Genomic DNA, 43503 nt, shown 5'->3' on the forward strand with positions numbered 1-43503 from the left:
ATCGGCAAAACTCAAACCCGGAGTCTCGCTCACGCTGGATAAAAGTTGGGGGCAACGTCATGAGCCGCGAGCTTGATGCACGGTACAATGCCGAGACGGGTATCGTTTTCAGCACTCTCTATCCCGGCTGCGTGGCAGACACGCCCCCATAATGACGCAAAGAACATAACAATTGGGTGGGTCAAGTCTCGGTGACAATGCCGGTTCAATTCTCAGTGACAATCAACAGCACGGAAACAAACACCCAGGCGCCTTGGCGCTGCACAAAAGATTTATCCTGTACCCACATTTTATTCTTTTTTTACCCTTGGAGGGGAAGCGAAAGAATAAGCAGCCCATTATTTTTGCCGTCTCTTTCCAAAATTCAACACCCCAATGACGCACATGCGCACGGCATGACAGGTCCACTTCAGCAATGGCAGGAGGGGGGCGGCATCGCGCTTACTCATGAACCGCTTCAACGCCTACGGCAGCGTCTATATCGTCCGCTTGGGATGACGCGAGTGGGAAAGGGGAAGTCACACCTAACATGTGAGCTTTGCAACAACTCATACTGGGATGAACATCGTCATAGTCGTGCCGGATTGCGATGTCTGGATCTCCAGTCCGCCACCCATGCTATCGGCTAAACCAAAGACCATCGAGAGACCAAGTCCGGTTCCCTTACCTACACCCTTTGTCGTAAAAAAAGGGTCTATGACGAATTTAAGGACATCCTGTGGAATACCACTACCACTGTCGACCACTTTATAGGCAACGTAGCTTCCACTGTCCAGGGATCGACCGCCCGCAACATGCTTGGACATTTTTGTTTCGACGATGTGAACCGAAAGCGAAATGTTTCCGCCGGAAGGTGTTGCATCAACCGCATTGAGCACGAGGTTAAGGAGCGCTGTCTCGATCTGACTGGCATCCACATTGATCATGGGGGCCTCGGTAAGAGGGTGGATAGTGAAGCTGACCTTGGAAGGAATGAGATGATCCGTCAGAATTTTCAAACTATAAAGCGGCGCATTCGCGTTGATCATCGTAAATCTTAGAGGTGATTGACGCGCATACACTAAAATTTGTTTCACAACTTTGGCAGCGCGAAGGCTTGCTTCGTGCGCTGCCGCAACCGCCTGATCTTTTTCGTTATCATCCGCCAGAACTTCATAAAGCTCAAGGTTTCCGGAAATCGCGGTGATGATGTTGTTGAAGTCATGGGCAACACCACCTGCCAATTGCCCAATGGACGCAAGTTTTTGTGCCTGAAAGGCTTGATTGTCTGCGGCATTCTTTGCCATTATTCTTTTTCGCGCCCCCAACATTGACTGGGCCAGAACTCCCAAAAGCGCCAGCCAACTTGCAACGATACCGAACAATGCTAAGGGACTGGAAATTTGAGGCAACACCAATCCAAAAAATGCTAACATTCCAATAAATACAATGATTATATTCCCAAATATTAAAAATGAAGACGTGTCTGCCCTATGAACAAGTTGGACAAGCTGAGCTCCGATCAAACCGGCGCCCACAAGGAATAAATTTCTATCCAATTGACTGAATGTCCATGCCGGAAACCAAATGTAAGCAGTCGTATTCAACAGGACTAATAAATGTGTAACGCGGCATTGAATAACAGAAACTTGGGCGCTTAACTTCTTGGCATATACCCATATGGCGATATAAGATAAAACGTAGAGGATGCTCCAATAGGTAGACATCATAGAATTAGTATAAACCGATATAAGGATGCCTGCGAGAGGCACTCCAAAAACTCGAAGGGCCACATTCAGGAAATGATCATATTCTAGTGCCATAATACGGTCTACCTCGCCTCGGTAACCGTCTTTTGGGCCGGCGAACTGCCTGTACTTCGTTATGTGCATTGACCGACACTTTTTAGGGAGCTTTCGGCTCGGTAATGGAATTTCACTTCAAGTATACATGTTCTCCGAGAATCCCAAAGTGACCTGTAATTTTACGGAGGATCACCTGATCAAGCTCTGCTACCCGAGCGGCGTTTGAGATCAGGTAGAAGAGCTTTGACTCGCAGAATTCAATTCGGGCACACTACGCGACTCTCGGTCGTTCGCCCTGAATATGTCGCAAGTGTCTGAATTTATTTGGCGATCTTGGAAGAACTGTAGCAAGAAATTGCAGGGTTTCGCATACTGGGTCCTGAAACCTTGCAATTTCCGGAGCTGCGATGAAGAGCAGGATGATCTCCTGCGTCCTCGCCTGACCGACATGATCGATCTGCGCCATGAGTTGGCGATGCTGGAAAAGCTGATCGACTGGGAGTTCTTCGAGACGGAATGGGCTGGTTTCTTTCCCTACACAACAGGGCGTCCAGCGACATCGCCCCGCCTGGTCGCGGGGCTGCTGTATCTTCAGCACGCCTATCGCCTCTCCGACGAAGCTGTTGTCGCCCGCTGGGTCGAAAATCCCTACCACCAGCATTTCACCGGCGAGGTTTTCTTTCAGCACCGTCCGCCCATCGATCCTTCCTCGCTGACCCGCCGGCGCAAGCGGATCGGAGAGGAAGGGGCCGATTGGCTGCTCACCAAGACCATCGAGGCCGGGCGCACGTCCGGTGCCCTTGATGACCACAGCGCTCGGTAACCACGGCCAGCACGAGGACGTTGACGTCGGATTTGCCGATCTTCCAGTTAGAGCACTTTGCATTTGATTTGAATCGCAAGACGCTGCCTCTCCCTTCGGTCGAACGCGCCTTGCGATGTAACTGCGTCAGATACAATACAAAGCGCTGTAGTTCGGTCGAGACCGCGTTTGAAGGTGACCAGGTCAGGTGCAAACGTCTCGATTGCAAGAGCCGTTACAGGACCCACGCCCGGCTCTACGAGAAGGCACGGGTGAAACTGGTCGCGCTGGCGAAAGACCTCGGCCTCGACCTGCGCCAGACCTATGCGCGCAAGGCACCGCGGCTGGCGATGCAGATCGGCAGGTATGCGCACGCGCGCCAATACAAGCGGATGCGCAAGGCATTGAGAACGCTGCGCGGATATGAGGGCCGTGCCATGCGCGACATTCGTCAGCGGCTGGACGACATCCCAGCGGGTACAATGCGCGACAACGTGGCCGAGATGCTGGCGCGGGTTTCAAAGCTTCTGCACCAGGCCCCGAAGGGAAGGGGCAAGATCTACGCCCTGCATGAGCCTGACGTCGACTGAATCTCCAAAGGTAAGGCGCGGGTGCGCTACGAGTTCGGCTGCAAGGTCAGCCTCGCCACCACTATCGATGAAGGGCTCGTCGTTGGCATGCGCGCCATGCCAGGTAATCCGTACGACGGTCACACCCTGGCCGAGGCCCTGGAACAGGTCGAGACGCTCACGGACCGCCGCCCGGACCTCGCCGTCGTCGATCGTGGCTAGCGCGGACACGGCGTCGCAAAGACCCGAGTTCTGATATCCGGCATGCGCCGCGGGCTGACGGATGGGCTGAAAGCGTAGCTCCGACGGCGCAGCGCGATCGAGCCGGAAATTGGCCACATGAAGACCGATGGGCACCTCGCGCTCCGCCCGCTCAAAGGGACCAATGGTGATCAACGCCTTCACGAACCGATCAATAGCAGTGCAAATCGCCGCGTAGGCGTTGTTCAATGTCGACTAACTCGTCTTTACGTGCAAGAGCCACCGCTCACGCCCTCAGTGCAAAACGCGATCTCTTTGTGTGCGATAAGGCCTTTTTATCTGAGAACCTGGCTCGGATCAGCGCCCGATGGATCAAAGAGAGCAGCACCGACACGCCATATGTCTCTTGCAGCGCCCCAGCCAGCTCCGCTACGGTGTTGTCGGGCTTCGGCCTGACGATCTTTACCAGGAACGCACTGTGCGCTTTGAGCTTGCCCGAAGTCCCGGGCGCGCGGCCCTGGCACTTTGGCGTAACGACGCCCCTACAGCGAGACTCGGCCGCAAGCCTGACAGCCGTGCTGGCACTGACGCCGAACACCCGCGCCGCTGCGCGTCGCGACTGACCGGCGGCGAGGTAGCCCGAGATCCGCTCGTGAAGATCGATTGAGTACGATTTGCCCATCCAACACCTCCTGTTGGAAGTGAATCAGACAAATGATCAAATGGGAATCCCACGCGATTCAGATTAAAATCAAACCGCTTTAATCCATTTTTAATACAATTGCAGTTTTATGAAGACGTTCGTTCCTAAATTGCGTAAAGTATTCATATATACATGTACATTGGCGATCTGATTACCGTGCAGCGCCTCGTCGCCAGACGCAGCATTTCAGATAGCAAAATAGCGACCTGCGTTGCCCTACCCTGCAGGGTTCCCCGTGGCACCGCAGAAATGAGACCAAACCGACCCTACTCGGGGTGGCAATGCCTGTGCAGAGATGGGATGTGCAGTTTAACTTTGCGCTTCAATTCGCACAAAACTCTCCGGCTCCTCAGGCCAATGTGGCTCTTGCCCTCGCTATTAGGCTTGCTGCGGTTACGCCCCACAGCCTCTAGAACTCACCGCCCCGGCGTCGGCCAGATGCGGAAGACGTAAGAATGGAAACCTTGAGACATCTTAACGCCATGCGTTACATTGTGTGGGAAGACTGATGGCCTGGGGCTGGATTTTCATCGCCGCCGCCATCCTCTATGCCCTCCTGCTCGGCTGGCTTGTGTTGTAGTTGCTATGAAGGTGAAAGGGCCATTTATGACGTGATCGCCCCCCGACGGCATCAATTTGCCAAGGTGGGCCTGGAATGATCCACAAAGGATGACAGTCATGCCGGAGATTCTCACTGTGGGGCTCCCTCTGGTAAAGGATGTGTTTCAGGTTCATGGAGCTGACGGCGCAACTCGAGGGGTCTTGCGTATGAAACTGCGGCGAGGGCAGTTGCTTGAGTTAGTCGGCCAGTTACCATGAGATGTGACTTGTCTTATGCTGAATTCGGCTCGCGCGGCATGAAGGAGCCGTTGCCCGCCACACCATTTATGGCTGAATCGCAAGTGGCTGGGTCGTGATGGACCATTCGAGAGTTTGATCAGCCGCCGTGTTCCCCAAGGGCCTGAACAGTGAGCCATCCAAAAATCAAGGTCCTCATCCCGTCTAACTTTCTTGCGAAGGACCGCTCTGCCGGAGTCATCTGTACCGTGGGCTTGGAATCCTTCCTTCGCAAGGTCACGCCCGACCGTGATAATCTGCGACATGACAGCCCTCCGTTGTGGATCATCGCAGGCCAACCTTGACACATTTATGCCGTCAGGGGGCGGTCACATAATCAACGTCGTCTGCATCCTGTCTCCAGAAGGGAACTTTCGACTTACGAGGGTAAAGCATAAAGGCAACCGGCTTGGGGAAATGCTAATGAATGAGCTGATGCATGACATCGAGTGGCAACTTGATGATCACGCGCGCAGCTGCGCGTGGAGAATGCCCGGCAGAAATATACCCACATATTCGTTCGCGAAGATCCATTGAGAAAGGTCTGCCCATTCTTCACCTCCTGCCGGAAGTGAAGCAGATAACTTACCAAATGGGAATCCCAGACGATTCAGGTCAAAGGCAAAATTCTTCAACGATTTTTTGGACGACCCTCGCGGAGTGTCGTCCAATTCTGGACACGTCGAACTTCGGGACCTCAAGCCCCAGCCCCAGAAAGGCGGGCCGTTCGAATTGCACTGAGTAGGGGAGGCACAGTGCTCGCGCAATAGTCATGCCGCCGTCTCTGACGCACTGTGGGCTGTGTGTCACAGCATGAGTGGAGTCCCTCCAGAAGGAGGGTTGGTTCGTGAGGCAGGGCATGCTTTTTAGAGGACATAACTCCGACAGCTGGGCCATTTTGATCAACTGTCATTTAAGAGTGCAGCCACGTTCCGTGGACGTTGGGGCTTTTCAGTAAGTGGGTCTGGCAGTCACCGTTGCCCGCTTCTCTTTGCGCGGCCAATCGCTGAATGCCATCAGGTCAGCCGGATCGGCCGCTGTTCGGCGATTGCTTCCATTCCGAAATACGAGGTGACCGTCTCAAGCTCGATATCTTCGATCAGCCGTTTGTAGACATCGTCATAGCTGTTCATGTCCCTTGTCACGATCTTGAGCAGATAATCGTAGTCGCCGCCAATGCGGAAAAAATCGATCACTTCCGGGAGAGTCGAAACATGCTGGCGAAACTGCTTTAGCCAGCTAGCCGAGTGATGGCGCGTCTTGATCATCACAAAAACCACCAGCCCAAAGCCGAGTTGCTTGCGATCCAGAACCACGGTGCGGTTGCGCAGGATGCCCGCTGCTTCCAGTGCCTTCAGGCGCCGCCAGCAGGCATTCTGTGACAGGCCGACCCTGTCACTGAGGGCGCGCTGCGATTGCGCAGAGTCGCGCTGAAGCTCTTCTAGAATTCGTAAATCTATATGATCTAATTTTTCATTCATTTTGCGATCATATGATCGAATATTAATTCTATCAAGGCAAAATCAGGTGAACATTATCCAGTTTCACGTGTCAATCTTGCATCAATTGCCAAAAGTGACGGAGCTGGGATGTCCCCCCTCAACGAATTCAAGAAAACCCTTGCTGCGCCTGACCTTCTGGATCGTATCCGAAACGGTCTGATCGGCGATGATATGGAGATCGAAGGCCCATTCGGCGCCCAGACCCTCGTCTATGCCGATTACGTTGCCTCGGGGCGCGCCTTGGTGCAGGTCGAGGATTTCATCCGTCAAAAGGTGCTGCCTTTTTACGCCAACAGCCACACGCAGGCCTCCTTTTGTGGCGCCTATACAACGCGTCTGCGCGAGGCGGCACGGGCGGAGGTGGCGCGGATTACCGGTGCGGGGCAAGGAACCAGCGTGGTCTTTACCGGATCCGGATCGACCGCTGGAATCAACCGCATCGTCGGGTTGCTGGATATTGCCGCAATGGCTGCTCGGGGCGGGCGCGCTGTCGTGCTGGTCGGCCCCTATGAACATCACTCGAACCTTCTGCCGTGGCGGGAAAGCGGGGCGCGGGTCGTCGAGATCCCGGAAGCTGGGCAAGGCGGGCCCGATTTGGTCGCGTTGGAGGAGGCGCTGAGGGCGGCGCAAGGCGCAGATCTGATAGTTGGTTCGTTTTCGGCAGCTTCGAACGTGACGGGGATCACGACAGATGTGGATGCGGTGACGCGCCTGCTCAAGCAGAACGGCGCGCTGGCAATCTGGGATTATGGGTGCGGTGCGCCCTATATGACCATGAGAATGGGCGGAGGCACTGATGCGGCCAAAGATGCGATCGTGTTCTCACCACACAAGTTTCCCGGTGGGCCCGGTGCCTCTGGCGTTATGATCCTGCGGGACGCCATTGCCTGCCGCACGACACCGACTCTGCCCGGCGGGGGCACTGTCAGTTTCGTATCGCCTTGGGGGCATAGCTATTCGTCAAAGCTAAGTGATCGCGAAGAGGGCGGCACGCCGAATGTGGTTGGTGACATTCGCGTCGCACTTGCTCTGCTTGTGAAAGAGGCGCTGGGGCAGGACTTTCTGAGCCAGCGGCAGGCCATGCTGCGCGCCCGTGCGCTGGCGGTCTGGTCGCAGAACCCACGGATCGAACTGCTGGGCAACACCGACGCAGAGTCCCTGCCGATCTTTTCCTTCCGGGTGCGCGACGGTGCAGGTGGCCATGTCCACCATCAGTTCTTTACCCGTCTGCTCAGCGATGTGCATGGCGTGCAGGCGCGGGGCGGCTGTGCATGCGCCGGTTCTTATGCGCACAGATTGCTGGGGCTGGACGCGACGCGATCGGCGCAGATGCAAAATGCGATCGCCTGCGGCGAAGAGCTGGAAAAACCGGGTTGGGTCCGGCTCAATCTGTCGGCGCTTATGAGTGACGAGAAGGCAGATGTCGTCATTTGTGCTGTGGACAATCTCGCCCGCGCGGCTGAAAAGTATCAAAGCCACTATCGGGCCGATCCTGCGACCGCCCGGTTCATCCCTGAAAGCACCCCCGCAGAAAGTCTTGCCTCTTGAACAGTCCGCTGTCAGACCCCACCTTTCGCCGCTTGTTCGCGGCACAGATCTGTTCGCTGGTCGGGGTAGGATTGCTGACTGTCGCCCTGTCTTTGATGGCCTACCGAATTGGCGGTGCGGCTGCCGGCGGTCAGGTTCTGGGACTGTTGCTGGCGCTCAAGATGGTGGCATACGTGCTGCTAGCGCCACTGGCCGAGACGCTGCTGTCACGGGTTTCGCGCAAACGGGCCATGGTGGGGCTGGATTTCGGGCGCATGATGCTGCTTCTGCCCATGGGGCTTGTCACCTCAACCTGGCAGTTGGCGGTACTGGCCTTTGCCTTTTTTGTACTGGCCGCCGGGTTCACGCCGTTGTTCCAATCCGTGATTCCGGATGTGCTCCCAGAGGAAGAAAGCTATACCCGGGCGCTGGCCTGGTCTCGTATCGCTTATACGCTCGAATCCGTTCTGAGCCCGGTGATCGCGGCAACATTGCTGAACGTGGTGCCGGGTGAGACGCTGTTTTATGCATCGGCGTTGGCCTTTCTGGGGTCGGTCGTTGCGCTGCTTTCCACGCGGTTTCCGTCCCGTGGTGAGGCCGAAGGCAAAGGACCATTTCTGAAGCGCGCGTTGCGGGGGCTTTGGATCTATGGGCGCACGCCACGGCTGCGCGGTCTGTTTCTGCTGAATTTCTCTCTGTCGCTGGCCATGGCCTGGGTTCTGGTGAACTCGGTGGTCTATGCTGGTGCACGTCTGGGAGATGCCGAATATTTCTATCCGAGGTTGATGGTCTGCTATGGGCTGGGCGCGGCGCTGGGTGCGATCTGTGCGGCACGGTTTTTGCGCAAGGTGAACGAACGCAGTGTCATGCTTTTGGGCGCCTTTGGATTTGCGGCCATCGGTGTCGGCTTCTCGGTCCTGCCATCGCTGCCCTTTGCCGGGCTTGCGCCGGTGTGGGTTGCTTTCGGCGCTGCATCGTCGCTGGTGCTGACGCCGGGCGGTTTGATCATCACGCGCTCTGCGACACGGGGCAACCGTGCTGCGGTCTTTGCGGCCCAATTTTCGCTGAGCCATGCGGGTTGGCTGATTGCCTATCCGCTTGCGGGCTGGCTTGCGGCGCAGCTTTCTCTGGAGTGGGCGTTGCTCATTCTGTCACTCACATGTGCCGTTGTTGCTGCGGCTGCGATGGTCGTCTGGCCAGCGCATGACCCGCTGGAGCGCACGCACAGCCATCCCGAACTTGCCGAGGATCACCCGCATCTGAACGCCGTTCCGGCCCAAGGGTCGCTGCATTCGCATCTGCATGACTTCAGAATAGACGAGCTGCATCCAGTCTGGGCCAAAGGCTAGGACCGGTGCTGAACCAAATCTCCAATTTTCCGTAGGATGACCGTATGAAAACGATGGATCCCTCTCCCATAGACGGCCGAGGTCTGCCTGAGCTTGAGGCGCGCCTCAGGGAAGAGCTTGAGTTTCTGTGCTATCCCGGCAAGGGTTGGGTCCCCCAGCGCGAAGGTGTGAGTGACGTTGTCATCATCGGTGGCGGAATGTGCGGTATGGTCGCTTGGCTTGCCCTGAACACGGCGGGTATTCGCAATGTGCGCGTTCTGGACCGCTCTGCCGAAGGGCGTGAAGGGCCATGGCTGAACTATGCCCGGATGGAAACCCTGCGCTCGCCCAAGGTGTTGACGGGGCCGGCGCTCGGGCATGGGATGCTGACCTTTCAGGCCTGGTATCGCGCGCAGTTCGGAACAGAGGCCTGGGACGCGCTGGACAAGATCCCGCGCCCGATGTGGATGGAGTACCTGGCTTGGTACCGCAAATCGCTGGATGTCCCGGTCGAAAACGGCATCTCGGTCGATCATGTGGAGCCCGACGGCGATCTGCTGCGACTGACGGTGTCGGGGTCCGAAACGGGTACGATCCTGACCCGCAAGCTGGTCTTTGCCACCGGGCGAGACGGCACCGGGGGGCCGAACATTCCGGCCTTTATCAAGGATCTGCCCCGTCATCTGTGGGCGCATAGCGCTGATGACATCGATTTTGACAGCCTCAATGGCAAACGGGTGGCCGTCATCGGCGTCGGCGCGTCTGCTGTGGACAATGCCGCCGAAGCGCTGGAACATGGTGCCGCCGAAGTGCGCCATCTGATCCGGCGCAAGGACATGCCGCGGATCAACAAGATGATGGGCATCGGCAGCTTTGGCTTTACGGCCGGCTATGCCAGTTTGCCGGACGAATGGCGCTGGCGCTTCATGCGCTACAGCTTTGCGACCCAAACACCGCCCCCACATGGATCTACAAAGCGCGTCAGCCGTCATCCCAACGCCTATTTTCACTTTGGCAAGGCGACGACACGCATTGAACCGCAGGGGAAGGGTGCGGTTGTCCACTTTGCCGATGGCACCTCGTATGAGGCGGATTTCGTGATCCTTGGCACCGGGTTCGTCATTGATCCGATGGCGCGGGTCGAATTTGGTGAGACGGCGGGCGAGATCTTGTTGTGGCAGGATGTCTACGAGGCGCCCGAGGATGAAAAATCCGTCGATCTGGGGAAATTCCCCTATCTGAACCCTGACTTTACCTTTCGCGAGAAAGAGGCCGGCACGGCGCCGTGGCTGAACCGCGTCTATTGCTTCAACTACGGCGCGGCGGCGAGTCTGGGAAAGGTCAGCGGCGACATCCCCGGAATCAGCGAAGGCGCGGCATGGTTGTCACGTTCGCTTGCCGCGCAGCTTTTTGGCGAGGATGTGCAGGCGCATTGGCAGGCAATGCTCGATTATGACACACCAGAGCTGATCGGTGATGAATGGGAGCCCTCAGATCTTGAGGGCAGCGCGCAATCTGTGAAAGGTCGGGTCGCATGAATATTTTTGAAACCACAGCTGTGAAAATGTCCGGCGTGACACAAGACGGCGAAATCGGCAGCGCCGTTGCAACCCGGGCGAATATCATCGAGCTGACCCAAGCGGCAGAAGATGCGGTGCTGCGTCCGCGGGATTTCGGGGCGTTCGACCATGTCTTGCGCGCGGCGCTTGCGGCCCGCGTGGCACTGCTGGCCGGTGATGAGGCATTGGAAAGCTACTATCTGACGGGTGCCGGAGATCGTGCCGTTCTGGATCAGACCGGCGCGGATCAGTGGCTTGAGGTCATTCTTTCCTTTGTTGACAAGGTCGCCAACGAGACCCGCGATGTTGCCGCCGAGGATATCCTCGCGCTTCAAGGTGCCGGGATTTCGGATGCTGATATTGTCCGGCTGTGCGAACTGGTTGCCTTTCTGGCTTATCAGATCCGCGTGATTGCCGGGCTTCGCCTGATGAAAGGAGCAGCCGCATGAGCCGTATTGTCCACAAATTTACCCGTACCGTGCCGCACTGGCAGCCGCGTGTCACACCCGTCAAGCTGGACGAGGCAACACCTGAGCAGCTTGACGCTCTGAAGATCACGCCGTCGAACACCAAGGTTTCCGACTATGTGCTGACGCTGGCGCACGATGTCGAAAGTCTGACCGTTCGGTCACCACTGTTCAACGCGATCATGTATGATGCCGGTGGGATGTCCCGGTCGGAAAGAGAGCTGGGCGCACTGGGCGCGTCGATGGTCAATCGTTGCATTTATTGCGCTGCCGTCCACGCCGACCGGCATGCCAAGCTAGAAAAAGACACCGGAGTCACCGATGAACTTTTCGCCAAAGGTGAAAATGCCGATCTCTCGGTGCGAAATCGCGCAATCTTTGATTTTGCCCGCAAGGCTGCAGAAGCACCGCCTGCGGCGGGGCAGGCGGAGATGGACGCGCTGCGTGACGCTGGACTTTCCGATGAGGAAATTCTCGATCTGATCCTGTCCTCGGCGTTGTTCGGCTGGGCCAACCGGCTGATGCATGTGCTTGGCGATCCGGTGCGTCAGGAGGCAACGGCATGAGCGAAGCAATCCGTATCGGAATCGCAGGGGCCGGTGGCATCGCTTTTGGGTCTGCAGCACTGCTCCACCAGCACGGCCATGATCCGATGCTTTGGTCTCCCTCTGGGGCCGGGACAGAGGCGCTTAAAGCCGCGCCGCTCAAAGCTCAGGGTGTAATCGAGGCAGAGTTCAGCCCGCGCGTTGCGGCCAGTGCAAAGCAGCTGGTTGAGGAAAACGACGTACTGATGATCGCGCTGCCTGCCTATGGGCACAAGGCAGTTATGGATGCGCTTGCGCCCCATATCCGCGAGGGGCAGCAGGTCATCATTTCATCCCACGCCTCGCTTGGTGCAGTGTATCTGATGCAGGCGCTGGCGGCGCGGAATGTCCATGTGCCGATCACGGCCTGGGGCACCACGGTTGTGACCGGTCGGCGGCAGGACGGGCCCGTTGTGCAGGTCAACACAGTTCGCACGCTTGTGGACCTCTGTACCGTGCCTGAAACCCGTGCAGATTGCGCCATGGCCGTGTGTCAGCGGCTGTTCGGGGACCGGTTCCGGTCGCGTGACGGGCTGCTCGCCATATCCCTTTCGAACCTGAACCCGCAGAACCATCTGGGCATCGCCTTGTGCAATATCACCCGCATGGAACAGGGCGAGGTCTGGAGCCAAGGGCGCAACGTAACACCCAAGGTGGGCAGACTGCTTGAACAGCTCGACCTTGAACGGCTCGCCATCGCCGAAACGCTCGGGTTGAGTGTGAGGACCATCTTCGAGCATTTTCATCTGAGCTTTCACGTGCCTATCGCGTCGATCTCGGAGATGAACCAGCAGATGCATGCACAAGGCAATGGCGGCACAGGACCCGCAACTGCGGACAGCCGATATGTGACCGAGGACGTGCCCTATGGCTTGCAACTGACCGCTGTTCTGGGGCGATTGGCAGGCAAGCCTGCGACCCTGCACGAGGCCGGCATTGCCCTTTTTTCGGCAATGTATGGTGTTGATTTTGCTTCTGAAAATACCTTGCTGAATGCGCTGAAGCTGGATTGCTTCAGCCTTGATGATCTGCGGCAAGCCGCCCGTACCGGTATGCTGCAGACCACGCCCGATATGGTGTCGTGAACGATAAAAGATACGGAAAAAAACGAAGCCAACATGGAGAAGTCACCAATGACGAAACTCATCTTTAATCGCCGTCGTTTTCTGGGCACAGCCGCGATGACCGGTGCTGCCCTTGCCAGCCCCGCCTACCTGCGCCGCGCGAACGCCGCGGGTGGCGAGGTCAACATCTGGACCTACAACGACTTCGTTCCCGAAGCTTTCAAAGAGCAATTCGAGGCTGATACAGGCATCAAGGTCAACATTCGTCTTGTGGATGATCAGGGCAAGCAGTTTAACCTGCTGGCGGCAGAGGCCCCCAATCCGTCGGTCGATATCATGACCGTCGCCGGTCACCGGTTTTTGCAGTTCATCGAAAGCGACCTGCTTGCGCCGCTCGACACGGACCGTCTGAGCAACTGGGGCAAGATCAACCCGACCTTTTCGGAAAGCGACTGGTCAACCATTAATGACAATAAGTGGGGCATGCCGATCCTTTCGGGGATGGAGGTGCTGTCGTACAATACTGAATTGGTGAGCGCTGAAGAGGCCCAGAGCTGGGACACGCTTTTTTCCGAGCAATACAAGGGCCAGACCGCCTATGTGATTCAGGACATGATTTCGATCATCATGCTGAAGATGGGTTATGATGGCAACATGGTCGCCTATCTGGATGATCCCGAAAAAGCTGCAGCCATCGTCGAGGAGGCTAAGCAGTTCCTGATCGAGAAGAAGCCGCTCGTGCGAAAATACTACGACGGCGGCGCCGAGCTTCAGCAGATGTTCGTCAACCAAGACATTGCCATGGCTCAAAGCTGGAATGGTCCGGCGGCAGCGCTGATCACGGACGGCTTTCCATTGGCGATGACGATCCCCAAAGAAGGTTCTTATGGCTTTGTCTACACCTTCAACATCGCCAATAACGCGCCCAATGCAGACAACGCCTATACTTTCATGGATGCCATCCTTGCCTCGCCGGAAATCGGTGCTGCGATGACAAAGGCATCGGGCTTTATCTCGACCTACAAGGACGCGTCCAACTACCTGAACGATGTCGATAAGAAGGCGACTTCGTTCTCTGATGAAGAACTGGCCAACCTGCAGTTCTTCCGCGCTGAGGCGAACGAGATGAAATACGGTCTCGTCGATCCCGCCGTCGAAGCGATCAAGGCCGCCTGAGCGCTGCAATGAACCGGGCCTGTCCCGCCCTTTTCGGCGGGCGGGCTTCCCGATCTTCCTCGAGAGGACTCCCTACATGAGTAATGACGCAGCAGCACGCGCGCACAGCGGTGCCGTCGCGCCGGGCACCGGCGAGCGCACGTTCTGGGGTCGGCTGACAAGCTGGCCGCTTTATCAGATTCTGATGGCTTTCCTGACGGCTTCGCCACGGCGCCAGTTCTTGATCCTGGCGGCCTTCCCGTTGATCTGGGTGCTGACGCAGCATCTTGGCCCGATGCTGCAGATGTTGCGGGTCAGCCTGACCGATGCGTATCCAGTTGCACCCGGTGTCGAGCAGCATTTCACGCTCGACAACTATATGCGCTTCTTTGGTGATCCGATCTTTTGGCAACCGTTTTTCAGGACGCTGACCTTTGCCGGCGTGTTCACATTCTGCACGCTTATCCTGACCTATCCGGTGGCCTACTTTCTGGCCCGTCACGTCAGCCGCAAGAATCAGATGCTGTATCTGCTGCTGCTGCTCATCCCCTTCTGGGTTGGTGAAATCGTGCGCACCTATGCCATCATGATCCTGCTCGGCAATACCGGTGCGGTGAACATGATGCTGAAGTGGCTCGGCCTGATCGAAAAGCCCATTCCATTCATGTACACCAGCTTTTCAATGGGCGTCGGTATTGTCTATCTGACCGCGCTTTACATGCTGCTGCCTTTGTATTCCGCGCTGGAAAAGCTTTCCAAGAGCTTCAATGAAGCCGCAGCTGATCTTGGGGCAGGGGCCTGGACCCGGTTCCGGCGGGTGACGCTGCCGCTGACGATTGAGGGGATTTCCTCGGGTTGCACGCTGGTCTTTCTGATCTCGACGGGCTTCTATGCAACACCAGTTCTGCTGGGCGGGCCCTCTACAACGGTCTTTGCCGAAACCATTGCCGGGTTCTTTCACGTGGCCGGTGATCAATGGCCCACGGGCGCGGCGTTTGCGACGATCATGTTCCTGACGGCGTTGATCCTGACCAGCGTGTTCCAGAAACTGATGAATGCCCTGCGCAAGGGAGACAGCAAATGAACCGTCGCAACCGCATTGTGCTGTCCTGTGTCTACTGGGCCTTCGTCCTTTACGTCTTTGTCCCGCTGATCCTGATGATCCTCATGGGATTCAAGGATAGCAAATTCATCGGCTTTCCGATCCGGTCCTGGACGCTGGACTGGTATACCGGCGTCTTCGAGGATGCTGAGGTCCTTGCTACCCTAGGCTATTCCACTGCAATTGCGGTCCTTTCGACGATTGTCGCCGTGGCCGTCGGCACCTGGATCGCGGTGCTTCTGGAGGGACGCAAGTTCATTGGCCGGACGGCGATCTTTGGGCTGACCGTCCTTCCCGCACTGGTGCCGGGCATCATCTCGGCGATTGCCTTCCGCATCTATGCCCGCTGGCTGGGGATCGAACCGGGCATGGGGGCGATCATCTGGGCCCACGCGGTTCACAACGTCCCGTTCGTGGCCCTGGTAGTCATGGCACGGCTTTCAACCCTGCCGAAAAGTCAGATCGAGGCAGCCCGCGATCTGGGTGCGGATCCGATCGTCGCCTTTCTGCGGATCACTCTGCCGTATCTGATGCCTGCAATTCTCGGCTCCAGCATCTTCTGCCTTCTGCTCAGCTTTGACGATTTTGTCCGCTCCTTCTTTCTGGGCGGCTACGATCCGACCTTGCCGGTGCTGATCTTCGCCAAGCTGAAATCGGGCATGTCGCCCGAGATCAACGCAATTGCCACCATAGCGCTTGTTGTCACTGCCGCCATCGGCATCTGGGCCGAGCGTTTCACCCGCCGCTTGAACAAGGATACTCAGGCATGAATGACGATACCCCGCTTGTCCGTCTCAAAGGCGTTACCAAGAAATTCGGAGATATGACCGCGCTGGACAACCTTACGCTGGACATTGCGCGTGGCGAGTTTGTGACCTTCCTCGGCCCGTCGGGCTGCGGCAAATCCACCACGCTGCGCATTCTTGGCGGGTTTGAGCGCCCGACATCCGGCAGCGTGATCCTGAATGGCGAGGATGTCACGCTGCAGCCACCGGAAAAACGTCAGGTGAACATGGTGTTTCAGGATTACGCTCTGTTCCCACACATGACGGTGCGCCAGAATATCTCGTTCGGATTGGAGCTGAAGGGCATGGACAAAAAATCCATCCGCCAGCGTCAGGATGAGATCATGTCCTTCCTCGAACTCGACACTTACGGCGACCGCTATCCTGCCCAGTTGTCGGGCGGGCAACGCCAGCGGGTGGCGCTGGCGCGCGCGCTGGCGCCAGATCCCGCGCTGCTTTTGCTTGACGAGCCGTTGGGCGCACTGGATGCCAAGCTGCGCGGCCAAGTCCAGCAAGAGCTGAAGTCGATCCAGCGGCGCACCAACAAGACGTTCTTTTTCGTGACTCACGATCAGGAAGAGGCCCTGACCATGTCCGACCGCGTAGTCGTCATGAACAAGGGGCGGGTCGAGCAGGACGGCACCCCGGAAGAGCTGTACTTTCACCCCGCGAGCCGGTTTGTGGCCGAATTCATTGGCGAAACCAACCTTCTGTCCGGCAAGATGCGCGGCCTAGAGGGCGATGCCGTTGTCATGGATTGGTTCGGCCAGACCCTGCGTGGCCATGCACCGGGCGGTGCCCCGCGCACGGGTGACGACATCACCGCCTCGTTGCGGCTCGAAAAGCTCAGGTTTCACAAGGCGCGCCCCGATAGCTGTAATGCCGTCCAAGGGCGAGTCGTGGGCAAGACCTTCCTCGGAAGCCGCATGGCAGTAGATCTGATGATCGACGAAGCTGCAGGCGCGTCGCTGCGCGCCTTCGTTGATGCTGAAACCGGTCAGTCCTTTGGTGCTGATCCCGTCTGGGTCGGTTGGAGTAGTGATGCAATGGCTGTCTTGCGCGACTGAGCAGGTATGGGTGTTGCTTGCTGCTGTCAGTTTATTGATGTGAGTGATATGCATGCTTAAGGTCATCTGGGCTGTATTGTCATGTCAACTTGAGCCAACCAAAAAATGCCGACCAAAGTCTGCCTCAAGCTACTTTCGCCGCAGCTTGCTGCGGATCTAAGGCTTGTAGTCGATGTGAACGGGAGGTGAGGGCGGCGGGATGGAACAGGGAAGTGAATATGTGGTGTGGATTGCATTGACCTGACGTCTTGCAATCCATGCGACAAACGGATGCTTGCAGCACTCGTTCTCGTTTTATAAATGGCAAATGAGTGTTCTCGGCGTGGTTTTGAGCCCCAAGCAAGGCGAATGATTTAGGCGAGGTGTTCAGTCCCGGCATTTTGCGGATCGAATTCTGTCTGGATCAGGTGCCGCAACATCAGATCATCACCCTGCTGCGAGGTCTGGCGCAGGATGAAGGGTGCGGGCTTTTGCAGGTGTTCCATGACCGCGGCCTGATCCGCCACACCGCTGATGAAGTGCGGCACTTGGAGCCGAAACGTGCCTTCGCTGTGCGATTTCCATCTTCATCGAGTCGCGATCAAGGCAGTCCAAGCGCATGCGATGGTGCAAAATCTTTGACATTCGATGCCTGACTCTTACATCTCACTATCAGCTGGAGACATCGCCGCACTTGAATTTTATGTGTTCTCGCCCTCACGTTGCTGCTGCTTCATTACGCCGCAGCAATTACGGTCAGCGGAGCGGGGATGTAGTTGAGGATTGGCGCAAGCCAGCGTTCGGCTTCCTGCATGTCCATATGTTTGCGGGCGGCATAGTCCGCGACTTGGTCTCGCTCGACCTTTGACACGCCAAAATAATAGCTGTCGGGATGCGCGATATACATGCCGGAGACAGAAGACCCGGGCCACATCGCCATGCTTTCAGTCAGCTCTACACCGGTTGCGGCTTCGGCGTCGAGAAGGCTGAACAGGGTTAGTTTTTCGGTGTGATCGGGCTGTGCTGGATATCCCGGGGCAGGTCGAATACCACGGTAAGGTTCTCCGACCAGTTCCGAAGGCGCATAAGTTTCATCCGTGGCATAAGCCCAGAGTTCGCGTCTTACGCGCTGATGCAGCATCTCGGCCATTGCTTCGGCGTAACGGTCGGCCAGCGCCTTGACGAGGATCGAGGAATACGTGTCATTCGCTTGATCAAAGCGCTCTGCAATCGATGCTTCTTCTGGTCCCGCTGTCACGACAAAGCCTCCGACCCAGTCATCGGTGCCAAGTGGGGCCACAAAATCTGACATGGCAACGTTCGGTCGTCCCGGGCGCTTGGCATGTTGCTGGCGAAGGGTGTGCAGGGTCGCGAGACTTGCGCTGCGGCTGTTGTCCGTGAAAAGCCGAATATCGTCGCCCTCTGCATTCGCAGGCCAGAATCCAACCACCGCACGCGGACCAAACCATTTTTCCGCGATGATCTGTTTCAGCATGGCTTGAGCATCGGCAAACAGCGCGCGGGCTGCTTCACCTTGCTTTTCGTCCTCAAGGATCTTCGGATAGACGCCTTTCAGCTCCCAGGTTCTGAAAAACGGGGTCCAGTCGATATATTCGGCAATCTCCGCCAGATCCCAATCGTCGATGATGCGCGTCCCGGTGAAGGATGGCTTGGCGACGGTATAATCAGTCCAGTCGATCTTGGTCGCATTGGCGCGGGCTTCGGCAAGTGGGACCCGTTTTTTTGCCCGCTCGGCCCGTTCGTGGCGTTCGATCACCTCAAGGTATTCGGCTTTGATTCCTTGGACATATGCGGATTTTTTATCGGCGCTGAGGAGCTGACTAACAACACCCACGGCGCGGCTAGCGTCGAGCACATAGATCGCTTGCCCTTGACTGTAACATGGTGCGATCTTGACCGCAGTATGCACCTTTGACGTTGTCGCCCCGCCAATGAGCAGCGGAATGTTGAACCCCTCCCGCTCCATCTCGGCGGCCAAATGGGCCATCTCGTCAAGGCTTGGCGTGATGAGGCCTGACAGTCCGATGACATCCACGTTTTCTTCGCGTGCAACCTGCAGGATCTTCTGTGGCGGAACCATCACGCCAAGGTCGATGATCTCGTAATTGTTGCAAGCAAGCACAACGCCGACAATGTTCTTGCCGATGTCATGTACATCACCCTTCACCGTAGCCATCAGCACTTTGCCCGCCGTCTCGCGCCCTTTACCGCCCGAAAGCCGCTTTTCTTCTTCCATATAGGGCAGCAGGATCGCGACCGCCTGTTTCATAACGCGCGCTGATTTTACCACCTGCGGTAGGAACATCTTGCCCGCACCGAACAGGTCGCCGACCACGTTCATCCCCGCCATGAGGGGGCCCTCGATCACATGAAGCGGCCTGACGGCCACCAGCCGCGCCTCTTCGGTGTCGGCTTCGATGAATTCCGTTATGCCATTGACCAGAGCATGTTCCAGGCGTTTTTCCACACTCCAGTCGCGCCATGCCAGATCACGCACTCTTTCCTCACGCGCGCCGCCACGGAACCGCTCTGCAATTTCCAGCATCCGCTCGGTCGCGTCTGGACGGCGGTTGAGGACGACATCTTCTGAGCGTTCTCGAAGTTCGGAATCGATCTGGTCATACACTGCTAGCTGTCCGGCGTTGACGATCCCCATGTCCATACCTGCCTGAATGGCATGATACAGAAAGACGGCATGCATCGCTTCGCGCACTGTTTCATTCCCGCGGAATGAGAAGGACAGGTTCGACACCCCTCCGGAGACATGCGCATAGGGCAGGTTCTCCCGGATCCAGCGCGTGGCTTCGATGAAATCGACACCGTAATTGTTATGCTCTTCGATTCCGGTCGCGACGGCAAAAACGTTGGGATCAAAGATGATATCCTCGGGTGGAAATCCGACCTCATCCACCAGAATGCGATAGGCGCGGGCGCATATTTCGGTTTTGCGGGCGCATGTATCGGCCTGACCTGCCTCATCAAACGCCATGACGACCACCGCCGCCCCGTAGGCAAGACACAGACGGGCGTGATGCCGAAAGGCGTCCTCGCCCTCTTTCATGCTGATTGAATTGACGATGGATTTTCCCTGCACGCATTGCAGGCCCGCTTCGATCACTTCCCATTTGGAACTGTCGATCATCACGGGAACGCGTGCAATATCGGGCTCCGATGCGATAAGGTTCAAAAACTCGACCATCGCGGCCTTTGAATCGATCAAGCCCTCGTCCATGTTGATGTCGATGATTTGCGCGCCGTTTTCCACTTGATCGCGCGCCACATCCAGAGCGGCAGCATAATCGCGGTTGGTGATCAGCTTACGAAATTTGGCCGAGCCAGTCACGTTGGTGCGTTCACCCACATTCACGAACGGAATGTCGGGTGTCAGTACGAAGGGTTCCAGTCCCGAAAGACGCAGATAACGGTTCATGCTGCCACCTTGTCGCGGAACTGGCGCGGTGCATATGGTGCGACGGCAGCGGCAATTGCCGCAATATGGTCGGGTGTTGTCCCGCAGCAGCCGCCAACCACATTCACCAGACCTTCGGCGGCAAATTTGGCGATCTGCCCGGCAGTGTCGTCCGGCCCCTCATCATACTGCCCAAAGGCATTGGGCAGACCGGCATTCGGATAGGCGCAGATTAGGGTATCGGCCACGGTCGCAAGTTCAGCTATATGCGGGCGCATCGCGGCAGCCCCCAGTGCGCAGTTCAGCCCAACGGTGAAGGGGCGTGCATGGCTGACGGAATGCCAGAAGGCTGTCGGCGTCTGCCCAGAAAGCGTGCGTCCGGAGGCATCGGTGATGGTGCCAGAGATCATCAGCGGCAATTGTGCGCCCCGATCATGGAATGCTTCGAAGCACGCGAAAATCGCTGCCTTGGCGTTCAGAGTGTCGAAAATCGTCTCGATCAGGATCAGATCGGCCCCCCCCTCGATCAGCCCGCGCACCTGCTGACCATAAGCGATGCGCAGATCGTCGAAGGTGACAGCGCGATATCCCGGATCGTTTACATCCGGGCTCAGAGAGGCGGTGCGATTTGTGGGACCCACCGCACCGGCCACAAAGCGCCTTTTGCCGTCGATTGCAGTCGCCCGATCCATGGCACGCCGCGCGATCCGCGCACCCTCTGCGTTCAGATCGTGAACGGCATTTTCCATACCATAATCGGCCTGTGCAATTGTGGTTGCGGAAAATGTATTGGTCTCAACGATGTCTGCTCCCGCCACCGCGAAGTTGAAGTGGATTTCTTCAACTGCCTCGGGCTGTGTGAGGATCAGAAGGTCGTTATTGCCTTTCTGAGGATGATCCGAGTGGTGACGACATTTTTGAGTGGCCCCATGGCCTGAATAATCCTCTTCCGCCAGCCCAAGGGCTTGTATCTGTGTGCCCATTGCGCCGTCCATAATGAGAATGCGCTCTTTGGCCAAGGCTGCAAGATGCTTTGAATGATCAAGGTTGGTGTGCTGTGTCATGACATCCCCATAGCGCAGAGTCTGGCGATATGAAAATTCATAATACGCTCAATGATTATGAATCTCTCGCATGTTGCAGGACCAAACAGATCTTGACTTGCATCCCGCCCGACGCGTTTACCAAACACTCTCAGGAGCTGACGAAACGTGTCGTTCGGGATGACTTTGAGCGTTTTGAAACCGCTGGGAGAGGGCGGTTCGAGGTGTCTACGACTCAGAAATCCCAGTCTTCGTCTTCTGTCGCGATGGTCTTGCCAATGACATAAGAAGACCCTGATCCCGAAAAGAAATCGTGGTTTTCGCTGTCCGGCGACAGGGCCGCCAGGATAGCCGGGTTGACCTCGCAGGCGGCGGGGGGGAAAAGCGCCTCGTATCCTAGGTTCTGCAACGCCTTGTTTGCGTTGTAGTGAAGGAAGGCTTTAACGTCCTCGGTCATGCCAATGCCGTCATAGAGTTCGGCGGCATAAAGCGATTCTATCTCATAGAGTTCAAACATCAGCGAAAAGGCAAAGTCCTTGAGCGCTGCGCGCTCTGCTTCGGGCAGCTTTTCAGCCGCACGCTGGAATTTGTAGCCAATGTAATAGCCATGTACAGCCTCGTCGCGGATGATAAGGCGGATGAGGTCGGCGGTGTTGGTCAGCTTGGCGCGGCTTGACCAGTGCATCGGCAGATAGAAGCCGGAATAGAACAGGAAGCTTTCCAGAAACACGCTGGCGATCTTGCGTTTCAGCGGATCGGCACCGGCCGCGTATTCTTCAAGGATCAGCCGCGCCTTGGCCTGGAGATACTGATTTTCTTCGGACCAGCGGAACGCATCGTCCACCTCGCGTGTCGAACAAAGAGTCGAAAATATCGACGAATAGCTGCGCGCATGAACCGCCTCCATAAAGGCGATATTGGTCAGAACGGCCTCTTCGTGCGGGGTCTGGGCGTCAGGCATCAGCGCAGGCGCGCCAACAGTGTTCTGGATCGTGTCCAGCAGAGTGAGACCTGTGAAAACGCGGATCGTAAGCGTGCGTTCCTCGGGCGTCAGCGTGGCCCAGCTTTGGACATCGTTGGACAGCGGTACCTTTTCGGGCAACCAGAAGTTGACCGTCAGGCGGTTCCAGACCTCAAGATCCTTGTCGTCCTGCAGTCGGTTCCAGTTGATCGCGCGAGGGATGGCCTGTGCGGCAAAGTCTTTCATCGGGATACCTCAGAGTGTGCAGGATACGCAGCCTTGAACCTCGGTCCCCTCAAGGGCAGTCTGGCGCAGGCGGATGTAATAGATGGTCTTGATGCCCTTTTTCCAAGCGTAGATCTGGGCACGGTTGATGTCGCGCGTTGTGGCTTCGGCGGGAAAGAACAGCGTCAGGGACAGGCCCTGATCCACATGCTCGGTCGCTGCGGCATAGGTGTCGATAATCGCGTCCGGCCCGATTTCATAAGCATCACGGTAGAATTCGAGGTTGTCGTTCGACATGAACGGCGCCGGATAATAGACACGGCCGATCTTGCCCTCTTTGCGGATCTCAATCTTGGATACGATGGGGTGGATCGAGGAAGTCGCGTTGTTGATATAGCTGATTGACCCAGTTGGCGGCACCGCCTGAAGGTTGCGGTTGTAAAGCCCATGCTCCATCACAGCAGCCCTGAGCGCCGCCCAATCGTCGCGCGTGGGCAATGCCATGCCATTGAACAGCGTTTTGACCTGATCAAGCTCGGGAAGCCAGTCGCGCGTGGTGTAACGGTCGAAAAAGCTGCCATCTGCGTAGGTCGAGGTCTCAAAGCCCACAAAGCTCTTGCCATGTTCCCGCGCCAGAAGGTTGGACGCGCGGATCGCGTGATAGGCGATAGCAGCGAAATAAATACTGGTGAATTCGATGCCTTCGGCGCTACCGTAGTGGATGCGTTCGCGCGCCAGATACCCGTGCAGGTTCATCTGGCCAAGGCCGATAGCATGACTTTCGTCATTGCCGCGCCGCACGGACGGTACCGAGTCGATAGCAGACATTTCGGAAACGGCGGTCAGCACGCGGATTGCGGTTTCGACAGTCGCGCCGAAATCCGGCCCGTCCATGGTTTTGGCGATGTTCAGCGATCCGAGGTTGCACGAAATATCCGTGCCAAGGTGGTCGTAACCGAGGTGGTCATGAAAGGTCGACGCCTCGTTCACCTGCAGGATTTCTGAACAGAGGTTCGACATCGAAATTCGCCCCGCCACAGGGTTGGCGCGGTTCACCGTATCCTCGAACATGATGTAGGGATAACCGGATTCGAATTGGATTTCCGCAATGGTCTGAAAGAATGTACGTGCGTTGATCTTTTTCTTCCGGATGCGCTTGTCGTCCACCATCTCGGCGTATTTCTCGGTGATCGAGATTTCCGAGAACGGAACGCCATAAACTTTGGCCACATCATGCGGCGAGAACAGGTACATGTCCTCGTCCTTTTTGGCGAGCTCGAAGGTGATGTCGGGAATCACCACACCCAGGCTCAGCGTCTTGATGCGGATCTTTTCATCCGCATTTTCGCGCTTGGTATCCAAGAAACGTAGAATGTCGGGATGGTGCGCGTTCAGATAAACGGCCCCGGCTCCCTGACGCGCACCAAGCTGATTGGCATAGGAAAAGGAATCTTCAAGCAATTTCATCACCGGAATGACACCAGAGGACTGATTTTCGATTCCCTTGATGGGCGCGCCGGATTCACGGATGTTTGTCAGCATCAGGGCAACACCACCACCGCGCTTGGACAACTGCAGCGACGAATTGATGGCGCGACCGATGGACTCCATATTGTCCTCGATCCGCAGCAGGAAGCACGAAATCAACTCGCCACGGCTCTGCTTGCCCGCGTTGAGGAACGTCGGTGTTGCAGGCTGGAAGCGGCCCGACAGCATTTCCTCCATAAAGCGCATCGCAAGGGTCTGATCACCTCGTGCGAGGGTCAGCGCGACCATGACGACGCGGTCTTCGTAACGTTCGAGGTAGCGCTGCCCGTCGCGTGTTTTCAGCGTATAGGAGGTGTAGTATTTGAACGCGCCCAGAAAGGTCGGGAAACGGAACTTGCGCGCAAAGGCGTCGGCCCAGATCGCGTGCAAAAACTCACGTGGGTAGGCATCGAGAACAGCCGCCTCGTAATAGCCTTCATCGACAAGGTAACCGAGCTTTTCATCCAGAGAGTGGAAGAACACAGTGTTCTGGTTCACATGTTGCAGGAAATATTGACGCGCGGCCATCCGGTCGGCGTCAAACCGGATACGTCCTTCATTGTCGTAAAGGTTCAGCATCGCATTCAGAGCGTGGTAATCCAGCCCAGCATTCACACCATTGTCGAGCATTCGGCCCCCCAGAATTGTTCCAGCCCGGCACGAATGCGGGCAATATCGGTTTGTGTTCCGGCCAGCTCGAAACGCGTGAGCACCGGAACCTTGCATTTTTTGGCGATTAAATCGCCCGACAGCGCGAAAGTCGCGCCGAAATTACGATTGCCCGCGCCGATCACACCCCGAAGCAGGGCGCGTCGAGACGGATCATTCAGAAAACGTATGACTTGCTTTGGCACGGCTCCGCGCCCCTCACCGTCGGCATAGGTCGGACAGATCAGCACATAAGGCACATTGATGGGCGGCAAAGGATCGGCTGGGCGGATCGGGATACGGCTCGCCCCTAGCCCAAGCGCCGCCACAAAACGTGCGGTATTACCTGAGCCCGAGGAATAGTAGACTAGCCCGTTTGTCATACGTCAGACCAGTTGACCGATCATGTCTGGCCGGAAGCCCGCCCAATGCGAATCGCCGGCAACCACGACCGGCGCTTGACGATAGCCCAGATCGGCGACGGTTTGCATGGCCCCCGCGTCCTGAGTCAGATCGACAAGCTCATAGGCGATCCCGCGCATGTCTAGCGCACGAGTGGTGGCGGTGCATTGTACGCAAGCCGGTTTCGAATAGACAGTGATGGTCATGCCCTTGTCCCTTTTGTATTGCAGCGCAGGTAGCAGGGGCGTGAAGGTCCTGACCCGGATCGGGCCATGCCGGACAACACGTTCCCCGGACCCTCCGCCCGTGTTCGTCATATCAGCCTTGGCAGGTCTCCTGACTTGCGACTCTAACGTTTTGACCTTCCTTCCCGACGCGCGCGTCAGTGGTTCATCGGCCAGAACTCGCCACTTACAGTTGCGGGGGCAGCGCCGGATTTTCACCGGCTTCCCTCTTAGCCTGCGACTCTCGCCACAGGAACCAAAGAAACCACATATTGCGTCACTCAAGCACATAATGTCAACATAGAGTTATGAGATTCTATCGCCGACACTTGATTCGTCTCATTCCAATCATGACGGGCAACAAGTAAAAACCAGAACGCAAGCGCCGCCAACAGCTGAGGTGACTGCCGCGCAGAGACGCTTTCACGAATTAAAAGTGTTTTCAGAACTGCTTCAAGCTCGCTCCGAGCGGAAGCTGACTTTGGTTGCGGAAACGAATGCGGCTGATCGCCCCATTCGATCCTTGCCACCCTTGGAATGCTGGCGTGACACAAGGCCAAGCCAAGCCGCGAAATCCCGACCACAGCAGAAGTGCGCCATCTTCGGTGCAAAAGCCTCATCGGCCAGTTCTTTCAGCGAACCGACACCTAGCATGCTTTGCAGGCGTCTCGACGTTTCTGACTCTTTTGCGACGTCCTTCAGGGTCTTAATCCAAGCGTCGATCCACTTCACTTTGACAATCCTCAGTGGAAATACGTGGCCGTATTCGTATAGAATTGCCCGCAGCGCATTCACCAACGCGGTGCGCTGGTGGACCACGCGTTCACGGCTGCGCAACAGCACTGCCCGCGCCTGCAGATCTCCGCTCTTAGGGGAGACGAACCGCATCTCGGGGCGCTGCACCGCAAAGACAACTGCCTCAGCATAAGCAGCATCGTTTTTCTGCCTTTTAACAAACGGTTTGCCATACTGTACCGCGATCAGTCTGGCCTTATGGCCAAGCTTCTCAATCTCCCGCGCGCAGTAGCTTGCGCTGCCGCAGGCTTCGAACACTACGACGCAGGCCGACTGGTCCGCCATGAAACGACGGAACTGCTCTCGCGTCAGTTTTTTGCGGAATTTGACATGTCCCGCCATAGACGCCCCGTGAGCTGGAAAAAGCGCTTTGCCAAGTGCACTCCAATCATTGTATCCTTCGTCTCGCCGTCCTTTCCGTTTCTGTCGCGCTAAACACCACGACCTTGGCACGTTGCGATGCCGTCTGCGGAGGGGGAAAACCATCCCATCTTGTAGCTCATCAACGGTAGGGGCATCGCTGCCAACGATAGCCAGCCCCAGTCAAAATCAACCCAAACCAGACACACTTAATGTCACACCACCGCCAGCGACGTCTTCACGTTCAACATATATTCGATTGTGCGTCTTTTGCGCAGCCCTAACTCCGTATGGGCCATCTTTGTGTCCCGGTGCCCTCCGACAAGGTAGGGGATTTGCCGCAACCCAATTTTGAAAGAGCGCATGTGCATCAAGATATGGTATAATAAAGATTATGTTTAAAATGGGTCTCTGAGAGCATTTGAGAGCATTGTTGTGCAAAAGTCCAAGGAGAAGCTATCTGGTGAGTCCAGTGTGGTAGCTGGGCAGATTTCATTGCTGCTTCCGCAAATCGCGCAACCAGATAGTTCATGCCGTGTCTAGCCGAAGACACGGCAAGCGAGTGTAATCTTCGTCACTGATTACATGCAATAAGCATGCGCACCAGCTACGCCCGAGCCGGGGCGATAATTCCAAAATCAGTCTGATGACCTCAAATGCCATTTATCAATTGCGCCGGCTAACTGTCTTGTCACATGGAGTGTGTCTGGTTTGGTTGATTTTGACTGGAGCTGGCCATAGTTTTCACACACCCTCTCCGCCAAGCATCAATGTCCGGCCTCTGCCGGACCCTTCCCGGCGGGGCGCATTAGAAGGGCGCCTAGGGCGAGGCTTGCGAAGATCACCGTGATGATCATGAATACGTCTATAAAGGACATCACTGTCGCCTGCCCATGCACGCGCGCCGCCATCTGCGCCAGTGCACCTTTTTCGCCGTCAAGCCCGCGCGCGCTTAGGTTGCTGGCCATCAGGTCAAGCTGGCGCACGGCCTCCGGGTTGGTCCAGGATATAGACTCGGACAAGCGCTCGTAATGCAGCGCGCCACGGTCGGTCAGCAGCGTGTTGATCACGGCAAGCCCCATGGCCCCGCCAAGGTTGCGCGTCAGGTTATAAAGCCCCGAGGCGCCCTTCATCTTGTCCTTCGGCAGTGTGCCAAGGGCGAGGTTGTTGATCGGCACCATACACAGCATCAGCGACAGACCGCGCAGGATCTGCGGCACCAGCAGTTCCTGAAAATCCCAATCGGCGGTCAGGCCGGTCAGCATCCAAGTGGACGTCGCAAAGCCCATGAACCCGATCAGCAGCATCAACCGCAGGTCGATCTTTGACGACAGTATCCCGGCAATCGGCGCGCTTGCGAACATGGCAAGGCCCGAGACGAACACTGTCTCGCCGATCATCAGGCTGTCATAGCCGCGAACGGAGCCGAGGTAGAGTGGGTAAAGATAGGTCAGCCCGTAAAGCCCCACGCCCATCACAAACGAAAAAAGCGATCCGACGGCAAAGTTGACATCCGCAAAGGCCGACATGTCTACAATCGGTTCCTCCCGGGTGAAGGCACGCCAGAATGTGACGATACCGCCCACCACCATGATCACCGCCATGATGGCCACCGCGTGATCGGCCATCCAGTCGTTTGACGGCCCTTCCTCAAGCACAAACTCCATCCCGCCAAGGAATGCCGCCATGGCCAGCAGGCCCCACCAGTCGAACCGGTCGAACAGCTTCCAGTTGGGGCGGTCGAAATCAATCAGGCTCCAGGCGCCCAGGGCCACACAAATGCCGGGAATCACGTTGACCAGAAACAGCCAGTGCCAGGACATCGCATGGCTGAGGTAGCCACCGACGGTCGGCCCGACAGTGGGGGCGAGCGTCGCGATCAGCCCGATGATGGGCGAGACGATGTTGCGTTTCGACGGTGGAAAAATGGTGAAGGCCGCCGCAAAGACCGAGGGGATCATGCCGCCGCCCAGAAACCCTTGCAGCGCGCGCCAGAGGATCATCTCGCTTATCGAGCCCGAAGTGGCGCACATGAAGGAGGCCGCCGTGAAGCCAGCCGCCGACATGGTGAACAAAAGCCGCGTCGACATCATCCGCGCGAGGAACCCGGACAGCGGGATCATGATGACCTCAGCGATCAGGTATGAAGTCTGAACCCAGCTGATTTCATCCGGTGATGCCCCAAGACCGGCCTGAATGTCAGGCAGGGAGGCCGAGACGATCTGGATGTCGAGGATCGCCATGAACATGCCCACGACCATCACCATAAATGCGGCGATGCGGCGCGGCGTCAGCTCTGTGTCATCCGTTTGCGACGATGCGGGGGATGGGACGGAGCGGTTGGTTGCGGCTGCAATGGCCACCGGCCCTACTCCGACGCGGTCGCAGCCGTCGCGGTGCCGGGGATCGGCGTCGTGCGGGTGTCGATGGAGATCTCTGTGGACAGCCCGGCGCGCAGCTGGCCGGTGACCAAGGCGGCCTCTGGCAGAGAGATGCGGACGGGAACGCGCTGAATGATCTTGGTGAAATTGCCGGTGGCGTTGTCGGCGGGCAGGAGCGAAAACACCGCGCCAGTTGCGGGCGCGATCGAAGCGACATGCCCCTCGAAGGTCTGGTCGGGAATCGCATCAAAGGTCATCTCGACCGAGGCGCCGGGACCGACGCCCGCCATCTGCGTTTCCTTCAGGTTGGCCTCGACATAAAGGCTGCCATCGGGGATCAGCGCGGCCAAACGGGCGCCCGGCGCCACCATATCCCCGACCTGAAGCGTCATGTTCGCAACGATACCATCCGCCGGTGCCCGCAGCACGGTCAGATCCAGATCGCGGCGGGCCTGATCGACAGCGATTTCCAGTTCGCGGCGCTGGCCTTCGGATTCGGCGCGCTGTGCCTGCAGCACGGCGACCTGCGCCTCTGCGCTGGAAATTGCGGCTTCGGCGCTGGCAACACCGGCGCGTGCCACGTCAAGATCTTCGGTTGCGGTGTCGAGCGCGGCCTGACTTGTCACTTTTTGCGACGCTAGGCGCTGCGTGCGTTCGGCATTTGTTTCTGCGTTGCGCAGCTGCGCCTGTGACATATCCCGCGCAGCTTCGGACTGGGTCACGCCGGCACGCGCGGCAGCGATCTGCGCGTCGATCCGTGACAATGTTTCCCCCGCCGTTTCGAACCGGCTTTGCGCTATCGCCAGAGCATTGAGATAGTCGCCGTTGTCCAGCCTTACCAGAACATCCCCCCCATGGACGTGGCCGTTCGATTCCACATTTACCGCGGCGACATATCCCTGCACCCGGCTGCTGACCAGCGTCACGTCAGAGCTCACGTAGGCGTCATCCGTGGTTTCCATGAAGCGCCCAGTCGCCCAATAGTGTTGACCCTGCCATCCCGCAACACACAGAACGACAATCGCGATCAGACCGAGGATGAGTTTCTTGCGCCTGCCCTTGCGGGGTGCTTCGACTGCCTGAGCGGTCACGTCAGTGGCAGGAGCGGAACTTTCCGCAGGCCCGCCCTTGGCGGTCGGCTCGGGTGTCATCCGTTCGTATCTGGACATGTTATCCGGTCTCCTGCGACTGATCGAACCGCTCGGTTCGATGGCGACATAATGCCATCACAGGCAAGGTTCAAGACTTTATCGAACCGGTCGGTTCGATTACATGACTGAAGTGAGAGGAGTCACCATGATGATCAAAGATGGCCTTAAAGCCGCCGAGGCAAGATGCACCGCCCGACACGCTGCCGGTTCCGATCCGGCAAAGCGCGGCCAGATCCTTGCCGGGGCAAAACGCATCTTCATGGAGCGTGGCTTTGACGCAGCATCGGTCAACGACATCTGCCGGGCGGCGGGTGTGTCCAAAAGCACTCTTTATATATACTTCGACGGCAAGGAGGATCTTTTTGAGACGATGATCGAGGAAGAGCGTGATCGGCGTTTCGAGACGGTCACCGGGATTCTCACAACTGACGCGCCGCCGGCAGAGGTGCTGCTGCGCTATGGCTGTGCGGTCGCCTCTATTGTCTGTTCGGACGATGTCGTGCGCGCGCAGCGCATAATCATCGGAATATCTGAACGCATGCCAGAGCTTGGCGCGCGCTTCTTCGAGGGGGGCTCGCAGCGGGCAAAAACCGATCTGACCGTCTTTCTTCAGCGCCAGGTTTGCGAGGGACGACTTGAAGTTTCGGATATTCCCCTCGCCGCCGCCCAGTTCCTCGAACTGTCAATGACTTCTCTTTGGAGGCCGCGGCTCTTTGGTCAACGGCGCGTCGCGCCCAGCCCCAAGGAGATAGAAACCGTAGTCACCAGCGCTGTCACGATGTTCATGGCCGCCTATAAGATTGCAACAAAGCCAGGGGCAAGCCAGGCAGCATAACAGTTGTAAGCTGGTGGCACAAAATACTTCATACCCCGGTCCGCCCCATTATGCTTTGGAGAACAGCACCTACTTGAAACCCCCTCCACGGGGAGACGACAGGGGCACAGCCCCGTTTCCAGAAAATATTGCCTCCTGCGGCATCCGCTCTCTTCCCCTTTCTGAATGGATAAGGCAGTCAGCAACCATGGTCCATGGTTTTCGCCGGATGATGTTTGCGTTCTGCACCGCGCTTATGCTCTCGGTGCTCAGCGTCGTGTCCGCCCATCATATGGCGCCGGACCGCGACGATGCGGCCCGTGTCGAGGCGTTCCATGCCATGGGAATGCTCGCGGAATATCTCTGCGGTCTGGGCGAATCCGCACACGATCATCGCTGTCCCTTCTGCCACAAGCTGCCAGTAGCCCCGCGGATCACGGCCCCCGACCAGCCGCAGCGGATCGTGCAGGTCGTGGTTCAAAATTCCAGCCATGATCTTGTTCTAGGACCGCAGCTCCTCTCGGCCCACGTCTCTGTGCGCGCGCCACCGCGCGCCGTCTGATCCCGACATTGTCTAGCGCGCCGTTTCATCGGCGCACTTCCGTCTTGCGGCGCACAGAACAGGTGCGTCCGGATCTCTCTGGAGACAAAATGAAATATCTGAACACAACGATGATAGCCCTTTTTGAGCTTGGAATCCTCGTCAGTACGGCCCAGGCCCAGCCAACCATTGAACAGGCAAAGGCGGCCGTCGGTGCCACAACCAAGATCACCCTGCGCGACCCGCATCGCTGTGAGGGTGAGGCGAGAAATGACGTCAGGATCGATATTCCCGAGGGATTTTATGCGCACAAACCGATGCCAAAGCCGGGATGATGCGCAGAAGGTGCCGCTGAAGGACAGCGGCTATGCAATCAACCACTCGGCCAATGTGCTGCTTTTCGACAGGCGCGGGCGCTTTGATCCGCAGATCAGCTATAGGGAAGATTTTGACCGCGCGATGGGCAAGATCCGCCAGCTGTTCGCGGGTAGCAGTCAGCTACAACGCATTTTGGTGTGTAAACGCAGCCTTGGTCAGCGTGCTGAACCCAGTGCGCGGATCAATCGCAGCGCGCCCTGAGGCCTGTTCAGACCATTCTGCCGTTCCGGAGTGTCCCGGAGCGGCCAATCAAATTCCTCAAAGGAACATAGGGACATGACCCCCACATCCAAACGCACTTCGGGTGATTGCGCGCTCTATCGCGCCGTCTGGCGCTGGCACTTCATCGCAGGGCTGATTATCCTGCCCTTCCTTCTGACCCTCGCCGTGACCGGTGCTATCTATCTGTTCAAGGACGAATTCAACACCGTCGCCTATGCCAATCTGCGCATGGTCGAACCCACGGGGGACACGACACTTGCCCCTTCACAGATCACGGCGGCCGCGCTGGACAGCCACCCCGGCACACTGAAGGCCTATACGCCAGCGGCGGCACCGGACCGGGCGGCCGAGGTCAAGATCCTCGGAGAGGAAGGGCTGAAGGATACGGTTTTTGTGAACCCCTACTCTGGCGCCGTTCTGGGCAGTCAGTGGGATGTCGGCGTATCCGGCAGCCCGGCGATGTATGTTGTGCGCAAGCTGCATTCGCTGGAATATGTCGGCTGGCTGGGCAACCGGCTGATCGAGGCTTCGGCGGGCTGGATGGTGCTGCTGGTCGGCACCGGCGTCTACCTCTGGTGGCCGCGCGGCAAAAAAGTTGGGCTCACCTCGATCAAGGCAACACGCGGTCGGCCCTGGTGGCGCGATCTACATGCGGTAACGGGGATCTATACTGGTGTTTTCATCGTGTTCCTCGCCATGACAGGCCTGCCGTGGTCCTCGGTCTGGGGGGGCAAGTTCTACGATCTGTCCTACGCTGCCGGACTGGGCATGCCCGATGGCTATTGGTCAAAGACGCCGACATCAGCCGTGCCTGTGGGCGATGTGCTCGACCGCACCCCCTGGATCATGGAAAAGCAGCCGATGCCAGTGTCTGGCGCATCCGGCGGTGTTCCCGCCAGTCTCGACCAGGTGGTGGCAACAGTAGAACAGCGCGGCATTGCGCAAGGTTATGCGCTGAACATGCCGGGCGGCCCAGAGGGTGTCTTTACCGCATCGGTCTACCCCGATGATATCACGCAAGAGCGGGTCATTCACCTGGACCAGTATACCGGCGAGGTGCTTTATGATGCGGATCTTTCAGATCTCGGCGCGCTTGGCTGGGCGGCGGAATGGGGGATCAGCATCCATATGGGGCAGGCTTGGGGGCTGGCGAACCAGATCGTGCTGCTGCTGGCCTGCGCAGCGATGGTGATGCTTGCCGTCTCAGCCGCGGTCATGTGGTGGAAACGCCGCCCGGTCGGCGGGATCGGTGTTCCGAAGATGCCAACTGACTGGCGTATTCCACGCACCGTTTTGGGCATTGCCGTGGCCGCTGGGGTCGTCTTCCCACTGGTAGGCCTGTCGATGCTGGTCATCATTGTGGTTGAGGTGCTGCTGCATCTCATAGCAGGGCGCCGCGCACCGATCGCCTGACAAGGCAAGGGGCGTCCGACGCGGATCGGGCGCCCTAGAACCTGCCCGTTGACGGTCAGACGGGCCATTTTTTCACTCACGATCAAGTACGACAATTGGGCGCGGACCGTCGCCCTGACCTCGGGCAAGTATGACCGGCAATACATCAGAATAGTTGGGGTCATCATCCCAGAGCGGCCCGCGCCATGGCGGCAGCATAGGCCAATTGTACCGCCAGATTGCAGGGCGTCCCGAATGAACGGTTCGACACTGGTCCATCTTGCGTCGAATGCAGCGTCGCGAACAGCATGATCCTTGATCTGCAGATGCACCAAGGCTGCCTCGGTCGGATCAAAAGCTAGGCCGGGCAAACGATCGTGACCCTCGGAGCACTGGTTGGAGCCGCTATCCGCGTCAGAACACTCGTTTCGAGTTTCAAGAGGCGTCTTTGCGGATCATGGCTTCCCGCCTTTGACCTCAAACACACTCATCGCTTTTAGCGTTGGTGCAAAAGCCTACAGGCGGCGACCAAGCCGTCAGCTCAAGGCGGGGCACATTACAGCGTTTCGGGTTAAACTTGGATCGGATATGCGCTGTCTCTCTCTTTGGTCGAACGCGCAATCTGATGCCCGTTGTCTTAGGTTAAACCCTGAACGCTTTATGTGGATTCCCTTCACGCCGCGGCTTTGATCCGATCGCTTTACAAAACGCAGGTAGGCAGCATGGCTTCGGCCTCGATCTCAACCCGGTAAGGGCCGATCAAACGGGCGACCTGCAGCAGTGTATTCGCGGGGCAGACGTCTGAAAAGAACCGGCCATGGGCGATGGACACGGCTTCGACGTCGTCTGCATCCGTCAGATAGACTCGGGTGCGCACGACATGTTCCGGCCCCGCCCCATGGGCGCGAAGCGCCGCCACGATCTTGTCGAGGATGAAGGTGGTTTGTGCTCCTGCGTTTCCTGGCGCGACGGCGTGATCCTGCATATGGGTCGCGGTTGTGCCCGATACGAGGATGCGGCCCCCGACCTTCAGCGCGCGGCAGTAGCCTGCAATCGGTTCCCAGCGCGAGCCGCTAAAAACACGCGCGCGGTCCGGCAGCGTGGCGTCGGGCACCGCAGGATGCATTGGCGCAATTGCGTTGAGGTGATGGGACAAATCCCCCGAAGCGGTCAGAAACGGCGGCTTGCGATATTCATCGCCGCAATCGCCCGGCACGGGCATCATCAGCGCAAACGCAGCTTCCAATTCTGCATGGTCTGCGGCATCGAGCGTAAAGCTGAAGACATTCAGATTGTCGGCCCGATGTTCTGCCTCAGTTATGCGCGCGCCGATGATCGTCGCGGCAACCGAGGGCGTGTCCAATACCCAGCGGCTGGCGACGTTCGACAGCGACACGCCGTGTTTTGCCGCAATCTGGTGGGCGGCGCTTAACAGATCCTGAAAGACGGCCCAGCCACCGGCCGCATCGATAAAGCGCTTGTATTTCATCCGGCTCCAGTCCGCGATCTCGACCGGTTCGGGTTTGCCAAGCCAGCGTTCCGAGATGAAGCCACCGCAAAGTGTGCCGTAGGCCAGCAGTCGGACGCCAGAGCGTTTGCAGAGGGATGTCAGTGCCCCTGCGGCGCGGCGGTCGACAATGGAAAAACTGACCTGGTTAGAGACGATTTCGATCCCCTCTGCCAGCGCCAGTTCCAAATGCGCCGCGTCAAAGTTGGTAACGCCAATGGCGCCGATCAGCCCCTCGGCCCTCAGCTTTTCGAGCTCCTGCAGCGCATCGAGCCAGCGCGGATCTTCGAAGCTCCACCAATGGAACTGCAGAAGATCCACCCTTTCGGTGCGCAGCCGGGCCAACCGGTCCTGAACGCCAGCCCGCACGACCGCTGCCGTCATCGGGCCAGGTTCGGGGCACCACTTGGTAAAGGCGCGCACGGCCTCGTATCCGGCGCGCGACGTCAGCTCACCAGTGATCACTTCGGCAGAACCGTAATGGTCGGCCATATCGAACGTATCAAAACCCGCATCTGCATAGGCCGCCAGCCGGTCAGCCGCTGCAACCGGGTCCAGCGTCGTGCCGTCCTTTTCAAGGTCGGCCACCTGCCAGAGTCCGCAGACAAGACGCGAGATCGACAGCCCGGGGGCGAGGTCGGTACGGGTGGGAATGTCAGTCATGGGTGTTTTGTCCTTCGGAAGGTGTGGAGGTGGCTTTGGGCTGGCGGCGCAGGGTGCCTGCCTCGCCCAGAATGCCGCGCGGGCGCAGCAGCAGAACCGCGCAAAGTGATACGCCGATCAGCACGATTTGCAGCGATGCGGCCCGCGCCTGCTGATCCGCCGGGAAAACCGACGATACCACGCTGCCAGACAGCGCCCAGATCGCCCAGACCAGCACCGCACCCAGCACCGCACCGCGCATATTGCCGGATCCGCCGATGATCAACATGGCCCACACCTGAAAGGTCAGCGTGGGCAGATAATTTTCAGGTGCGATAAAGCCGATGAAATGTCCTTGCGCAGCACCGCCCAGCCCCATGACGCACCCGCCGATGGCAAAGGCTTGCAGGCGATAGCTCACCGGGTTTTTCCCCAGAGCGCGAGCCGCTGTTTCATCCTCGCGCAGCGCGCGCAACACACGCCCCCAAGGCGAGCGGACAAGATGCTGAAGGGCGGCGTAGCAGGCCAGCACAAGCACAACCATCACCGCAAGATTGGCAAAGGCAAACAGGTTGGCGCGGTCGGACAGGTCGGCAAAGGGCCGGGGAATAAAGCTTATGCCGAAGGGACCGCCTGTCAGAGCTTCGAGATTCAGCAGCGCCAGTTGAATCACAACGGCAGCGCCAAAGGTCGCGATGGCAAGATAATCCGACCGCAGACGCAGGGTCAGCGCGCCCAGCAAGAGGCACAGGAACCCGGCGCCAAGGCCACCTCCGATCCAGCCTACCACGATTGGCAGGTCGAACCCGCCAAGACGTCCGTCGCTAAAAGGAGTGGTCAGAATGGCCGAGACATAGGCCCCCACGGCCACAAAGCCCGCAATACCGACGTTGAACAACCCCGTTTGCCCCCATTGCAGGTTCAGCCCCAGTGCGATGACCGCATAGGTCAGCGCCATGGTCAGAAAGAAGGCTCCATAGGACAGAATTTCGATCATGCCATGGCCTTTCCAAAGATACCCTGGGGACGCAGCAACAGTACGGCTACGAGGATGACAAATGATACTGCAGCGCGCCATTCCGCGCCGATAAACTGCACTGTGAATGCCTCTGCGAGTCCAACGAAAAGACCCGCGAGCATGGCGCCCGGCACCGATCCGATTCCGCCGAGGATTGCCGCTGCAAACAGCGGCAACAGAAGATCCAGACCCATGGTCGGGCGGATCTGCACGATTACGCCGGACATGATCCCGCCGACCGCCGCCAGCGCCGCACCGAGGATCCAGACCATCCGGATCACGGCGCGGGTGTCGATGCCGACCAGCGCAGCAAGCTGCGGATCTTCGGACACCGCGCGCATGGATCGGCCCGACGCACTGCGCGTCAGCAACAGATGAACAAGAACCACAAGCACGGCGCCCAGACCCAGCACCAGCAACTGGTCGGGCGTGGCGCGCAGGCCGGGCAGGATCTGTTTGGAAATCTGCAGGGCGTTGGTAAAATAGGCCGGGCTGGAGGTATAGATGAACTCCAGCAGGTTGCGCAGCGCCAGCGCTGCCCCAAAGGACGCCATGACAAGGATAATCGTCACCGCTCCTGACGCGCGCAAACGCCCGAACAGCAGCCAGTCCACGGCAAGCGCCAGTACAGAGGTCAGCACTACCGATCCAACAAGGGCGATGGGGACTGACCAGCCAAAGGAAAACGGTCCGATGGGGGTGGCAAGCGCGGGCAGCAGCGCACCCAGCAGGCCGCTGAGTGTGAGAGCTATATAGGCGCCCCAGCTCAGCATCTCGCCGTGGGCGAAATTGGCGAAGCGCAGAATTGCATAGGTCAGAGTCACGCCGATGGCACCAAGGCCGATGATCGCGCCGTTGACCAGTCCGTCCATGATCGGTTGCAACATCATTGCGCGCCCTCCTGCGCCCTGCCACCAAGATAAAGCTGCGCAACCACAGGGTCATCGGCAAGATCCGCCGAGGGCGCGTCATGCGCCACGCGCCCTTCCACCAGAATGACACCGCGGCTCGCGATGCTCAGACCGGCGCGCACGTTCTGTTCTACCAAGAGGACCGTGATGCCGCTTGCGTTGATGGCCTTGAGCCGTGCAAAGACGTCGGCGACCATAAGCGGCGACAACCCGGCTGACGGCTCGTCCAGGATCAGCACTTCGGGTTCGACGATCAGCGCCCGGGCGACAGCCAGCATCTGGCGCTGGCCACCGGACAAAGCGCCCGCGCGGGTGCCGGGGCGGCTGGCAAGGTCGGGAAAAGTGTCCATCATCGCGGCGATGCGTCCGGCCCGAGTAGCCTTGGGCAGGATCTGGGCGGCCAGTTGCAGGTTCTCACGGATGGTCATCTGGGCAAAGATGTTTTCGGTCTGCGGCACAAAGGCCAGACCGTGTCGCAGGCGCAAATGCGCAGGCAGGTCGGAAATCTCTTCACCGCGCAGCTTCACACTGCCGCCGTGGATCGGGACCAGACCGGCGATCGTCTTGACCAATGTCGATTTTCCCGCGCCGTTCGGCCCCAGCAGAACCACGAATTCGCCTGCGTCAACTTTCAGATCCACGCCTTTTAGGATAGACATGTCCGGCTGATAGCCCGCCGACAGGGCGCGCACGCGCAGGATATCGCTCATGCAGCATCCCCCAGATAGGCCCGCACCACGGCGGGGTCCCGGATCACATCGGCAGGGGCGCCCTGCGCCAGTTCTCGGCCAAGGGCCATGACCACGACGCGCGAACAGAGCCGCGTAATCATCTCCATATTGTGCTCGATCAGCAGGATGGACACGCCGCGCGCGTTCAGCTCCACAACCCGTTCCATGATCTGCTCCAGAAGTGTCGGGTTCACGCCGGCGGCAGGTTCGTCCAACAGGACCACCTTCGGGTCAGCCATCAGGATGCGGGCAAGTTCGAGCAGTTTGCGTTGTCCGCCCGACAGCACGCTGGCGGGCTGCTCGATCAGGTGGGACAAAAGCAGAAAATCGATCAGGTGGCGCGCTTTTTCCGTGGCCCTCGCCTCGTCCTTACGGGACTGGGCGGGTCGAAAGAACGCGCTCATGACCTTTTCGCCCGATTGGTCCTGCGCACCGCACAGAACATTTTCCAGCACCGTCATTTGCGGAAACGGGCGCGGGATCTGAAAGGTGCGGCCTAGACCGCGCGACAGCCGCCGTTCCGCGCCCTCGCCGGTCACATCCTGCCCCATCACCTCAATCCGCCCGGAATCGGGTGCAAGGGAGCCTGCAAGCATGTTGAACATCGTTGTCTTGCCTGCACCGTTAGGCCCGATCAAACCTAAAAGCTCTCCGCGACCCAGCGACAAAGACATGTCGCCGACCGCCTGAATGCCCTGAAAACTTCGGCTCAATCCCCGGGCGGCAAGCACGGGGCCTTCCCTGTGTGCAGTCATCGCGATGTCCCTGTGCACGGTCGGATCGTAGTTCGTCCGACTCTTTGTATCTTTGATCAAAGATATTGACATCGCAATACGATGCAAGCACAAAAGCTAAGAGATCACGTGGTTGCCGAAAGCGAGGGCTAGATGAACGATCTGAAGTCAGACGCGCTGAGCGTACCCGGCCTGGGCCGCGTTGGGCGTTCGTCACTTCAGCAAAGAGTATATGAGGCGTTAACCAATTCGCTGATCCACGGAGCCTTTTCGGCGGGACAGGTGCTGCGGATGCAATCGCTTGCCGATACGCTGGATGTGTCGATCATGCCGGTAAGAGAGGCCCTTGCACGTCTGGTCTCGGAACAAGCGCTGGAAGTTATGGGAAACCGTTCTACCCGTGTGCCTCTTCTGAGCGAGGCGCGGCTTCATGACCTTGCAAAGGTGCGCTGTTTGATTGAGGGCGAGCTGGTGCGTCAGGCCGTACCGAACCTGACAGACAAGACACTTGCGCTTCTGCGCCAACAAACCGAAGCATGCGAAGCTGCTTTTGCCCGCTTGGACGAGGAGCATGCGAGCGAAACCTCGGTACTGAACCACGAATTCCACTTTACCATCTACCGCTCTGCAAGTTCAGCGGTGCTCTTACCCATCGTACGCAGCCTGTGGATGCAGTCCGGCCCCTGTGTGCGTGCATCTGCGATCATTTATGGCCGAAATCCTTCGCTAACAGCCGTTCACCACCACTGGGCCCTGATCGAGGCGCTGGAAGCGCGTGACACTGATGCTGCGGTCGCGGCCCTGCGATCCGACATCACCCAGTCCTTTGATCTGATCCGCGCGCAAATGAACGAGGATGCCAATGGCTGAAGAGAGTTTCGAATTGTGGGATCTGCGGGTCGAGGTGACGGCCCCCGAAGGCGGCGCGATCTATTGCAACGCTACACCCGGCGACTGGTTCGAGCTGCGTGGCGAAATGCTGTATCTGCCCCCGGATCAGGGATTTTCGATCTATTCGCTGGCTTCCGTCCTGCCCTTGCTGGCAGCCAAGCAGCGCGACACACATCCCAACGACTGGATGAGCACCGATGCCGAGGTCGCCTGCCCGGACCCCAATTGCACGACCCGCTTGCGGATCACGCGCACGCAGAAGCGGCGGTTCAACCATTCCGAAACAACCGCCGTTGCGCTGCCGAAAGAGGACTGACATGACATATCCGCCCCGCTTTACCCTAGCCCCCGGCTATGACATTTCGCGCGTCGTGCGAGGGGGCTGGCAACTGGCCGGCGGGCATGGTGCTATTGATCAGAGCGCCGCAATCGAGGATCTGATCGCCTCGGCAGAGTCTGGCATCACCACCTTCGACTGCGCCGACATCTATACCGGCGTGGAAGAGATCATGGGCGCCTTTCGGGCGGAATACGGCAGGCGTCATGGTGCGCAGGCGCTGTCCCGGATCCGCGTCCACACCAAATGCGTGCCCGACCTTGAAAAGCTGCCGGTTCTGACACGGCCCATGCTGCAAGAAACAATCGACAGATCCTGCAAAAGGCTGGGGCTCGAGCAGCTGGACCTCGTGCAGTTTCACTGGTGGGATTACACTCAGGGCGATTGGCTGCAAGCGGCGCAATGGCTGAAGGAGTTTCGCACCGAGGGCCGGATCGGCCTGCTGAGCGGGACAAATTTCGACACTGACCATGTCGAGACGATATTCGACGCCGGGATCGCGCTGACCAGCCTGCAGGTGCAATATTCCCTTCTGGACAGCCGCCCGGAAAAGCGGATGGCCGCTGCTGCCACACGCAACGACATGTATTTCCTGTGCTACGGCACAGTTGCCGGCGGCTTCCTGTCCGATCTCTGGCTCGGCCAGCCCGACCCAATGGGCGAAATGGAAAACCGCTCGCTGACCAAATACCGCCTGATCATCGAGGATTTCGGCGGCTGGGATCTGTTCCAGACCTTGCTGTCGACCCTGCGCGACATCGCTGATGCCCACGGCTGTGATGTGGCGACAGTCGCCTCTGCGGCCATCCTGACCCGGCCGCGTGTGGCGGGCGTGATCGTGGGCGCTCGCAACCGCGCCCATCTGGACGCCAATCTGAAGGTGGGCGCACTTGCGCTTGGCACGGATGACATGGCCCGCATCGACGCCGTGCTCGCACGTGCGGCCCCGCTTGAGGGTGACGTCTATAGCCTTGAACGTGACCGCCATGGTCGCCACGGGGCCATCATGAAATACAATCTCAACACAGAAGAGGCCTAAGCCTCCGCCCCCATCTGCCCTCATGCCCGAACAAAACAGGGCAATCCCCAACAGGAGTACCGGAATGAAAAAAGCACTATACCTCTCGGCGGCCTGCGTCGCCTTTGCCACGCCCACATTCGCCTGCGAGGTCGAGGTGGGTATGGTCATGGAACTGACCGGCCCTGCGGGCGTCTACGGCCAGGCCGGCGCCAAGGCCGTAGATATGGCCTTTCGCGACATGAACACGGCAGGCGGCGTGCTGGGATGCGACATCGTATCGGATGTACGCGACAGCCAAAGCCAGGGCAACGTGGCCGTCGATCAGGCCACGCAGCTTGTGAACATCGGCAAGGTGCCGGTTTTGATCGGCGGCATCATCTCATCAGTCACGATCCCGATCCTGACTTCGGTCACTGGCCCCGCCAAGGTAGTGCAGGTCTCGCCTGCCTCCTCCTCCCCCACCCTCACCCAGCTGGGTGAAGAGGGCAAAACCGGCGGCTACTTCTTTCGCACCATCACGTCGGATGCGCTGCAAGGCACCGCATCGGCTCAGTATGCGATGGATCAGGGTCTGAAGAAGCTGGCGATCATTCACGTCAACAACGACTTTGGCGTGAACATGATGCGCGAGTTTTCCAAGACCTACGAAGCGCTGGGGGGCGAGATCACGTCGGTCACTGCCTATAACGAAAAGCAATCCAGCTATTCATCAGAGGCCACCGCCGCGCTCAGCGGAGAGCCAGAGGCGCTCTATCTGATTTCCTATCCCGTGGATGGGGCGACGATTGCGCGCGCCTGGATTTCCAGCGGCGGGCCGCAGAGTTTTCTGCTGAATGACGGCATGAACTCGGAGGATTTCATCACCGCCGTCGGCGCGCAATACCTCAACGGCGCTTACGGGACCTCTTCGGGCACGTCTGAAACCGCCTCAACAACCTACTTTTATGACACGTTCGAAGAGTTCTCGGGTGGGATCGCCCCAGATGCGCCCGCCGCCGACCGGTCTTATGATGCTGGGGCCATTGTCGCGCTCGCGATTGCGCAGGCAGGCGAGGCCACTTCTGATAAGATCCGTGATGCCATTCCGGCCGTCACCGGAACCGAAGGCGAGCCGATCTACGCCGGTCCCGAAGAGTTCAAGAAAGCGCTCGACCTGATCTCAAAAGGTGAAAAAATCCGCTACGAAGGCGTGATTGGCCCCGTGGCATTTGACGCGAACGGCGACATTACCGGTCCGTTCCGTCTGTGGAAAATCACCGATGGCACGGTCGAGACTGTCAGCACGATGAGCGCAGAAGAGGTCGCGACCATCAAAGCGGCAGCTGGCGCGCCGAACTGACGCAACACGCGACAGTTAAATGAACTCAATGACTTCAGCGCTCAGGAGCTTATCTTGAGCGCTGAATAAATGAGAACCCCCTGCCCCGGCGTAAGATTTTGATCCCGGAATTGGCAGGTATTTTCCAAAGGTCCATTGTCACACCGATGAAGCGCGGAGAATTATTTCCGTTACCCGGGAGGTGACAATTCGGGGCGAGGGTCTTCCTTCGCTCTGATCAAGCAGGCAAGTCGACGCCGCAGTGGAAACGGCTTCGAGATGCAGATTGATCGCCGTGAGCGGCGGCGTTTCCGAAGGGGTATGCAGACCATCATAGCGGGTGACCACGCCGACGACGCCTGCCACGCAGCGCGACGGGTTTTGCAGCGCCGCCATCGCACCAGTCGTCAAATCATCTGGCGGAACCCAAAGCCCGTCGATCTCAGAAACAGCTGCAAGATGCACGTTGGGGACAGATCACCGCGACGCCCACACCCTGGGTTTCATGCACCCGCAACGCGACAGGTTCCATCCCGGGCCGGGCTGTGCAAGCACGGTAGCGCTCTTCAAAAACCTCGGAATACCGGCGCGCACTTGCACCAATCAGCAACAAAATTTGATGCGATCCTGCATTCACCAGATCCTCGATTAACAAATCCGCCGTGGCACCTTATTGCAGATCGACACGGCCTGAAATCTGAACATGGGCCTCGCCGATTGCCACGCCGGGGATCAAACGTGCCGCAAGCAGGGACAGAAACGGATCGTTTCAGGCTGGTTTGACCAGCAAAGCACCGCTGTTTGTCAACGTAGTTGTCCGCCGATTTCATGCGGCGTCTCTGATTTCAGGGGCGCTGGTTTCGGTTTCTGGGTTAAGCCAGACG

At 58.2% G+C, this 43503-nt stretch carries 37 protein-coding genes, 5 pseudogenes and 1 riboswitch; of the genes and pseudogenes, 22 read left to right on the forward strand and 20 right to left on the reverse strand.

Going from position 1 to position 43503, the window contains the following annotated elements:
* Positions 1-548: 548 nt before the first annotated feature.
* Positions 549-1802, reverse strand: coding sequence for a sensor histidine kinase (locus P775_RS24870; RefSeq protein WP_180287575.1), 1254 nt, complete (start codon positions 1800-1802; stop codon positions 549-551).
* 430 nt (positions 1803-2232) lie between these two features.
* Here P775_RS24870 and P775_RS24875 point away from each other — a divergent pair.
* Both P775_RS24875 and P775_RS24880 read left to right on the forward strand, forming a co-directional pair.
* Positions 2233-2593 (forward strand): annotated as a pseudogene (locus P775_RS24875) (transposase); the annotation flags it as partial.
* A 235-nt stretch (positions 2594-2828) separates the two neighbouring features.
* Positions 2829-3548, forward strand: a pseudogene (locus P775_RS24880) (transposase family protein); the annotation flags it as partial.
* 94 nt (positions 3549-3642) lie between these two features.
* Here P775_RS24880 and P775_RS28285 read toward each other — a convergent pair.
* Positions 3643-4038 carry a hypothetical protein gene (locus P775_RS28285; RefSeq protein WP_099913510.1) on the reverse strand — a complete coding sequence of 132 codons (396 nt, stop codon included), beginning with the start codon at positions 4036-4038 and terminating at the stop codon, positions 3643-3645.
* A gap of 699 nt (positions 4039-4737) precedes the next feature.
* On the opposite strand from P775_RS28285, the pseudogene P775_RS29270 reads away from it, so the two are divergent.
* Positions 4738-4875 (forward strand): annotated as a pseudogene (locus tag P775_RS29270) (IS110 family transposase); the annotation flags it as partial.
* A 161-nt stretch (positions 4876-5036) separates the two neighbouring features.
* Here P775_RS29270 and P775_RS29275 read toward each other — a convergent pair.
* Both P775_RS29275 and P775_RS24890 read right to left on the reverse strand, forming a co-directional pair.
* Positions 5037-5162, reverse strand: a pseudogene (locus tag P775_RS29275) (IS110 family transposase); the annotation flags it as partial.
* Positions 5163-5912: 750 nt separating this feature from the next.
* Positions 5913-6377, reverse strand: a complete 465-nt coding sequence (locus P775_RS24890) for an Lrp/AsnC family transcriptional regulator (protein ID WP_099913511.1) — start codon at positions 6375-6377, stop codon at positions 5913-5915.
* Positions 6378-6485: 108 nt separating this feature from the next.
* On the opposite strand from P775_RS24890, the gene P775_RS24895 reads away from it, so the two are divergent.
* The 10 genes from P775_RS24895 (at position 6486) to P775_RS24940 (ending at position 17036) form a co-directional block, all read left to right on the forward strand.
* Positions 6486-7946 carry an aminotransferase class V-fold PLP-dependent enzyme gene (locus P775_RS24895; RefSeq protein ID WP_099913512.1) on the forward strand — a complete coding sequence of 487 codons (1461 nt, stop codon included), beginning with the start codon at positions 6486-6488 and terminating at the stop codon, positions 7944-7946.
* Positions 7943-9274, forward strand: a complete 1332-nt coding sequence (locus tag P775_RS24900; protein WP_099913513.1) for an MFS transporter — start codon at positions 7943-7945, stop codon at positions 9272-9274. Before P775_RS24895 ends, P775_RS24900 begins: the two co-directional genes overlap by 4 nt.
* Before the next feature lie 44 nt (positions 9275-9318).
* Positions 9319-10791, forward strand: a complete 1473-nt coding sequence (locus P775_RS24905) for an NAD(P)-binding domain-containing protein (protein WP_099913514.1) — start codon at positions 9319-9321, stop codon at positions 10789-10791.
* The gene (locus P775_RS24910; RefSeq protein ID WP_099913515.1) at positions 10788-11261 is read left to right on the forward strand and encodes a hypothetical protein; all 474 of its coding nucleotides are present in this window, start codon (positions 10788-10790) and stop codon (positions 11259-11261) included. The genes P775_RS24905 and P775_RS24910 overlap by 4 nt, the downstream gene beginning before the upstream one ends.
* Entirely contained in the window at positions 11258-11845 is a 588-nt protein-coding gene (locus tag P775_RS24915) for a peroxidase-related enzyme (protein WP_099913516.1), read from the forward strand. The genes P775_RS24910 and P775_RS24915 overlap by 4 nt, the downstream gene beginning before the upstream one ends.
* Positions 11842-12948: an NAD/NADP octopine/nopaline dehydrogenase family protein gene (locus P775_RS24920; protein ID WP_099913517.1), complete on the forward strand. Its 1107-nt coding sequence runs from the start codon at positions 11842-11844 to the stop codon at positions 12946-12948. Before P775_RS24915 ends, P775_RS24920 begins: the two co-directional genes overlap by 4 nt.
* Before the next feature lie 48 nt (positions 12949-12996).
* Positions 12997-14103 (forward strand): ABC transporter substrate-binding protein, encoded by a 1107-nt coding sequence (locus tag P775_RS24925; protein ID WP_099913518.1) that lies wholly within the window; start codon positions 12997-12999, stop codon positions 14101-14103.
* Positions 14104-14179: 76 nt separating this feature from the next.
* Entirely contained in the window at positions 14180-15166 is a 987-nt protein-coding gene (locus P775_RS24930; RefSeq protein WP_099913519.1) for an ABC transporter permease, read from the forward strand.
* A complete protein-coding gene (locus P775_RS24935) occupies positions 15163-15954 on the forward strand; it encodes an ABC transporter permease (RefSeq protein ID WP_099913520.1) in 792 nt (263 codons plus the stop codon). The genes P775_RS24930 and P775_RS24935 overlap by 4 nt, the downstream gene beginning before the upstream one ends.
* Positions 15951-17036, forward strand: a complete 1086-nt coding sequence (locus tag P775_RS24940; RefSeq protein WP_099913521.1) for an ABC transporter ATP-binding protein — start codon at positions 15951-15953, stop codon at positions 17034-17036. Before P775_RS24935 ends, P775_RS24940 begins: the two co-directional genes overlap by 4 nt.
* A 353-nt stretch (positions 17037-17389) precedes the next feature.
* Here P775_RS24940 and P775_RS29520 read toward each other — a convergent pair whose 3' ends face one another.
* The 10 genes and pseudogenes from P775_RS29520 to P775_RS24985 all read right to left on the reverse strand — a co-directional run bounded on the left by P775_RS29520 (position 17390) and on the right by P775_RS24985 (position 30180).
* Entirely contained in the window at positions 17390-17521 is a 132-nt protein-coding gene (locus P775_RS29520) for a hypothetical protein (RefSeq protein WP_281256125.1), read from the reverse strand.
* A 230-nt stretch (positions 17522-17751) separates the two neighbouring features.
* Positions 17752-20466: a methionine synthase gene (metH, locus tag P775_RS24945; RefSeq protein ID WP_099913522.1), complete on the reverse strand. Its 2715-nt coding sequence runs from the start codon at positions 20464-20466 to the stop codon at positions 17752-17754.
* Positions 20463-21509: a homocysteine S-methyltransferase family protein gene (locus P775_RS24950; RefSeq protein ID WP_099913523.1), complete on the reverse strand. Its 1047-nt coding sequence runs from the start codon at positions 21507-21509 to the stop codon at positions 20463-20465. The genes metH and P775_RS24950 overlap by 4 nt, the downstream gene beginning before the upstream one ends.
* Before the next feature lie 214 nt (positions 21510-21723).
* Positions 21724-22695 carry a class 1b ribonucleoside-diphosphate reductase subunit beta gene (nrdF, locus tag P775_RS24955; RefSeq protein WP_099913524.1) on the reverse strand — a complete coding sequence of 324 codons (972 nt, stop codon included), beginning with the start codon at positions 22693-22695 and terminating at the stop codon, positions 21724-21726.
* A 9-nt stretch (positions 22696-22704) separates the two neighbouring features.
* Positions 22705-24831: a class 1b ribonucleoside-diphosphate reductase subunit alpha gene (gene nrdE, locus P775_RS24960; RefSeq protein WP_099913525.1), complete on the reverse strand. Its 2127-nt coding sequence runs from the start codon at positions 24829-24831 to the stop codon at positions 22705-22707.
* The gene (gene nrdI, locus P775_RS24965) at positions 24813-25232 is read right to left on the reverse strand and encodes a class Ib ribonucleoside-diphosphate reductase assembly flavoprotein NrdI (protein ID WP_099913526.1); all 420 of its coding nucleotides are present in this window, start codon (positions 25230-25232) and stop codon (positions 24813-24815) included. The genes nrdE and nrdI overlap by 19 nt, the downstream gene beginning before the upstream one ends.
* Before the next feature lie 3 nt (positions 25233-25235).
* Positions 25236-25457, reverse strand: coding sequence for a glutaredoxin-like protein NrdH (gene nrdH / locus P775_RS24970; RefSeq protein ID WP_099913527.1), 222 nt, complete (start codon positions 25455-25457; stop codon positions 25236-25238).
* Between the two features lie 103 nt (positions 25458-25560).
* Positions 25561-25751: riboswitch (cobalamin riboswitch) on the reverse strand.
* Positions 25752-25982: 231 nt separating this feature from the next.
* Positions 25983-26662, reverse strand: a pseudogene (locus tag P775_RS24975) (transposase); the annotation flags it as partial.
* A 735-nt stretch (positions 26663-27397) separates the two neighbouring features.
* Positions 27398-28993, reverse strand: coding sequence for a DHA2 family efflux MFS transporter permease subunit (locus tag P775_RS24980; RefSeq protein ID WP_245875857.1), 1596 nt, complete (start codon positions 28991-28993; stop codon positions 27398-27400).
* A gap of 5 nt (positions 28994-28998) precedes the next feature.
* Positions 28999-30180: an HlyD family secretion protein gene (locus P775_RS24985; protein WP_099913529.1), complete on the reverse strand. Its 1182-nt coding sequence runs from the start codon at positions 30178-30180 to the stop codon at positions 28999-29001.
* A gap of 127 nt (positions 30181-30307) precedes the next feature.
* Between P775_RS24985 and P775_RS24990 the strand changes: the two genes are divergently transcribed.
* The 5 genes from P775_RS24990 (at position 30308) to P775_RS25010 (ending at position 33530) form a co-directional block, all read left to right on the forward strand.
* Entirely contained in the window at positions 30308-30997 is a 690-nt protein-coding gene (locus P775_RS24990; RefSeq protein ID WP_099913530.1) for a TetR/AcrR family transcriptional regulator, read from the forward strand.
* A gap of 187 nt (positions 30998-31184) precedes the next feature.
* On the forward strand, positions 31185-31538 hold the full coding sequence (locus tag P775_RS27780; protein ID WP_143520999.1) for a hypothetical protein: 354 nt from the start codon (positions 31185-31187) through the stop codon (positions 31536-31538).
* An 89-nt stretch (positions 31539-31627) separates the two neighbouring features.
* Complete coding sequence (locus P775_RS25000; protein ID WP_143521000.1) at positions 31628-31852, forward strand: DUF1775 domain-containing protein; 225 nt, start codon at positions 31628-31630, stop codon at positions 31850-31852.
* Entirely contained in the window at positions 31821-32096 is a 276-nt protein-coding gene (locus tag P775_RS25005) for a thioredoxin domain-containing protein (protein ID WP_099913532.1), read from the forward strand. Before P775_RS25000 ends, P775_RS25005 begins: the two co-directional genes overlap by 32 nt.
* A 75-nt stretch (positions 32097-32171) precedes the next feature.
* Entirely contained in the window at positions 32172-33530 is a 1359-nt protein-coding gene (locus P775_RS25010) for a PepSY-associated TM helix domain-containing protein (RefSeq protein ID WP_099913533.1), read from the forward strand.
* A gap of 679 nt (positions 33531-34209) precedes the next feature.
* On the opposite strand, the gene P775_RS25015 is transcribed toward P775_RS25010, so the two are convergent.
* The 5 genes from P775_RS25015 to P775_RS25035 are packed head-to-tail and all read right to left on the reverse strand — an operon-like array spanning position 34210 to position 39073.
* Positions 34210-35679: an aldo/keto reductase gene (locus tag P775_RS25015; RefSeq protein WP_099913534.1), complete on the reverse strand. Its 1470-nt coding sequence runs from the start codon at positions 35677-35679 to the stop codon at positions 34210-34212.
* Positions 35672-36655 (reverse strand): branched-chain amino acid ABC transporter permease, encoded by a 984-nt coding sequence (locus tag P775_RS25020; RefSeq protein ID WP_099913535.1) that lies wholly within the window; start codon positions 36653-36655, stop codon positions 35672-35674. Before P775_RS25020 ends, P775_RS25015 begins: the two co-directional genes overlap by 8 nt.
* Positions 36652-37566, reverse strand: a complete 915-nt coding sequence (locus P775_RS25025; protein ID WP_099913536.1) for a branched-chain amino acid ABC transporter permease — start codon at positions 37564-37566, stop codon at positions 36652-36654. Before P775_RS25025 ends, P775_RS25020 begins: the two co-directional genes overlap by 4 nt.
* Positions 37563-38297, reverse strand: coding sequence for an ABC transporter ATP-binding protein (locus P775_RS25030; RefSeq protein ID WP_099913537.1), 735 nt, complete (start codon positions 38295-38297; stop codon positions 37563-37565). Before P775_RS25030 ends, P775_RS25025 begins: the two co-directional genes overlap by 4 nt.
* Positions 38294-39073: an ABC transporter ATP-binding protein gene (locus P775_RS25035; RefSeq protein ID WP_099913538.1), complete on the reverse strand. Its 780-nt coding sequence runs from the start codon at positions 39071-39073 to the stop codon at positions 38294-38296. Before P775_RS25035 ends, P775_RS25030 begins: the two co-directional genes overlap by 4 nt.
* A gap of 132 nt (positions 39074-39205) precedes the next feature.
* Here P775_RS25035 and P775_RS25040 point away from each other — a divergent pair, with 132 nt between their 5' ends.
* From P775_RS25040 to P775_RS25055, 4 genes are all read left to right on the forward strand, one after another.
* A complete protein-coding gene (locus tag P775_RS25040; RefSeq protein ID WP_099913539.1) occupies positions 39206-39922 on the forward strand; it encodes a GntR family transcriptional regulator in 717 nt (238 codons plus the stop codon).
* Positions 39915-40259, forward strand: a complete 345-nt coding sequence (locus P775_RS25045) for a TIGR04076 family protein (RefSeq protein ID WP_099913540.1) — start codon at positions 39915-39917, stop codon at positions 40257-40259. Before P775_RS25040 ends, P775_RS25045 begins: the two co-directional genes overlap by 8 nt.
* A 1-nt stretch (position 40260) precedes the next feature.
* Positions 40261-41319 carry an aldo/keto reductase gene (locus P775_RS25050; RefSeq protein ID WP_099913541.1) on the forward strand — a complete coding sequence of 353 codons (1059 nt, stop codon included), beginning with the start codon at positions 40261-40263 and terminating at the stop codon, positions 41317-41319.
* Positions 41320-41383: 64 nt separating this feature from the next.
* Positions 41384-42640: an ABC transporter substrate-binding protein gene (locus P775_RS25055; RefSeq protein WP_099913542.1), complete on the forward strand. Its 1257-nt coding sequence runs from the start codon at positions 41384-41386 to the stop codon at positions 42638-42640.
* A 138-nt stretch (positions 42641-42778) separates the two neighbouring features.
* On the opposite strand, the gene P775_RS25060 is transcribed toward P775_RS25055, so the two are convergent.
* On the reverse strand, positions 42779-43015 hold the full coding sequence (locus P775_RS25060; protein WP_143521001.1) for a type 1 periplasmic-binding domain-containing protein: 237 nt from the start codon (positions 43013-43015) through the stop codon (positions 42779-42781).
* Between the last annotated feature and the right edge of the window lie 488 nt (positions 43016-43503).

This window comes from Puniceibacterium antarcticum (genome assembly GCF_002760615.1).
In the GTDB taxonomy this organism is placed as follows: domain Bacteria; phylum Pseudomonadota; class Alphaproteobacteria; order Rhodobacterales; family Rhodobacteraceae; genus Puniceibacterium; species Puniceibacterium antarcticum.

Excerpts from the sequence above, each read along its gene's own strand:
- P775_RS24870 (WP_180287575.1), bottom strand. The coding sequence starts at position 1,802 with ATGGCACTAGAATATGATCATTTCCTGAATGTGGCCCTTCGAGTTTTT.
- P775_RS28285 (WP_099913510.1), bottom strand. The coding sequence starts at position 4,038 with ATGGGCAAATCGTACTCAATCGATCTTCACGAGCGGATCTCGGGCTAC.
- P775_RS24890 (WP_099913511.1), bottom strand. The coding sequence starts at position 6,377 with ATGAATGAAAAATTAGATCATATAGATTTACGAATTCTAGAAGAGCTT.
- P775_RS24895 (WP_099913512.1), top strand. The coding sequence starts at position 6,486 with ATGTCCCCCCTCAACGAATTCAAGAAAACCCTTGCTGCGCCTGACCTT.
- P775_RS24905 (WP_099913514.1), top strand. The coding sequence starts at position 9,319 with ATGAAAACGATGGATCCCTCTCCCATAGACGGCCGAGGTCTGCCTGAG.
- P775_RS24910 (WP_099913515.1), top strand. The coding sequence starts at position 10,788 with ATGAATATTTTTGAAACCACAGCTGTGAAAATGTCCGGCGTGACACAA.
- P775_RS24915 (WP_099913516.1), top strand. The coding sequence starts at position 11,258 with ATGAGCCGTATTGTCCACAAATTTACCCGTACCGTGCCGCACTGGCAG.
- P775_RS24920 (WP_099913517.1), top strand. The coding sequence starts at position 11,842 with ATGAGCGAAGCAATCCGTATCGGAATCGCAGGGGCCGGTGGCATCGCT.
- P775_RS24925 (WP_099913518.1), top strand. The coding sequence starts at position 12,997 with ATGACGAAACTCATCTTTAATCGCCGTCGTTTTCTGGGCACAGCCGCG.
- P775_RS24930 (WP_099913519.1), top strand. The coding sequence starts at position 14,180 with ATGAGTAATGACGCAGCAGCACGCGCGCACAGCGGTGCCGTCGCGCCG.
- P775_RS24935 (WP_099913520.1), top strand. The coding sequence starts at position 15,163 with ATGAACCGTCGCAACCGCATTGTGCTGTCCTGTGTCTACTGGGCCTTC.
- P775_RS24940 (WP_099913521.1), top strand. The coding sequence starts at position 15,951 with ATGAATGACGATACCCCGCTTGTCCGTCTCAAAGGCGTTACCAAGAAA.
- P775_RS29520 (WP_281256125.1), bottom strand. The coding sequence starts at position 17,521 with ATGGAACACCTGCAAAAGCCCGCACCCTTCATCCTGCGCCAGACCTCG.
- metH (WP_099913522.1), bottom strand. The coding sequence starts at position 20,466 with ATGAACCGTTATCTGCGTCTTTCGGGACTGGAACCCTTCGTACTGACA.
- P775_RS24950 (WP_099913523.1), bottom strand. The coding sequence starts at position 21,509 with ATGACACAGCACACCAACCTTGATCATTCAAAGCATCTTGCAGCCTTG.
- nrdF (WP_099913524.1), bottom strand. The coding sequence starts at position 22,695 with ATGAAAGACTTTGCCGCACAGGCCATCCCTCGCGCGATCAACTGGAAC.
- nrdE (WP_099913525.1), bottom strand. The coding sequence starts at position 24,831 with ATGCTCGACAATGGTGTGAATGCTGGGCTGGATTACCACGCTCTGAAT.
- nrdI (WP_099913526.1), bottom strand. The coding sequence starts at position 25,232 with ATGACAAACGGGCTAGTCTACTATTCCTCGGGCTCAGGTAATACCGCA.
- nrdH (WP_099913527.1), bottom strand. The coding sequence starts at position 25,457 with ATGACCATCACTGTCTATTCGAAACCGGCTTGCGTACAATGCACCGCC.
- P775_RS24985 (WP_099913529.1), bottom strand. The coding sequence starts at position 30,180 with ATGTCCAGATACGAACGGATGACACCCGAGCCGACCGCCAAGGGCGGG.
- P775_RS24990 (WP_099913530.1), top strand. The coding sequence starts at position 30,308 with ATGATGATCAAAGATGGCCTTAAAGCCGCCGAGGCAAGATGCACCGCC.
- P775_RS27780 (WP_143520999.1), top strand. The coding sequence starts at position 31,185 with ATGGTCCATGGTTTTCGCCGGATGATGTTTGCGTTCTGCACCGCGCTT.
- P775_RS25000 (WP_143521000.1), top strand. The coding sequence starts at position 31,628 with ATGAAATATCTGAACACAACGATGATAGCCCTTTTTGAGCTTGGAATC.
- P775_RS25005 (WP_099913532.1), top strand. The coding sequence starts at position 31,821 with ATGCGCACAAACCGATGCCAAAGCCGGGATGATGCGCAGAAGGTGCCG.
- P775_RS25010 (WP_099913533.1), top strand. The coding sequence starts at position 32,172 with ATGACCCCCACATCCAAACGCACTTCGGGTGATTGCGCGCTCTATCGC.
- P775_RS25015 (WP_099913534.1), bottom strand. The coding sequence starts at position 35,679 with ATGACTGACATTCCCACCCGTACCGACCTCGCCCCCGGGCTGTCGATC.
- P775_RS25020 (WP_099913535.1), bottom strand. The coding sequence starts at position 36,655 with ATGATCGAAATTCTGTCCTATGGAGCCTTCTTTCTGACCATGGCGCTG.
- P775_RS25025 (WP_099913536.1), bottom strand. The coding sequence starts at position 37,566 with ATGATGTTGCAACCGATCATGGACGGACTGGTCAACGGCGCGATCATC.
- P775_RS25030 (WP_099913537.1), bottom strand. The coding sequence starts at position 38,297 with ATGAGCGATATCCTGCGCGTGCGCGCCCTGTCGGCGGGCTATCAGCCG.
- P775_RS25035 (WP_099913538.1), bottom strand. The coding sequence starts at position 39,073 with ATGACTGCACACAGGGAAGGCCCCGTGCTTGCCGCCCGGGGATTGAGC.
- P775_RS25040 (WP_099913539.1), top strand. The coding sequence starts at position 39,206 with ATGAACGATCTGAAGTCAGACGCGCTGAGCGTACCCGGCCTGGGCCGC.
- P775_RS25045 (WP_099913540.1), top strand. The coding sequence starts at position 39,915 with ATGGCTGAAGAGAGTTTCGAATTGTGGGATCTGCGGGTCGAGGTGACG.
- P775_RS25050 (WP_099913541.1), top strand. The coding sequence starts at position 40,261 with ATGACATATCCGCCCCGCTTTACCCTAGCCCCCGGCTATGACATTTCG.
- P775_RS25055 (WP_099913542.1), top strand. The coding sequence starts at position 41,384 with ATGAAAAAAGCACTATACCTCTCGGCGGCCTGCGTCGCCTTTGCCACG.
- P775_RS25060 (WP_143521001.1), bottom strand. The coding sequence starts at position 43,015 with ATGGCGGCGCTGCAAAACCCGTCGCGCTGCGTGGCAGGCGTCGTCGGC.